48 protein-coding genes (1 of these 48 cut by a window edge) are annotated in these 57,361 nt (G+C 66.1%); 17 read left to right on the forward strand and 31 right to left on the reverse strand.

Going from position 1 to position 57,361, the window contains the following annotated elements:
• Positions 1-253: 253 nt before the first annotated feature.
• From KHO41_RS20405 to KHO41_RS20440, 8 genes are all read right to left on the reverse strand, one after another.
• The gene (locus KHO41_RS20405; RefSeq protein WP_211955112.1) at positions 254-1,048 is read right to left on the reverse strand and encodes a DUF4397 domain-containing protein; all 795 of its coding nucleotides are present in this window, start codon (positions 1,046-1,048) and stop codon (positions 254-256) included.
• Positions 1,049-1,317: 269 nt separating this feature from the next.
• A complete protein-coding gene (locus KHO41_RS20410; protein ID WP_376989570.1) occupies positions 1,318-2,352 on the reverse strand; it encodes a diguanylate cyclase in 1,035 nt (344 codons plus the stop codon).
• A 92-nt stretch (positions 2,353-2,444) separates the two neighbouring features.
• Positions 2,445-3,470, reverse strand: a complete 1,026-nt coding sequence (gene cheB / locus KHO41_RS20415; protein ID WP_211955113.1) for a chemotaxis response regulator protein-glutamate methylesterase — start codon at positions 3,468-3,470, stop codon at positions 2,445-2,447.
• Entirely contained in the window at positions 3,467-5,800 is a 2,334-nt protein-coding gene (locus KHO41_RS20420) for a hybrid sensor histidine kinase/response regulator (RefSeq protein ID WP_211955114.1), read from the reverse strand. The genes cheB and KHO41_RS20420 overlap by 4 nt, the downstream gene beginning before the upstream one ends.
• Positions 5,797-6,474: a chemotaxis protein CheW gene (locus KHO41_RS20425; protein WP_211955115.1), complete on the reverse strand. Its 678-nt coding sequence runs from the start codon at positions 6,472-6,474 to the stop codon at positions 5,797-5,799. The genes KHO41_RS20420 and KHO41_RS20425 overlap by 4 nt, the downstream gene beginning before the upstream one ends.
• Before the next feature lie 2 nt (positions 6,475-6,476).
• Positions 6,477-7,727 (reverse strand): CheR family methyltransferase, encoded by a 1,251-nt coding sequence (locus KHO41_RS20430; protein ID WP_211955116.1) that lies wholly within the window; start codon positions 7,725-7,727, stop codon positions 6,477-6,479.
• Positions 7,724-8,212 carry a chemotaxis protein CheW gene (locus KHO41_RS20435; RefSeq protein ID WP_211955117.1) on the reverse strand — a complete coding sequence of 163 codons (489 nt, stop codon included), beginning with the start codon at positions 8,210-8,212 and terminating at the stop codon, positions 7,724-7,726. The genes KHO41_RS20430 and KHO41_RS20435 overlap by 4 nt, the downstream gene beginning before the upstream one ends.
• 31 nt (positions 8,213-8,243) lie before the next feature.
• Positions 8,244-9,863, reverse strand: coding sequence for a methyl-accepting chemotaxis protein (locus tag KHO41_RS20440; protein ID WP_211955118.1), 1,620 nt, complete (start codon positions 9,861-9,863; stop codon positions 8,244-8,246).
• A 254-nt stretch (positions 9,864-10,117) separates the two neighbouring features.
• Here KHO41_RS20440 and KHO41_RS20445 point away from each other — a divergent pair, with 254 nt between their 5' ends.
• Together KHO41_RS20445 and KHO41_RS20450 are read left to right on the forward strand one after the other, a co-directional pair.
• Complete coding sequence (locus KHO41_RS20445; protein ID WP_211955206.1) at positions 10,118-11,446, forward strand: putative bifunctional diguanylate cyclase/phosphodiesterase; 1,329 nt, start codon at positions 10,118-10,120, stop codon at positions 11,444-11,446.
• Positions 11,447-11,763: 317 nt separating this feature from the next.
• Positions 11,764-14,418 carry a DUF6600 domain-containing protein gene (locus KHO41_RS20450; RefSeq protein ID WP_244873924.1) on the forward strand — a complete coding sequence of 885 codons (2,655 nt, stop codon included), beginning with the start codon at positions 11,764-11,766 and terminating at the stop codon, positions 14,416-14,418.
• A gap of 99 nt (positions 14,419-14,517) precedes the next feature.
• Here the strand turns inward: KHO41_RS20450 and KHO41_RS20455 are convergent, their stop codons facing one another.
• The 5 genes from KHO41_RS20455 to KHO41_RS20475 form a co-directional block, all read right to left on the reverse strand.
• The gene (locus KHO41_RS20455) at positions 14,518-15,690 is read right to left on the reverse strand and encodes an ABC transporter substrate-binding protein (protein ID WP_211955119.1); all 1,173 of its coding nucleotides are present in this window, start codon (positions 15,688-15,690) and stop codon (positions 14,518-14,520) included.
• Positions 15,691-15,813: 123 nt separating this feature from the next.
• Positions 15,814-16,521, reverse strand: coding sequence for an ABC transporter ATP-binding protein (locus tag KHO41_RS20460; RefSeq protein WP_211955120.1), 708 nt, complete (start codon positions 16,519-16,521; stop codon positions 15,814-15,816).
• On the reverse strand, positions 16,508-17,272 hold the full coding sequence (locus tag KHO41_RS20465; RefSeq protein ID WP_211955121.1) for an ABC transporter ATP-binding protein: 765 nt from the start codon (positions 17,270-17,272) through the stop codon (positions 16,508-16,510). The genes KHO41_RS20460 and KHO41_RS20465 overlap by 14 nt, the downstream gene beginning before the upstream one ends.
• Positions 17,265-18,287 carry a branched-chain amino acid ABC transporter permease gene (locus tag KHO41_RS20470; RefSeq protein ID WP_211955122.1) on the reverse strand — a complete coding sequence of 341 codons (1,023 nt, stop codon included), beginning with the start codon at positions 18,285-18,287 and terminating at the stop codon, positions 17,265-17,267. Before KHO41_RS20470 ends, KHO41_RS20465 begins: the two co-directional genes overlap by 8 nt.
• 10 nt (positions 18,288-18,297) lie before the next feature.
• Complete coding sequence (locus KHO41_RS20475; protein WP_011299785.1) at positions 18,298-19,161, reverse strand: branched-chain amino acid ABC transporter permease; 864 nt, start codon at positions 19,159-19,161, stop codon at positions 18,298-18,300.
• Positions 19,162-19,736: 575 nt separating this feature from the next.
• Between KHO41_RS20475 and KHO41_RS20480 the strand changes: the two genes are divergently transcribed.
• From KHO41_RS20480 to KHO41_RS20490, 3 genes are all read left to right on the forward strand, one after another.
• On the forward strand, positions 19,737-20,666 hold the full coding sequence (locus tag KHO41_RS20480; protein ID WP_211955123.1) for an IclR family transcriptional regulator: 930 nt from the start codon (positions 19,737-19,739) through the stop codon (positions 20,664-20,666).
• Between the two features lie 25 nt (positions 20,667-20,691).
• Entirely contained in the window at positions 20,692-21,504 is an 813-nt protein-coding gene (locus KHO41_RS20485) for an SDR family oxidoreductase (protein ID WP_211955124.1), read from the forward strand.
• A 65-nt stretch (positions 21,505-21,569) separates the two neighbouring features.
• Entirely contained in the window at positions 21,570-22,544 is a 975-nt protein-coding gene (locus tag KHO41_RS20490) for a Bug family tripartite tricarboxylate transporter substrate binding protein (protein WP_211955125.1), read from the forward strand.
• Positions 22,545-22,594: 50 nt separating this feature from the next.
• Here KHO41_RS20490 and KHO41_RS20495 read toward each other — a convergent pair whose 3' ends face one another.
• From KHO41_RS20495 to KHO41_RS20505, 3 genes are all read right to left on the reverse strand, one after another.
• Positions 22,595-23,995 (reverse strand): MFS transporter, encoded by a 1,401-nt coding sequence (locus tag KHO41_RS20495; RefSeq protein ID WP_211955126.1) that lies wholly within the window; start codon positions 23,993-23,995, stop codon positions 22,595-22,597.
• A 113-nt stretch (positions 23,996-24,108) separates the two neighbouring features.
• A complete protein-coding gene (locus KHO41_RS20500; protein ID WP_211955127.1) occupies positions 24,109-27,498 on the reverse strand; it encodes an ATP-binding protein in 3,390 nt (1,129 codons plus the stop codon).
• Between the two features lie 6 nt (positions 27,499-27,504).
• Positions 27,505-28,152, reverse strand: a complete 648-nt coding sequence (locus KHO41_RS20505) for a response regulator transcription factor (RefSeq protein ID WP_211955128.1) — start codon at positions 28,150-28,152, stop codon at positions 27,505-27,507.
• A 437-nt stretch (positions 28,153-28,589) separates the two neighbouring features.
• Here KHO41_RS20505 and KHO41_RS20510 point away from each other — a divergent pair, with 437 nt between their 5' ends.
• The gene (locus KHO41_RS20510; protein ID WP_211955129.1) at positions 28,590-28,754 is read left to right on the forward strand and encodes an FmdB family zinc ribbon protein; all 165 of its coding nucleotides are present in this window, start codon (positions 28,590-28,592) and stop codon (positions 28,752-28,754) included.
• Between the two features lie 134 nt (positions 28,755-28,888).
• Positions 28,889-29,140, forward strand: coding sequence for a hypothetical protein (locus KHO41_RS20515; RefSeq protein WP_211955130.1), 252 nt, complete (start codon positions 28,889-28,891; stop codon positions 29,138-29,140).
• A gap of 22 nt (positions 29,141-29,162) precedes the next feature.
• On the opposite strand, the gene KHO41_RS20520 is transcribed toward KHO41_RS20515, so the two are convergent.
• The 3 genes from KHO41_RS20520 to folE all read right to left on the reverse strand — a co-directional run bounded on the left by KHO41_RS20520 (position 29,163) and on the right by folE (position 30,841).
• Positions 29,163-29,456 (reverse strand): nicotinamide mononucleotide transporter, encoded by a 294-nt coding sequence (locus KHO41_RS20520; RefSeq protein ID WP_211955131.1) that lies wholly within the window; start codon positions 29,454-29,456, stop codon positions 29,163-29,165.
• Between the two features lie 178 nt (positions 29,457-29,634).
• On the reverse strand, positions 29,635-30,078 hold the full coding sequence (locus tag KHO41_RS20525; RefSeq protein WP_211955132.1) for a BLUF domain-containing protein: 444 nt from the start codon (positions 30,076-30,078) through the stop codon (positions 29,635-29,637).
• A gap of 19 nt (positions 30,079-30,097) precedes the next feature.
• A complete protein-coding gene (gene folE, locus KHO41_RS20530; protein ID WP_211955133.1) occupies positions 30,098-30,841 on the reverse strand; it encodes a GTP cyclohydrolase I in 744 nt (247 codons plus the stop codon).
• 292 nt (positions 30,842-31,133) lie between these two features.
• Between folE and KHO41_RS20535 the strand changes: the two genes are divergently transcribed.
• Positions 31,134-31,289 (forward strand): hypothetical protein, encoded by a 156-nt coding sequence (locus KHO41_RS20535; RefSeq protein ID WP_244873925.1) that lies wholly within the window; start codon positions 31,134-31,136, stop codon positions 31,287-31,289.
• 28 nt (positions 31,290-31,317) lie between these two features.
• On the opposite strand, the gene KHO41_RS20540 is transcribed toward KHO41_RS20535, so the two are convergent.
• From KHO41_RS20540 to KHO41_RS20550, 3 genes are read right to left on the reverse strand one after another with little or no spacing between them, the layout of a single operon-like run.
• Positions 31,318-32,577: an arsenic transporter gene (locus tag KHO41_RS20540; RefSeq protein WP_211955134.1), complete on the reverse strand. Its 1,260-nt coding sequence runs from the start codon at positions 32,575-32,577 to the stop codon at positions 31,318-31,320.
• Positions 32,578-32,628: 51 nt separating this feature from the next.
• The gene (locus KHO41_RS20545; RefSeq protein WP_211955135.1) at positions 32,629-34,668 is read right to left on the reverse strand and encodes a penicillin-binding protein 1A; all 2,040 of its coding nucleotides are present in this window, start codon (positions 34,666-34,668) and stop codon (positions 32,629-32,631) included.
• Positions 34,669-34,678: 10 nt separating this feature from the next.
• The gene (locus KHO41_RS20550; protein WP_211955136.1) at positions 34,679-35,569 is read right to left on the reverse strand and encodes an alpha/beta hydrolase; all 891 of its coding nucleotides are present in this window, start codon (positions 35,567-35,569) and stop codon (positions 34,679-34,681) included.
• 165 nt (positions 35,570-35,734) lie between these two features.
• Between KHO41_RS20550 and KHO41_RS20555 the strand changes: the two genes are divergently transcribed.
• A complete protein-coding gene (locus tag KHO41_RS20555) occupies positions 35,735-35,977 on the forward strand; it encodes a hypothetical protein (RefSeq protein ID WP_211955137.1) in 243 nt (80 codons plus the stop codon).
• A 64-nt stretch (positions 35,978-36,041) separates the two neighbouring features.
• Here the strand turns inward: KHO41_RS20555 and KHO41_RS20560 are convergent, their stop codons facing one another.
• The 4 genes from KHO41_RS20560 to KHO41_RS20575 form a co-directional block, all read right to left on the reverse strand.
• Positions 36,042-36,446: a DUF779 domain-containing protein gene (locus KHO41_RS20560; RefSeq protein WP_211955138.1), complete on the reverse strand. Its 405-nt coding sequence runs from the start codon at positions 36,444-36,446 to the stop codon at positions 36,042-36,044.
• Between the two features lie 8 nt (positions 36,447-36,454).
• A complete protein-coding gene (gene adhP, locus KHO41_RS20565) occupies positions 36,455-37,483 on the reverse strand; it encodes an alcohol dehydrogenase AdhP (RefSeq protein WP_211955139.1) in 1,029 nt (342 codons plus the stop codon).
• A gap of 115 nt (positions 37,484-37,598) precedes the next feature.
• A complete protein-coding gene (adh, locus tag KHO41_RS20570; protein ID WP_211955140.1) occupies positions 37,599-39,119 on the reverse strand; it encodes an aldehyde dehydrogenase in 1,521 nt (506 codons plus the stop codon).
• Between the two features lie 238 nt (positions 39,120-39,357).
• Positions 39,358-39,675: a YnfA family protein gene (locus KHO41_RS20575; protein WP_211955141.1), complete on the reverse strand. Its 318-nt coding sequence runs from the start codon at positions 39,673-39,675 to the stop codon at positions 39,358-39,360.
• 136 nt (positions 39,676-39,811) lie between these two features.
• Between KHO41_RS20575 and KHO41_RS20580 the strand changes: the two genes are divergently transcribed.
• Positions 39,812-40,804, forward strand: coding sequence for a Vgb family protein (locus KHO41_RS20580; protein WP_211955142.1), 993 nt, complete (start codon positions 39,812-39,814; stop codon positions 40,802-40,804).
• A gap of 855 nt (positions 40,805-41,659) precedes the next feature.
• Here KHO41_RS20580 and KHO41_RS20585 read toward each other — a convergent pair.
• The 3 genes from KHO41_RS20585 to kdgD form a co-directional block, all read right to left on the reverse strand.
• Complete coding sequence (locus KHO41_RS20585) at positions 41,660-42,169, reverse strand: hypothetical protein (protein ID WP_211955143.1); 510 nt, start codon at positions 42,167-42,169, stop codon at positions 41,660-41,662.
• Positions 42,170-42,510: 341 nt separating this feature from the next.
• Positions 42,511-43,146: a YceI family protein gene (locus KHO41_RS20590; RefSeq protein WP_211955144.1), complete on the reverse strand. Its 636-nt coding sequence runs from the start codon at positions 43,144-43,146 to the stop codon at positions 42,511-42,513.
• A 222-nt stretch (positions 43,147-43,368) separates the two neighbouring features.
• On the reverse strand, positions 43,369-44,283 hold the full coding sequence (gene kdgD, locus KHO41_RS20595; protein ID WP_211955145.1) for a 5-dehydro-4-deoxyglucarate dehydratase: 915 nt from the start codon (positions 44,281-44,283) through the stop codon (positions 43,369-43,371).
• Positions 44,284-44,651: 368 nt separating this feature from the next.
• On the opposite strand from kdgD, the gene KHO41_RS20600 reads away from it, so the two are divergent.
• Complete coding sequence (locus KHO41_RS20600; RefSeq protein WP_211955146.1) at positions 44,652-46,031, forward strand: MFS transporter; 1,380 nt, start codon at positions 44,652-44,654, stop codon at positions 46,029-46,031.
• 16 nt (positions 46,032-46,047) lie between these two features.
• Positions 46,048-47,622: a galactarate dehydratase gene (garD, locus tag KHO41_RS20605; protein WP_211955147.1), complete on the forward strand. Its 1,575-nt coding sequence runs from the start codon at positions 46,048-46,050 to the stop codon at positions 47,620-47,622.
• 89 nt (positions 47,623-47,711) lie between these two features.
• Here the strand turns inward: garD and KHO41_RS20610 are convergent, their stop codons facing one another.
• Both KHO41_RS20610 and KHO41_RS20615 read right to left on the reverse strand, forming a co-directional pair.
• Positions 47,712-48,659, reverse strand: a complete 948-nt coding sequence (locus tag KHO41_RS20610) for a formylglycine-generating enzyme family protein (RefSeq protein WP_244873926.1) — start codon at positions 48,657-48,659, stop codon at positions 47,712-47,714.
• Complete coding sequence (locus KHO41_RS20615) at positions 48,656-50,101, reverse strand: arylsulfatase (RefSeq protein WP_342344473.1); 1,446 nt, start codon at positions 50,099-50,101, stop codon at positions 48,656-48,658. The genes KHO41_RS20610 and KHO41_RS20615 overlap by 4 nt, the downstream gene beginning before the upstream one ends.
• A 237-nt stretch (positions 50,102-50,338) precedes the next feature.
• On the opposite strand from KHO41_RS20615, the gene KHO41_RS20620 reads away from it, so the two are divergent.
• The 5 genes from KHO41_RS20620 to KHO41_RS20640 all read left to right on the forward strand — a co-directional run.
• On the forward strand, positions 50,339-51,307 hold the full coding sequence (locus tag KHO41_RS20620; protein ID WP_211955148.1) for a helix-turn-helix domain-containing protein: 969 nt from the start codon (positions 50,339-50,341) through the stop codon (positions 51,305-51,307).
• A 118-nt stretch (positions 51,308-51,425) separates the two neighbouring features.
• The gene (locus KHO41_RS20625; RefSeq protein ID WP_211955149.1) at positions 51,426-52,808 is read left to right on the forward strand and encodes a DUF1329 domain-containing protein; all 1,383 of its coding nucleotides are present in this window, start codon (positions 51,426-51,428) and stop codon (positions 52,806-52,808) included.
• Positions 52,809-52,938: 130 nt separating this feature from the next.
• Positions 52,939-54,771: a DUF1302 domain-containing protein gene (locus KHO41_RS20630; RefSeq protein ID WP_244873927.1), complete on the forward strand. Its 1,833-nt coding sequence runs from the start codon at positions 52,939-52,941 to the stop codon at positions 54,769-54,771.
• Between the two features lie 86 nt (positions 54,772-54,857).
• Positions 54,858-57,215, forward strand: coding sequence for an efflux RND transporter permease subunit (locus tag KHO41_RS20635; RefSeq protein ID WP_211955150.1), 2,358 nt, complete (start codon positions 54,858-54,860; stop codon positions 57,213-57,215).
• 10 nt (positions 57,216-57,225) lie between these two features.
• On the forward strand, positions 57,226-57,361 hold the start of the coding sequence (locus KHO41_RS20640) for a WD40/YVTN/BNR-like repeat-containing protein (protein ID WP_244873928.1). 839 nt of this gene lie beyond the right edge of the window; only the first 136 of its 975 coding nucleotides appear in the window; its start codon is at positions 57,226-57,228; its stop codon lies beyond the right edge, outside the window.

Below are 57,361 nucleotides of genomic sequence, written 5' to 3' on the forward strand. Positions count from 1 at the left end.
CAATGGCATTGAGCTCTGGATTGACCACGTAAACGCGCTTTTGCCTCCTTTTGTCGCTCGGACAAAAGGAGGTCGCCGGCTACGCCGGCGAAACAGCCGCGCCAGCGAAGAGCGATAACCCGCCCCCAAACGAAAAACCCCGCCGGCTACGCCGGCGAAACAGCGGCGCCTGCCAAGCACGATAACCCAACAATTCAAGCGAGACACGACAAAAAAAGGGCCCGCAAATGCGGGCCCCTAGCATTTCAACCCCTCACTGCGAAGGCTGCGTCACCAACTCCAACCCCGCCTGCGACTCATCATCACCGCGTGCAACCAGCACCTTGATGCGGTTCGGCAGCGTTGCCTTGATGCCGTCCACCGGGATCGTGGTAATCAGCCAGTCGGCATTGTTAGCCAGCGTCAGCGTGCCGGAATCGAAGATCACCGTCTTGCTGCCCGCAGTGGTAATACGCAGACGATAGGTACCGCCATTCAGGTCGATGGAATCCTGCCCCGATGCCGGCACGGTAGACTTGAATGCGACGGCCGCGAACGTCGGTGTCACCGAGTTCAGGTCGACGGCCGGAGTCGTCAGGTAGATATCCACATTCTGCGCGTTGAACGATGCATTGAGTGCGCGTACGCGCGCCTTGTCCGAAAAGAGTCCTTTCTCGAACGGATCATCGATCTGCACCACGTCCGCGGCGCTTTCGCTGCCCGGCATGGCTACCGCGGTGTACTTGTGGCCCGTATGGGTGTTGATGGTTGCCCGGCCGAGTTCGGTGTTCGTGCCGGTCACGTTGAACGAAAAGAGCTGGTTCCCTTCGTCCACGCTGCGGTAGGTCGACACGAACTTGTAGGGCTCGTTCAGCAGATTGGTCTTAGCGCCGTTCTGCAGCACGTCGACATTCGGGCCACCCGGAATGGCATGGATCACGCGCACGGTCGGCTTGCTGAGGCCAACGCGGGCGGCCACACCATCATCGCCACCTCCACCGCAAGCCGAGAGGGCTGCCGTAGCGGCAATTGCGAGGCCGAGAACAATACTGGTCTTTGAGCGGAGCATAGAGTCACCTCTTCCGTTGCGTTGTATCGGGAGCGAGTGGCAGCACGGCCGCGCCGATGCGGCGGCTGCAGTAGGCAGGGCGTGCCAACAGGCCGATGAGGCTTTTGCTTAATGCGTGTGGCCTTATTGCAACGATAGGAAGGAACTCTTGGAGGAGGCAGGCGCGGACCTCCGAAATCGGTGTCGGAGGATTCCCACAGGGGATTGACTACGGCACCGTTCCTGGCGCGCGCCAGGAACAGCCAGGCAACAAACGGCTCAACGTCCCGCTACGCCTTCGGCCAGGCCATGACCACTTGGTTGCGCCCATTTCGCTTGGCCTCGTACAGCCCCGCATCGGCAACCTCCACCAGCCGGCTGCTCGGTTGGCCGTCTTCCGGCACGAGCACCGCGGCGCCGATGCTGACGGTCAGGAGGCTGCCGGTGGCCGCGCCGCTGTGCGCGATGCCGAGCGATTCAATCGCGCGCCTGACTTTCTCCGCAAACAGTCGCGCACCGCCTGGCGACGTGGAGGGAAGGACCATCGAAAATTCCTCGCCACCAAAGCGCGCAGGCAGGTCGGCCGGGCGCGAACAGTTGTCGCGCAGCACAGCCGCTACGCGCCGCAGAACTTCGTCGCCGGCGACATGCCCGTACGTATCGTTGTAGGCTTTGAACGCGTCCACATCGATCATCAGCAGCGCGAGCTGGCTCTGCTCGCGCTGGGCGCGCTTCCATTCCGCGTTCAGGTACTCGTCGAAGTAGCGGCGGTTGGACAGCCCCGTGAGCCCGTCTGAATTGGTGAGCCGCTGCAGTTCGAGGTTGGTCTCGAGCAGTTGCTGCTGGCTTTGCCGCAACGCGCGATAGGCCTCGTCACGCTGCAGCAGGTTCAGGTACGAGCGCGAGTGATAGCGGATGCGCGCAACGAGTTCGATGCTGTCCGGCAGTTTCACCAGATAGTCGTTGGCGCCAGCGGAAAACGCCGCGCTTTTCATCGCCGCTTCTTCCTTGGTGGATAGCACGATGATCGGGATGTCGCGCGTGGCCGCGTTGTCGCGGTAGCGGCGCACCAGTGTCAGGCCGTCCACGCCTGGCATGACCAGGTCCTGCAGGATCACCGTCGGGCGCGTGCGCTCGGCGACGGTGACGGCCTCGTCCGGCGTCGCGCAGTAGTGGAAATCGATGTCCGGCTCTGAGGCCAGTGCGCGGCGTACGGCTTCGCCAATCATCGCCTGGTCGTCCACCAGCAGCACCATGACGGGATAGCTGTTGGCTGCGGCGGTGTCGTTGATAGCGGTGATGGCAGTGTTATCGGGTAGTTGCATGCTGGCTTCCTCGATGGCTCGGTCCCAGACGTCCTGGTTGAGCATCGGCGATCTGTGTCGTCTTGTTGATATCGGTTTTCTTGCTGCGCCTGTCAGCCCGGCGACGAGCGCACGCTGCAGCACGCCTGCACCAGGCGCGGCGCAATGGCCGTCAGCGGCAGGATCTCGCTGGCGGCGCCCATCGCCGCGGCGGCCTTGGGCATGCCATAGACGGCGCTGGTGGCCTGGTCCTGCGCGATGGTCAGGCAACCATGGTCGCGCATGGCCTTGAGGCCGCTGGCGCCGTCGCGGCCCATGCCCGTCAGCAGCACGCCGATGGCCTGTCCGCGCCAGTACTCCACCACGCTTTCAAAGAACACGTCGATGGATGGCCGATACAGATACTCGCTGGGCTGCTCGGTATAGGCCATTCGGTTTGGCCCTAGCAGCCGCAGATGATTGTTGGTGCCCGCGATCAGTACCGTGCCGGCCTGCGGGGCTTCGCCCGGCGCCGCCACGCGCACCGGCAGCGCGCACTGGCTGTCGAGCCAATCGGCCATGCCGGGGGCGAACGCTTCGTCGACGTGCTGGACGGCGACCACCGCCGCGCAAAAGTCAGCAGGCAGGGCGCCAAGCAGCTTGGCCAGCGCCGCCGGCCCGCCGGCCGAGGCGCCGATCGCTACCAGGCGCGATGCCGCCAATGTACCCGGCATTTCCCTGATGGCAGGGCGCGGTGCCGCACGCCCAGCGACCAGACGCCCGATATTGCGCATCTTGCGCAGCAGCGGCCCCGCAGTCAGCTTGGCGTCGGACTCGGTGAGCGTGGGCGTATCCACGGCGTCGATCGCGCCGTGCCCCATGGCATCGAACACCTGCGTGGCATTGCGGCCGAGGTCGGTCGTGACCACGACGATGGGGCATGGCGTGGCCGCCATGATGCGGCGCGTGGCTTCCACGCCGTCCATGACCGGCATCAGCAAGTCCATCAGGATCACGTCGGGCGTATGCGAGGCGGCGAGTTGTATCGCCTGCTCGCCATCGCCGGCGACCCAGACGATCTCGAACGCCGGGTCCAGCGCAATCGCGCGGCGCAGCGCGGCGACAGCCAGTGCCGAATCGTTGACGATGCCGACTTTCATGTGCTTGCCTCGCCGATCAGGTCGTGCACCGCGTCGAGCAGCGCAGCGTCGTGGAAGCTGCCTTTGGCCAGATAGTAATCGGCGCCGGCTTCGAGGCCGCGCTGGCGGTCCTGCTCGCGGTCCTTGTACGACACCACCATAACCGGCAACTGCTGCATGCGGGGTTCCTTTCGGATCAACGTAACGAGCTCGATGCCGTCCATGCGCGGCATGTCGATGTCTGTGATGACGAGGTCGAACGGCTCGGCGCGCAGTACGTTCCAGCCGTCCATGCCATCGACGGCGACCGCGACGTCATAGCCGCGGCTGGCCAGCAGCTTGCGCTCCAGTTCGCGCACGGTGAGCGAGTCGTCGACGACCAGCACGCGCTTGCGCCGCACTTGCGCGACGGCCGTGCCGGCCTGGCGTACATGCTCGATGCGTCCGTCGGTGACGAGTTTCTCCACCGAGCGTACGAGATCATCCACGTCGAAGATCAGCACTGGCGTGCCGTCGTCGGTCAGCGCGCCGGCGGCGATGTCCTTGATCTTGCCAAGCGCCGGCGCGAGCGGCTGGACTACCAGCAGGCGCTCGCCGAGCATGCGGTCCACGGCAATGCCATAGACACGATCCTGTTCGCCGATGATGACGACGGGGATGTGGTCGCCATCGAGCGGATGTTCCGGACGCTGCAGCACCTGCGCGGCACTGACCAGTCCCACCGCGCGGCCGGTGTACTGGAAATGCTGGTGGCTTTCGGTCTGCGCCACGTCGTGCCGGGGTACCGAAGCCGCGCTCAGCACATGGCCAAGCGGAAACGCATACGCTTCGCCGGCGACTTCCACCAGCAAGGCGCGCACGACCGACAGCGTGAGCGGAAGCTCCAGGTGGAACTGCAGGCCGCCGCCCGGCGATTGCGCCAGCCGCAGGCTGCCGCGCACGCGGCGCACCATTTCCTGCACCGCATCCAGCCCGACGCCGCGCCCCGATACTTCGGACACGGTCTCGCGCATGCTGAAGCCCGGTAGCAGCAGGAACTCCAGCAGTTCGGCTTCAGACAGCCGCGCCGCGGTGTCCTCGCTGGCCAGGCGCCTGCGCACGATGGCCTGGCGCAAGGCATCGAGATCGACGCCGGCACCGTCGTCGCCAATCTCGATCACCAGCCGGCCCGCATTGTGGCGCGCCTGCAGCAGGATGCGCCCCTCGGCAGGCTTGCCTTGCGCCACGCGCACATCGGATGGTTCGATGCCATGGTCGACAGCGTTGCGCAGCAGGTGCGCCAGCGGCGCATCCAGTGCTTCAAGGATGTCGCGGTCCACCTGCGTGCCGGCGCCCACCAGTTCGAGATGCGCCGCCTTGCCGAGTGAACGCGCAAGGTCGCGCACCATGCGCGCATAGCCGGCCAGCCCGTCGGACAGCGGCCGCATGCGGCAGGCAAGCGCGGTGTCATAGAGCCGCCGCGCGAGGCGCGCCGTGCGGTGCTCGTACTGGTCCAGTTCTTCCTGCCGTAGCGACAGGTGTTGCGCGCCGTCTTCGAGCAACTGCCGTGCGTCCGACAAGGCCGCCATGGCGCCTGCGTCGGCGCCGCTGCCGGCCAGCGCATCGCGCAGCGTGTCGAGTGCCTGCAGCGCGCGCGCCTGTTGGCGCCGCGTCTGCAGCATGGCCCTGGCGAACGGGCGCAGCCAGTGCGATTCGACCATGGCCTCGCCGGACAACGCGAGCAACTGGTCGAGCGATTCGGCGCCCACGCGCAGCATGCGCTCCTGTTGCTCGGGGCCGGTTGCCGTCGAGGGCGGCGAGGGCGGCGAGGGCGGCGAGGGCGGCGAGGGCGGCGAGGGCGGCGAGGGCGCCAGCGTGTCGGCCACAGGAAGCACAGGAAGCACAGGAAGTTCAGGCTCTGCGACGGATAGGGGCTCGCTCGGCGCAACGGGTGCTGTGGGCGGGCTTCCGCCCGGCAGGGCCTGCAGGCGCTGCACCACGGCATCGATATGGGCGCGGCCCTGGCGATCCGCCCAGGCCGGATCGCCATCGGGTGGCTGGCCGATGCGCTGCAGCAGGTCGGTGCCTTGCAGCAAGGCGTCGATATGCATGGCGCTCAGCGGCATGCCGCCCTGCGCGGCCACCAGGCAGTCTTCCATCGCATGAGCAAGGCGCACACCGCCGTCGAGCCCGACAATGCGCGCTGCGCCCTTGATGGAATGCGCTGCTCGCATGCAGGCATCGAGATGGCTCGCCGCAGCGGGCTCGCGCTCCAGCGCGAGCAGGCCAGCATTGAGGACTTCGGCCTGGGACTCGGCCTCGAGTGCGAACAGTTCCAGCAGCGAGGCGTCGCGCAACTGGTCGGGATTCATGCAAGGCTCCGTGTCAGTGCCTGGCGCACCAGCGCGGCGTCAAGCAGGCCCACGTTGCGGCCCTGGTCTTCGAACAACGCCTGGCTGTAGTGCGTCGACGCCCTGGCCAGCGTGGTCGGCAGCGGCAGCAGCGCGCTGCTGCGCACGCGGCGTACGCCGCTGACTTCGGCCACTGGCAGCGCAATGGCGCCGCGGCCTTGCCCGAGCACCAGGAAGCGCTGCCCTTGCCGGGCGCTTGCCGGCGTGTCGGATTCCTCGCCGGTGCCGAACAGCCGGGCCAACGATAGGCACGCCAGCAGGCTGCCGCGTACGCTCGCCACGCCCAGCACCGCGGCGTCGCGGCGGTGCGGAAGCGAGTGCACGTCGCATGGCGCCGTGACTTCTCCAATGGCCTCGGTGGGCAGGGCCAGCCATTCCTCTCCGACGCGGAAGATCAGGCAGGACAAGCCGGTCCCGGCGGGCTCGGCTTCCGGCTCGCTGTCCGCTGGCGCGACGGGCAGCCCGGACATCGCCTGCGCATCGAGCAGGGCCGTGGCGGCGCGGGAATAGGTCGGGCAGTTGCGGCAATGGATATGCGTCGCGAGCAGTGCGCAGCTGCCGTCGCCACGGACGCCGATGCGGCGCCAGCAATCGTCGATCTGCACGTTGACGGGAAAGGTTTGAGCGTCGGCCATGGCTAGGCGGTACGGGTATGGCGCTGCGCGCGCTGGCGCAGGCGCGCGGCGCCGGCGTGGTCGCCCTCGGTGTCGAGCAGCGCGGCCAGATGATGGAGGGCTTCCTGGTGGCCCGGGTCAAGGTAGATCGCCCGGCGATACGCGTCGCGCGCGCTCGACGTGAGGCCGGCCGCGTCGTGGAGCACGCCAAGCATGCAGCAGGCATCGGCGCTCGGGCCCTGGCTGGCGATCAGCGCTTCGCACGCAGCGGTGGCGGCTGCGAGGTCACCGCGGTCGGCAAGCGCCGAGATGCCGGCGAGCGGGGCAGGCGTCGGGGCGGCGGTGCGCTGCACGCGGACCGGCGCAGGCTCGCGCACAGCCGGTGCTGGCTGCGTGCGCAGCGAAACCGGGCGCGGCGGCATGCCGGCAGGCGCCGATACGGCGCTGGCTGGCATGGGTTGCGCGCTCCGTGCTTCGCCGGGGAGTGCCTTGCGAAATGCAAAGGCCAGCGGCACGCCGGCCGACTGCAACCCTTCCGCGCTCAGCAGGCTCGCTTCGGCCGGGCCGACGAAGATCATGCCGTCGCTCGCGGTCAGCCGCGCCAGCGTTTGCACGGCACGCCGCTGCACGTCGGCATCGAAATAGATCAGCAGGTTGCGGCAGAACACGAAATCGTACGGTGCCTCGCCGGTCAGCAGGCTTGCGTCGACGATGTTGCCTAGCCGCAGCTGCACCAGTTCGCGCACGCGCGCATCCAGTGCATACCCGCCCGGGCACGGCGTGAAGTAACGCTCGCGGAAATCCAGTGGTGCGCCGCGGAACGCGTTGCTGCCGAAAATGCCGGCGCGCGCGCGGGCCAGCGCGCGTGCGCTGATATCAAGCGCGTCGATGCGAAAGCGCGCCGCCGGAATGCCAGCGTCGAGCAGCGCCATCGCGATGGAATACGGCTCTTCACCGCTGGCGCAGGGCAGGCTCAGCACGCGCAGGTGCCGCGCATGGTCGCCGAACACGCGATCGGCGGCAAAGCGGCCAAGGGCCATCAATGCTTCTCTGTGCCGGAAGAACCAGGTTTCCGGAACCACCACGGATTCGATCAGCGCCTGGAACTCGTCGGGCTGGCTGTGGAGCAGGTTCCAGTAGGCCGCCACGTCGTGCGCCTGCAGCGCGGCCTGGCGCTCGCGCAGTGCGCGTTCGATCGCGCCGGGCCCGATGGACCGTGCGTCGAGCCCGATGCGGGCCTTGAGCAGTGCCTCGATATGGGTGGCCGTGCTCATGGCAGGCGCGCCTGGCAAACGTCGCGCGCGGCGTCAAACAGCATGGCGTGGACGTCGTCGGGCAACAAGGCGTGGACGCGCACCCATTGCACCAGGCCGCGCTGTTCGTCATGGCGCACCGGCCCCAGGTAGCGCGCCGTGCCGGCGTCGATACCGGAATCGACGAACGACTCCGGCTTGCAACGCAGGGTCTCGGTGGCGTGCTCCAGGCGCAGCCCGAGCAGGCGTGGCGCGTCGCCAGGTGTGCGGCGGTAGTGGACCAGCACGGTGCGCGTACTCGTGCGCAACGCCGCGGGCACGCTCGTGGCGAGCGCGCTCAGGTCGATCACCGGCACGGATTGACCCTGGCGCGACAGCACGCCCGCCACCCACGCGGGGCTGCCGGGAATCTGCTTGAGCGCGGTCAGGGGCAGGACCTCGGCAACCTCGGTGGCATCCAGCGCATAGTGGTCATGGCCCAGACGGAACAGCAGGAACAGTTTCATCGGCGCGTGGCCTCCCGCTCGCTCCACCGCGCTAGACCTTGAAGCGCGACACGCCGCTGCGCAGCTCGTTGGCCACCAGCGTCAGCTCGTCGATGGCCTGGCTCGACTGGCGCAGCGATTCGACCGTCTGCTGCGCGGCTTCGGACAGCTGCATCAGCGCCTGGTTGATCTGCTCGGCGCCGCCTGCCTGGGCCTGCATGCCTTCATTGACCATTTGCACGCGCGGCGCGAGCGACTGCACCTGCCCGATGATCTGCGACAGCTGGTCGCCCACCTGGGTCACGTCGGACATGCCGCGGCGTACCTCTTCCGAGAACTTGTCCATGCCCATCACGCCCGCGGCGACGGCGGACTGGATCTCGCGCACCATCTGTTCGATGTCGTAGGTGGCCACCGCGGTCTGGTCCGCCAGCCGGCGGATCTCGGTGGCGACCACCGAGAAGCCGCGTCCGTACTCGCCAGCCTTTTCGGCCTCGATGGCGGCGTTGAGCGACAGCAGGTTGGTCTGGTCCGCCACCTTGGCGATCGTCGTGACGACCTGGTTGATGTTGCCGGCCTTCTCGTTGAGCGTGGCGAGCTTGGCATTGACCGAGCCGGCCGCATCCATCACGTGCTGCATGGTGGCTTCCATGCGCGACAGTCCGACCTGGCCGGTACCCGCCAGCCCGGCGGTCTGCTCGGCCGCGTTCGACACCTCGTTGATGGTGCGGACCAGGTCGCGCGCGGTGGCGGAGATCTCGCGCGAGGTGGCACCGATCTGCGTCGTGGTGGCGGCGGTTTCGGTGGCCGTGGCCTGCTGCTGGCGGGCGGTCGCGGCAATCTCGTTGACCGAGGTGGTGACCTGGATCGCCGAGCGCTGTGCCTGGCCGACCAGCGAGGTCAGCTCGCCCGTCATCTGGTTGAAGCCCTGCTCGACGTCCTGGAACTCGTCGCCACGGCCCAGTGACATGCGCATCCGCAGGTCGCCGCCGCGGATGCTGGCCAGCAGGCCGACGATGGAGCGCATCGGCACGGTAATGGCGCGCAGCAGCAGGTAGCCACAGATGGCGGCCATGGCCACTGCCACGAGCAGGGCGACTTCGATGCCGATCTTGGCCGAACCGACGGCCGCATTGATGCCGTGCGCGGCTTTCTCGTTGACGGCGTTGTTGTCATCCACCAGGGTCTGGGCGAGCTTGCGTACTTCCGCCCAGAGCTGGTTCGCCTCACCGCGCAGCAGCGCTTCCGCCGCCTCGCCGCCTTTCCAGCTTGCCGGCTGCGTCAGCGGCAGCGCCAGCTGGTCGTACCGGCTGCGCGCCGCCTTGTACTGGCTGAAGGTCGTGCGGTCGCTGTCGCGCGTGATGGTGGCTTCGTACTGCTGCTCGAGCCGGTCCAGCCGCTGGTGGACTTCGGCGCTTTGCTGCTGGTAGCCCCGGCGCTGGCTGTCGCTGCCGGCCTTGACCGTCTCCCAGGCAAGGACATAGACCTCGCCCCAGGCGCCGCGGATGCTGGTGCTGTAGTTGAGGCCCGGCAAGGCATCCTTGAGCATCAGGTTGGTTTCCCGCTCGATCGCCGACAGCCGGTTGTAGGCCACCACCCCCATCAGCGCCATGACCAGCAGGATAAAGGTAAAGCTCGCCAGGATGCGCGTTCGGATAGTCCAGTGGTTCAAGGTTCGGTTCCCGTTTCCGTTCTTCTTCAAAGGCAGGCGCCGCGGCACCAGGGCCGGCTGCGTGCCGTTGCGCGGTAGGGTACTGTAACGCCGGAGGCGTTTCAACGCCGAGGGCCGGTCTGGCCCCGAGCGTTGCTGGGCTGCATTGGTGCGCGCGCCGGTTTTCCGGAAGCGCTTGCTTTTTTTATGGTTTTCGTCACACTTCCAGAATCGCAGATCTGGTAACAATGTCGATAATTGCAAATGAGGCAGGGATGGTGGCCAAGTCGGGAGCGAAGGCGGCTGGCGCTTCGCCAGACGGGGAGACCGATCCACTGACAGGGGTCGGGAATCGCCTGGAATTCCTAAAACGGCTGGAGGCACGCCTGCATAGCGAGGCAGTGCCCCGCTGCGCATTGCTGTTGATCGGCATTGACGATTTTCGCGCCTTCAACGACATGCATGGCCATGCCGAGGGCGACCTGATCCTGCAGGGCGTGGCACGCCGGCTGCGCGATGCTTCGCCGCGCGACGCCGTCATCGCCCGCATCGGCAGCGACGAGTTTTCGGTGCTGCTGCCGTCCATTTCCGATCCGACCCTGGTGCGGCACGTTGGCGCCGCCATCCTTTCCATGCTGACCGCGCCGCACGAGCACAGCGGGCGCCGCCACCACGTGCTCGCCAGCATCGGCGCATGCGTGATGCCGGCTGCCGGCGATCTTGCGTCGGATGCGCTCGCGGCGGCCAGCCTGGCGCTGGCCCGTGCCAAGCACGACGGCGGACGCACCATCCGGTTTTTCAAGCCGCAGATGCGGCAGGATGTGACCACGCGGCTGTCGCTGGTTCAGGCGCTGCACGAAGCGTATGCGCAGCGCCAGTTCGAACTGCACTACCAGCCCCAGGTCGACCTGCGCACTGGCCACATCCATGGGGCCGAGGCGCTACTGCGCTGGCGCCATCCGACTCGCGGCCTGCTCGCGCCCGCCAGCTTTATCGATGCCCTGGCGGCCAGCAGCGTGGCCAGCGATGTGGGCATGTGGCTGCTGCAGACCGCCTGCGCGCAGGCGCGTGCCTGGTCGCTGACGCTGCCGCAGGCGCCGCGCGTGGCCATCAACCTGTTCGCGGCCCAGCTGGCCGAAAGCCGGCTGGTGACCGAGGTGCGCCACGTCTTGCGCTCGCTCGAACTGCCGCCGGCCAGCCTGGAAATCGAGATCACGGAGACCATCGCGCTGCAGCAGGGCGACGAGGTGTCCGACCAGCTCCAGGCCCTGCGGCGCGACGGCGTGACCCTGACCTGCGACGACTTCGGCACGGGCTACGCCTCGCTGAGCTTCCTCAAGTCGTTCCCGGTCGACCGGCTCAAGATCGACCAGTCCTTCGTGCGTAACGTGACGCAGGACCCGGTGGACGCCGCCATCGTCCGATCCGTGATCAACGTCGGGCAAAGCCTGCAGATCGGCGTGGTGGCCGAGGGCGTGGAAACGGTCGAGCAGCGCGACTTCCTGCTGGCCAACGGCTGCTGGGAGGCGCAGGGTTACCTCTATGGGCGGCCGATGCCAGCGGAGCGCCTTACGGAGCACTTGCGGCAACAGTCGGGGGTTTGAGGGAAAGGGGGGCCATGCCCCCCCAGCCAGTATGGTCGCCGCCTTTGGCCGCCAGAACGGCCGGCAAAATGCGGCTGTGACTGGCGGAGTTGTTTCCACCTTTGACTTCCCGCGGCGCAGCCGACGCCATCCGCGCTGCGATTCCCGGCGCCGGTCCTGCCTCCGCAGCGCAGCCGCGGCCGCCATGCCCCGTTCAGGGGAAATACCCGCTTACAAAGTCTTGTCCGCGCAGGACACCCCCAAGCGTTGGGCCATGTATGGTGACATCAGGCGGCTGTCCGCCGCTACGGGCCTTGCTCTCTTAGTTTCTCGATTCCATGCCTCGCTTCCTTTCGCCTGACCGCAATTCCGCCTCCCGCCACCGCAGCCTGAAATCCGGTGCCGCACCCTTGCTGCCGATGCTTGCGGTGATGGCCGGCGTGGCCCTGACGCTGGCACCGTGGCCTGTCCATGCCCAGCCATCGCCACTCGGCGAACCCGGCGCGCAGGTGGGGCAGGTCGATCCGCCCACGCGCGTGGCGACACTGACCGATGCAGCGGGCAACCTCAGCTTTGCGCCGGCTGGCTCTGACGAATGGGCCGCGGCGGGCCTGAACCGGCCCATCACCACCGGCGACCGGCTGTGGGTGGATAACGGCGGCCGCGCCGAAGTCCATGCCGGCTCGGTGGCGATCCGCCTCGGCAGCGCGACTGCCGTCAGCGTGCTCAACCTGGACGACAACGCCACCCAGGTCAAGCTCACGCAAGGCACGCTGCAGTTGCGGGTCCGCGCCTTGCCGCCGGACCAGCCCGTGGAGATCGATACCCCCAACCTGGCATTCGTGCCGCGCGAGCCTGGCGACTACCGTATCGATGTGGCGCCCGACGGCAGCACGACAACGGTGACCATGCGCCACGGCCGGGCCGCCATCTACGGCGAAAGCCGTTCCCTGGAAATGGAACGCGGCCAGCGCATGCGCTTTGCCGGCACCGATCTGGCGGATGCCGGGCAGGGCGACCTGCCGCCCGGCGATGAATTCGACCGCTGGACCGCCTCCCGCGATGCGCGCGAAGATGCCTCGCCGTCGGCCCGCTACGTGCCGCGCGACATGCCCGGCTATGCCGCGCTTGACGGTTACGGCGACTGGCAGGACGACGCGGGCTATGGCGCGGTGTGGTATCCGCGTGTGGTGCAGACGGGCTGGGCGCCGTACAGCACCGGGCATTGGGCCTGGGTCGCGCCCTGGGGCTGGACCTGGATCGACGACGCGCCGTGGGGGTTCGCTCCCTTCCATTACGGGCGCTGGGCCTACATCGGCACCCGCTGGGGCTGGGTGCCGGGCCCGCGCGTGCCACGGCCGTGCTATGCGCCGGCGCTGGTCGGCTTCGTCGGCGGCGCAGGTCCCCACGGCGGCGTGCGTGTGGGCGGCGGCCCGGGCGTGGCCTGGTATCCGCTTGGCCCGCGCGACGCGTACCGGCCCGTGTACCGCGCCAGTCCCGGCTACGTCACGCGGATCAACCGGGTGACCGTCAACAACATCGCGGTCGACAACCGCTTCCGCCGTGAGCAGCACCCGAACCGCGACGTGCCGGGTGCGATCAGCGGCATGCCTGCGCGCAATTTCGTCGAAGGCCGGCCGGTGCCGCGAAACATGCACGGCAATGAATGGCGCAACCTGCCGCAGGGCGAGGCCCGCGGCGCGCCGCCGGTGGCGCCGGTCAAGGGAAGCCTGCTGGGCGCGGCTCCATCCCGCCCGCTTCCACCGCAGGCACGGCAGGGGTTCGAACGCCAGGCAATCGCGGCGCGCCCGCCGGGGCAGCCCGCGCATGACGACCTGGCGCGACGCTTTGCACGTGAAGGCGGGGCGGTCACCGGCGCTGGCCCGGTATGGCGCGGTGGTGACGCGCGGCCCCGCGGCATGGACGGCAACGGAGCCGCGAATGTGCGGATGAGCCAGGTGGCCCCGACCGCGCGGCCCGGCTTGCCGCCGCCGCGTCAGGACGACGATGCTATGCGCCGCCCGCCTGCGGGTGGCGAGCGCGGATCCACGCCGCCCGGCGGCGACGGCTGGCGCGGCAATGGCCGTGGCCAGACCACGCGGCCCGACCAGGCTCAGGGTTTCGCGCAGATGCCCGACGCTCAGCGCCAGGCGCAGGACATGCAGCGCCAGCAGCAACAGGCGATCCAGCGCCAGCAGATGGAGCAGCAGCGCCAGCGCCACGACGCGCAAGACCAGGCCCAGGCAATTCAGCACGAGCAGCAACAAGGGATCCAGCGGCAGCAGATGGAGTCGCTGCGCCAGATGCAGGAGCAGCAGCGTCAGCAGTCCGAGCAGCGCAACATGCAGTCGCAACGTCAGCAGGCCGATCAGCAACGTCAGCAGGCCGACCACCAGCGACAGATGGCTGACCAGCAGCGGCAGCAGGAGGCGGTCCAGCGGCAGCAGATCGAACAGCAGCGTCAGCAGGTCGAGCGACAGCATCAGATGCAGGACCAGCAGCGCCAGCAGATGGACCAGCAGCGGCAGCAGGAAGCGGCCCAGCGCCAGCAGATGGATCAGCAGCGCCAGCAGGCGGAGCGGCAGCGCCAGATGCAGGATCAGCAGCGCCAGCAGATGGACCAGCAGCGGCAGCAGGCGGAGCGGCAGCGACAGATGCAGGACCAGCAACGCCAACAGATGGAACAGCAGCGCCAGCAACAGGCGATGCAGCGCCAGCAGATGGAGCAGCAGCGCCAGATGCAGGAGCAACAGCGGCACGCGCAGGATCAGCAACGCGCCGCCCAGGAGCAGCAGCGCGCCATGCAGGAACAGCAGCGAGCGATGCAGGAGCAGCAGCGCCGCCAGCAGGACCAGCAGCGCCAGATGCAGGATCGCCAGCGGCAACAGCAGCAACAACAGCAACAGCAGATGGATCAGCAGCGCCAGCAGCAGCGCGCGCACCATGACCGCGGGCAGACGGAGGCGCGCAACGACGGAGATCGCCGTCAGTAGCCGCTCGCCGCCGGCAGCGCTGGCAAGGGCGCAAAAACAACGCGGGCCATCAGGACATTGCCTGATGGCCCGCGTTTCATGGGGCGCCGCGTGATCTGGTTACTTTGCCAGTTCCGACAGGCGTACCGGCGCGATCTTGCCGTTCTGCACCCAGCCCACCACGGTATCGGCGACCGACCCGCCCTTGGCATCGATGCCTTCCACCTCGTTCGGATTGACGTCCTTCGGCAGCGCCTTCATGGCGTCGGGCATCTTCGCGCGGATGGCGACGGCATCGCTGGTAGTGCCAGCCAGCTTCATCGCACCGGCCAGCGCGTACACCATGGTGTAGTTGAGCGACATCTCGGTGGTCGCGTCGCGGCCATCGTGCAGCTTCTTGTACTTGGCATTGAAGTTCTGCGCGGCGGGACGGCCGTCGTTGACCAGCGGCAGCACGCCGATCGAGCCCTCCAGCATGCTCAGGCCGTTGGTGACCTTGGCCATCTCGTCCATCTTGGCCTGATCCATGATGATGAAGCCGCCCTTGAAGCCGAGTTCGCGGGCCTGCTTGACCACCAGCGCGGTCGGCTCCGACGGACCGCCGACGAACATCACATCGGGCTTGTCGGTGATGGCGCGCGAGACGCCGCTGTAGAAGTCGGTGGCCTTGGTGTAGGACATCGGGTTGTTGCCGACGACCTTGCCGCCCGCGCCCTCCCAGGCCGGCACGAACGCCTGCACCCACGCCTTGGCGTAGTCGTGGTCGGCCGGCGCCAGCGCCACGTTCTTGCCATAGCGCTTCATCTGCGCCTTGACGAACGGCTCGATATAGCCGGTGTAGGCAGGCGGGATGCGGATGGTCAGCTTGTTGCCGGCATCGGTGATGCGCGGCACGCTCGAATAGGCCATGACCAGGAATTTCTCCTGCTCGTTGAAGGCCTGCAGCGCGAAGATGCCGCCCGAATGCGGCACGAACACGGCCGGCGACTTGTGCTGCTGCACCAGGCGGCGCGCATTGATCGCGGCCTCGGCCGGCGAGTACTTGTCATCGAGCGCCACGACTTCCAGCTTGACCTTCTTGCCCTTGACGTCGAGACCAGCGGCATTGATCTCGTCGACGGCCATCTGCACGCCGGACAGCACGTTCTTGCCGTACAGCGCTGCGCCGCCCGAAAGCGGGCCGGTATAGCCGATCTTGACGACTTCCTGGGCGAGCACGGCGCCCGAGGCCAGCATGGCGGCGACGGCGGTGGCGGCCAGCGGGAAGATGCGGTGCATGATCTTGCCTTGCATTGTGGTGTCTCCTGTAAGTACTGCGCTTATGAGTTCCGGATGTCTTCAACGACCCCTCTGTTTTCTCCCCTCTCCCGCTTGCGGGAGAGGGAGCACACAATTGGCGGCGAAAGCCGTTGAGCCTTAGCCCCCGATATACGCCTTGCGGATCCCTTCGTCCTTCAACAGCGAATCGCGATCGCCCTCCATCACGATGCGTCCGCCTTCGATCACATAGGCGCGATGCGCGATGCCCAATGCCGCGTAAGCGTTCTGCTCGGCCAGCAGCACTGTCGTGCCCGCGCGGTTGATGCGCTGGATGATCTCGAACATCTGCTTGACCACCAGGGGTGCGAGGCCCAGCGACGGCTCGTCGAGCAACAGCGCACGCGGACGGCTCATCAGCGCGCGCCCGAGTGCCACCATCTGCTGCTGGCCGCCGGAAAGCGAGCCTGCGGCGTCATCCTTCTTCTGGCGCAGGATCGGGAACATCTCGTACACCTCTTCGAGTGTCTTGCGGATGCCTGCACTGTCGCGGCGATGCACGTAGGCGCCCAGCGTCAGGTTCTTCTCCACGCTCATGGCCGGGAACAGCTTGCGGCCCTCCGGGCAGTGCACGAGTCCCGCCTGCACGATCTGCGACGGCTTCATGCCCGACAGCTCGCGGCCATCGAAGCGCATGCTGCCGCCGCTGATACGGTGGATCGCGCTCATGGCGAGGAAGATCGAGCTCTTGCCGGCGCCGTTGGCACCGAGCAGCACCACCAGTTCGCCCGCGCCGGCATGCAGCGAGATGTTGTCGAGGGCACGGAAGCTGCCGTACGACAGCGAGACGTGTTCAAGCTGCAACATGGTCGGCTCCCAGGTAAGCCTCGATGACATGCGGATCCTGCTGGATCTGCGCGGGCGAGCCTTCGGCGATCTTTTCGCCGTAGTTCAGCACCATGATCTTGTCGGCCAGGCGCATGATCATGTCCATCTTGTGTTCGATCAGGCAGACGGTCTTGCCGTGGCGGACCATCTTGCGGATCAGCTCGGCCAGGCCCACGGTTTCTTCCGGGTTGACGCCGCCGGCGGGCTCGTCGAGCAGCAGCAGTTCGGGATCGGTGGCCAGCGCCAGCGCAAACGCCACGCGCTTGCGCGCCTCCTGCGTGATGTCGGCCGCGATTTCATGCGCCAGGTGAGTGAGGCCGACGAAGTCAAGCGCGGCTTCTGCCTTGTCGCGGCACAGGCGCTCTTCCTCGCGCAGGCGCCGCGTGTTGAACAGCACATCGCCAAGGCCCGAGCGCGTGCGCAGGCGGTGGCCGACGATCAGGTTGTCGAGCACCGTGGCGCGGTCGAACAGCGCAGTGGCCTGGAAGGTGCGGGCTACGCCGAGCCGTGCGATCTGGTCAGCGCGCAGGCCCGCTACGTCTTGCCCCTTGAACAGGATCTGCCCCGAGCTTGGCGCATGCGTGCCGGCGATCAGGTTGAAGAACGTGGTCTTGCCGGCGCCGTTGGGGCCGATGATCGCATTGATATGGCCTTGCTCGAACTTCACGGATACATCGTTGACCGCGGTCAGTCCGCCAAATTTCTTCGTCAGGTTGCGGATCTCAAGCATGGTCGGCTCCGGCGCGGGTGGGGACGGGGGCGGCAGCAGGGGCAGAGGGCTGGCGATTGTCGCGGCGCGCGGCAGCGGCCTTGCGCGCCTGCTTCTTCAGCCACGAGCCGACGATGCCGTCCGGGAAGAAGATGATCAGCAGGATCAGCACCGGACCGAACACCAGCATGCGGTAGTCCTGCAGGAACTGCAGCGTCTGCGTGACCCACGGCACCAGCACCGCGCCCAGCAGCGGCCCGAACAGCGTGCCGGTGCCGCCGACCAGCATCGCCATCACCATGTCGAAGGTCAGGTCGGTACGCGCGATATCGGGGCCGAGGAAGCGCACCTGGCCCGCGTAGAGCGCACCGGCAAAGCCGGCGTAGCCGACCGACAGCACGAACGACAGCACCTTGGTGCGCATCAGGTTGATGCCGAGCGCCTCGGCCAGCGCGTCGCTGTTGCGCACGGCCATGAAGCTGCGGCCCAGCAGTGAGGTGACGATACGGTGCATCAGGAACGTGCCGATCGCCAGGAAGGCCAGCACGAGGTAGTACTGCGCGGGCACGCTGTCGAACGTGACCGGACCGATTGCCGCGGGCACCGGAATGCCGATCAGGCCGACCGTGCCGTGCGTCAGGCTTTCCCACTTCTCGATCAGCAGATAGATGATGTAGCCGATGCACATCGTGAAGATCGAGAAGTAGTGACCCTTCAAACGCAGCGATACCAGTCCCACGAAATAACCGACCACCATGCAGACCACGCCCGACAGCGCGAACGCCAGCCAGAACGGCACCTGGTGGTCCACCGTCAGGATGCCCAGCGTGTAAGCGCCGATCGCCATGAAACCGCCGTGCGCGAGATTGAGCTGGCCCGTGTAGCCGGTGATGAGATTGAGCCCGAGCGTGGCGAGGGCGTAGATGAACGCCAGCGTCATCACGGTCAGGTAGTAGCTGTTGGGCGCGATCAGCGGGAACGCGATCGCCAGTGCCAGCAGCAGGGTCCAGCCGGTCTTTCCTTGCAGTGCTTTCATGCCGTACTCCTCAGGCCGCCTTGCCGGCGAACAGGCCTTGCGGCCGGATCGACAGGATCACCACCAGCAGTACGAACGCGATGATGTCCTTGTAGTCGGTGGAAACGTAGAAACCGCCAAAACTCTCGGCCATGCCGATGATCAGCCCGCCCGCAATCGCGCCGGGGATGCTGCCCATGCCGCCGAGGATGATGATCACGAAGGCCTTGGTGATGACCAGGTTGCCCATGCTCGGATAGACCAGGTTGATCGGCGCGTAGAGCGTGGCAGCGATGGCGGCCAGTGCGCCGGAAATGGCGAACACCAGCAGCGTCACGCGTGTCGCATCGATGCCCACCAGCGCGGCACCTTCGCGGTTCTGCGCCATGGCCATGATGGTGGCGCCCGTCATCGTGCGAGTGAGGAACAGGTGCAGCAGCACCATCAGCGCGAACGCGGCGACGATGATCAGCAAACGCTGCAGCGGCGCGGTCAGGCCGAACAGGTCGACCACCTGGCCGTACGGCGTGGGCATGCGATGGAAGTCCGCGCCCCATAGCGCCTGCGCACCGGCTTCGAGGAACAGCAGGATGCCGATGGCCGCGATCATGTCGTGCAACTCGGGCGCGTTGCGCAGCGGATGGAACACCAGCCGGTCTGCCAGCATCGACAGCATCGCGACGACGACTGCGGCGCCGACCATCGCGAGCCAGTAGTTCACGCCGAACGACGTCATCAGGAAGTACGAGACGTAGGCGCCGGCCATGTAGAACGCGCCGTGCGCGAAGTTCGGCACGTGCAGGATGCCGTAGACCAGCGTCAGGCCAAGGGCCACCAGGCTGTACACGCCGCCCAGCGTCAGGCCGTTCAGGATCTGTTGAAGGAACAATGCCACAGGCTCACCTCGTGCGGTTCACGAAACAGGGCACGCGCCGGCCGCAAGCGGGCGCGCGGATTCACGGCGGCAGCCTCATGGCCGCCGCGCATGCGGGTGGGGTTCAGTCGGGGGCGTGGGCCGCGGCAAACGATGCCGCGGTCGGAGCGGCGCTGTGCGCCGGTCGAGCGTTGCGCTCGTGGACAGGTGCGTACTGCTGATGATGCATGGTTTGTCTCCTATGCGATGCGGTCTGCGCAGTTGCGCCGCGGTGCCGGTCGTGGCCGGCGAACGCCGTTGCGTGGAAGTGTGATGATTCCCGCACGGTCGTTCGTTTTCATCGACTTTTGCATAGGGCCGAAGGGCCAGTCAAGGAAACCGGTCCAGTATTCCGCACAGCGAAATAGCTGGAGAGTCATTGCTCCGAGAAGGGCACGCGGCATAGAGGTAATCCCTGACGAGCAGGCATGACGGGGGATGGCGGGAAGCGGCAAGCGCTATCCATGGCACCTATGACCCCTATGTTTTCGCTAAATAGTCGGGTCGGCCGGCGGTGGGAACTGGTATCTAGTCAGTCAGGACAACGACCAGCCCGCATGAAGCGCTCGACCTCCATCCCGGCTCCGCCGCCTGACGCGGCCCATGTCATGCCTGCCATGCCGTGCGCTGCCGCCCATATTGCCCATAACGCCTACACCGGCGACGACCGCAACTTCGTCACCGCGCTGGCGCGCGGCATGGAGCTGCTGCGCGCGTTCGGCCCCCACGACGACTATCTCGGCAATGCGGAGCTGTCCCGACGCACCGGCATTCCGCGGCCCACGGTGTCGCGGCTGACCTATACGCTGGCCTCGCTCGGCTATCTCTCCTACATCGAATCGATGGAGAAGTACCGGCTTGGGCAGGGCGCGATGGTGCTCGGGCACCGCTACATTTCCGGCGCGGGCATCCGCGAGATTGCGCAGCCGCTGATGCAATCGCTCGCGTTCGCGACGGATTGCACGGTTGCGCTGGCCATGCCCGACCGCCATGCGATGGTCTACCTGGAATCGTGCCAGCCGCGCGGCGCGCTGGTGATCCGGCTCGCGCCAGGTGCACGGCTGCCGATGGCCACATCGGCCATGGGGCGCGCGTGGCTCGCGGGTCTGGACAGCGCACACCGCGAAGCCGCGCTGGCCGAGCTGGAGCGCCACTATGGCGCGCGCTGGGCGCCGGTGCGCGGCAAGATCGAGCGCTCGCTGCGCGACCACGCGCGGCGCGGCTTCTGCGTGGCGCATGCCGAGTGGGACCGCACTGTCAGCGGCGCGGCGGCGCCGCTTCGGCTCGAAGGCAGCGGCGAGGTGCTGGCGCTGAATATCGGCGGCGCCGCGACGCGGCTGTCGCCGGAAATCCTGGAAAGCAACCTTGGTCCGCGCATCCGCGACCTGGCGCAGACGCTGCAGGCGCGGCTATGGCAGGCCGGTGCCGGGCGGCAGGGATCGACACGTACGGCGGCGGCGACGTCCGGCGCCTGTGATGCAAACTGAGCAAGCAGAGACAAGGAGACAACGCATGCAAGTCAAAGACAAGACCGTCGTCGTGACGGGCGCCGCCACGGGCATCGGCCGCGCGCTGGCGCTCGCATTTGCCCAGGCCGGTGCGCGCGGCGTGGCCATCGCCGATCTCAACGCCGCAGGCGCCGCTGCAGTGGCGGCCGAGGTGCAGGCGGCTGCGCCGGACTGCAAGGTGTTTGCGCAGGGCGTGGACGTGAGCGATGAAGCGGCGGTGCAGTCCCTGGCCGACGAAGCGACGCGCCGCTTCGGCCAGATCGACGTGTTCTGTTCCAACGCCGGCATCATCCTGCGCAAGGGGCTCGACGCCAGCGCCGAGGAGTGGCAGCGCATCTGGGACATCAACGTCATGGCGCATATCCACGCGGCGAAGGCGGTGCTGCCGCAAATGCTGGAGCGCGGGGATGGCTACTTCGTCAATACCGTATCGGCGGCGGGCCTCCTGTCGCAGATCGGCTCGGCGCCGTATGCCGTAACCAAGCATGCCGCGATCGGCTTTGCGGAATGGCTGTCGATCACCTATGGCGACCGCGGCATCAAGGTCAGCTGCATCTGCCCGCAGGGCGTGCAGACCAATATGCTGCTCGGCGAGAACGGCGAGCGCAAGGGCTTTCTGCAGGAGGGCTCGGTCACGGCCGAGCACGTCGCAGCCGCCACGCTGGAAGGCATTGCCGACGAACGCTTCCTGATCCTGCCGCACCCGGAGGTATTGGAGTACTACCGCCGCAAGGGACAGGACTACGACCGCTGGCTGCACGGCATGCGGCGCCTGCACGAGAAGGTCATGCAGGAGTTCGGCGGTATTGCAGTGTAGTTCCGGAGTTCTTCGCCCAGAACAGCCGGTGCCCACGCAGGCACCGGACAGCCAGGAGACAACCGATGCGAGTCAGTTCCGTTGCAGCGGTGGCGCTTGCCGCCGCTGCCGTGTTCAGCGCGCCCGCCGTCCAGGCGCAGGCCTATCCGAACAAGCCGATCCGGATGGTGGTCGGGTTCCCCAGCGGCGGGGCGCCGGACACGCTGGCCCGCATCGTCTCCGAAAAAATCTCGCCCGCGTGGGGCCAGCCGGTGGTGGTCGACAACAAGCCCGGCGCAGGCGGCAATATCGGCGCCGAGGCCGTGGCCCACGCGCCGGCCGATGGCTACACGCTTGCCATGGGCACGGTGGGCACGCACTCGATCAACGGTGCGCTCTACAGCAAGATGCCGTACAACATGGTCAAGGACTTCACGCCCGTGATCCTGGTCGCGACGACACCGAATGTGCTGGTGGTCCATCCGAGTGTGCCGGCGAAGAACGTGGCGGAGTTGATCGCGCTGGCCAAGGCCAGGCCCGGTGGCCTCACGTTCGGCACGCCGGGCGTCGGCACGTCGCTGCACGTCGCCGGCGAGATGTTCAATTCCATGGCCGGCGTGAAGATTACCCATGTGCCATACAAGGGCCGGGCGATGGCGATCCCGGACCTGCTTGGCGGCCATATCACGATGATGTTCGACAACCTGCCGTCGGCGCTTCCCGTGGTGAAGGAGGGCAAGCTGCGCGCGCTGGGCGTCACCAGCGCGAAGCGTTCGCCGTCGGCGCCGGACATCCCCACGCTTGCCGAGCAGGGCCTGCCTGGTTTCGAGGCGGACTCGTGGTTTGCCATCTTTGCGCCGGCCAACACGCCCAAAGACGTGGTGGCAAAGCTCAATGCGGAATTCAACCGCATTTACTCGCTGCCGGATGTGCAGGCAAAACTCAAGACGCTGGGGCTGGATCCGGTTCTCGGCACGCCCGAGAAGCTGGCGGACTACCAGCGCTCGGAGATCGCCAAATGGGCGAGGGTCGTGAAGGAGTCGGGCGCGAAGGCTGAATAGCAGCAGCCGGGCGGTCGCGCTTACGCGTCACTACGCGTCACTACGCGTGACTACGCATCGGGTTCATCCCGTATGGCGGCAGTTCCCGCATGTCGCGGACTGCTGCCATCGCGCAGGCGGCTCAGGCTGATGACCGCGCCGAGCGTCGCCATGCCAACGGCCACGTAGAGCGCGAGGCGTCCGGCACCGGTCTGATCGAAGCTGAACAGCAGTGCCACCACGGCCGTGCCGGTGGTCTGGCCGAGCAGCCGCGTCGTGGCCTGCGCGCCGCTGGCACCGCCGCTGCGCTCAGGCGGCGTGGCGCCGATCATCGCGCGGTTGTTGGGCGACTGGAACAGGCCGAAGCCAAGCCCGCAGATCGCCATGCGCCAGGCGATGTCGAGGCTGGTGGCATCGTGTCCCAGTAATGCCAGGCCAAGCAGGCCGGCGGCAAGCAGCGCCAGCCCGGCGCCGGCCAGGATACTGGCCGGGTAACGGTCCGACAGCCGGCCCGACAGCGCCGCCATCAGGGCCACCGTCAGCGGCCAGGGCGTGATCAGCAGGCCGGTTTCATGCAGGGACCGGCCAAGCTGGTATTCGAAATAGAACGGCAGCGCCACGAAGGCCAGCATCTGCGTCATGAAGGAGCAGAACGACGTGCCGACCGCCAGCGTGAAGGCGCGGCTGGCAAACAGGTCCACGGGCACGAGCGGTGACGGGCGGCCGTGCTGGCGGCGCACCAGCACCCAGCCCAGCACGATGGCGCCGCCTACCGCGGCCGCGCCGGCGATACGCAGGCTCGCATGGCCAAGGCCGTCGACACCAAGGATGAACAGGCCAAACACCACGGCCGACAGCACCGCGCTCGGATAGTCGAACTCGCGCGGCTGAGGCTCGGTGTCAGGCAGCGCGCTGCGACTGAGCGCCAGCGCAAAGATGGCTACCGGCACATTGACGGCGAACAGCCATTGCCAGCTAGCCAGTGACAGGATCAGTGCCCCGAGGGAAGGGCCGATCGCCGTGGTCACGCCAACCACCAGCGCGTTCAGCCCGATGCCGCGGCCCAGGCGCGTCGGCGGATAGATAAAGCGCACCAGCGCCGTGTTCACGCTCATGATGCCGGCGCCGCCCAGGCCCTGCAGCACGCGCGCCGCCACCAGCATGGGCAAGTTGACGGCCAGCGCGCACAACAGCGATCCGACCAGGAAGGTGGCCAGCCCGGCCCGATACACACGCTTGTAGCCGAAGATGTCGCCCAGCGACGACAGTGGCAGCAGGCACACGGTGACTGTGAGCTGATAGGCGTTCACGACCCAGATCGTGCTCGACGGCTCGGACTGGAGCTGGCGCGCGATCGACGGCAACGCAATATTGGCGATGGAGCCGTCCAGCACGGCCATGATCAGGCCGCAGAAGACGGTAAGAATGGCCCAGCTGCGCTGCGGGTGGGGAAGCCCTTGATGTGACGACATGCGGGAGACAATGGCGGCAAGGCCGCACCCGTGGAACCGGGCGCGGCGCCGTCATTATCGGCGCGCGGGGCGTCGCGCGCAAATGCGCAGATTGTGGTAGGGGGCGACCGCGATCAGGCGGTCTCCGTTGGGGTGGCGGGCAGGCCTTCGCCGGCATAGCGCTGCGCGAGCACCCGCAGTGCATCGCCGGCCGCGGCAATGGCCGCACTCCAGCGGCCGGCGTCCAGGCACAACTGCTCGACTTCGCGGCAGTGGGCATACAGAGCGTTCTCGCGGACGATCCTGAAACCGCTCGCGGCGCGATGTACCCACGCTTGCAGGGCATCCACATCCTTCGCGCCGAGGACTTGCGCGAGCGCTGGCAGGTCGGTCTGCAGTTGCTCGCGCAGCAGCCGCGCGTAGCGTTCCTGGCTGGCGGACGCGATCGACGTCTCGCGCAGCGCCTGCAGGGCTTGGCCCAGTTCATGCAACGACGCCGGCTTCGTGACGTAGCCCCTGAAGCCGCGTTGTTGCCAATCCTCGGCGTGTTCCTGCTGGGCCAGCGCACTGAAGGCGAGCACGGGCAGGTCTGGGCGCCGTTCGCGCAGCGCATCGAGCAGGGCATGGCCGTTCATGACCGGCATGTGGATGTCGGTCAGCACTGCATCGACATGGGTCGATTCGGCGATGGCCAGCGCCTGCTTGCCGTTGTCGGTGATGATGGGCTGGCAGCCCAGTATCCGTAGTTGCTCGCTGACCAGCGTCTGGTTCAGCGGGTTGTCTTCGGCGACGAGAATGGTCAGGCCAGCTGTGTCGGGCAATGGCGCCGACACGACTGGTGCGCCGGTCATGTCGGCCGTGGAGGCGAGTGCGGGAAGATCCTGCAGGCATGCCGCGGCCGAGGCCACGCAGGCGAGCAGCGCCTCGTGGCTGAAGCTGGACACCTCGAGGACGCCGGGCGCCCGCCGCCGGGCCCGGTGGGGACCATCGGGCGTCATCCAGATCACGGGAGCCGAGCCCAGTCCATGCAGCGATTCCAATGCGCGAGGATCGAATTCTTCCGTGGCGACGATGGCCTGTGGGCGGTGGTTTTCAAGGTGCCCGCGCGCCGCGGCCAGCGAAGTGAGCACGTGGGGTTGCCAGCCCGCAGCCGCCAGCCACGCTTCAATGCAGTCCCCGGTCTTGCCGTCCTGGCTCAGCACCATCACGCTGCCGTGCCGGGCGGGAGCGATATCGGAGACAGGGGCGAACGCGGCATCGTCGGCGGTGGGCGCCAGGGGCACGATGATGGTGAAGGCGCTGCCGAGGTCCTGCACGCTTTGCACGCTGATGCCGCCACCCATCAGCTCGCACAGCCGCGCACAAATGGACAGGCCGAGTCCCGTGCCGCCGTAGCGACCCGTCGCGACGTCGTCGCCCTGCACGAAAGGCTGAAAGATGCGTTCGATCAGGGCCGCCGGCATGCCGATTCCCGTGTCGCCGACGCGGCAGGTCAGCATGTGCCGGCCATCGGTGTCGGGCTCGTAGCGGCCGCTGAGCGTGATGCGGCCGCTCGTGGTGAATTTGAATGCGTTGTTCAACAGGTTGTTGACGACCTGCATCAGCCGCATGCCGTCTCCACAAACTTCGCGGTCCAGTTCGGGCGCCAGTTGCAGCTGTAGCCGGATGCCGCGCGCAGTCGCAATGGGCGCGTAAGTCAGTGCCAGCCCTTCGAGCGCTTCGGCCATACGGAACGGCTTGGCGACCAGTTCCAGCTTGCCGGCATCGATCTTCGAGAAGTCGAGAATGTCGTTGACGATGCGCCGCAGACCTTCCGCGGCAGTGCCCAGCACGTGCAGGCGTTGCGCATGGCCTTCCAGGCCGGGGCTGCGCGCAAGCAACTCGAGGTTGCCGATCAGCGCGTTCAGGGGCGTGCGGATTTCATGGCTCATGGCCGCGAAGAAGCTCGAGCGTGCGCGCATCATGGCCTCGGTCGCCTGCTGTGCCGAGCGTAGCTGCTGCTCCAAGGCCTGCTGCGTCGTGATGTCCTGCACGGCGCAGAACAGCACCTTGTCGTCGTGGTAGCGGGCGGGCGCATACGTGACCTGCAGGTAGCGCTGTGCGGTAGCTTCGTCGCCCGGCGCGGGGACGATAAAGTGGTTGATCGGCGCCGGCTGGCACGCTTCCGCGCCGGACGGCTGGCGTTCGAAAGCCTCCGTCACCTGCGCGGGCAAGGCGTTGGCCTTGTCAAGCCGCAACAGTGCCTGCGCAAGCTGGTTCGATGTCAGTACGGAGTAGTCGCGTTGCCGGACGATGCACAGCCCGACCGGCGTGGCGCTGACAAGGATCTGGTTCAGGATCTCGTTCTCGAGCGCGCGCGCCGCTTCCGAATGGGTCCGGCGCAGCATCTGGCGGTCCCAGTAGCGCGCGCTCAGGACGATGGCGCCGATCAGCAGCAGCGCCACGCTGAGGATCACGGCGAGCTCCGGTGCGAGCGCGGGCACCAGCAGGCCATACGGCAGAAAGCAGACCAGCACGCCGAACCCCGGCTGCAGGGGCTGGATCATCAGCACGCCACGGCGCGTGTAGTGCGATACGTTGTGCGGCCGCCGGCGCGCCTGTGCCATGACGGCACTGACCACCGGGCCTTCAACGGGCAACGCGGGTGCCGCGACATCGATGGCCTCGTCGGCCGGATTGAGCAGCGCCAGCAGCGCGCCATCTCCGGGGCGATCCAGTTGCGCGAGAAAATCGCCGACTGGCACGCACGCCGCCAGCAGCACGGTGGGCGTATCGCCCGTGTAGGCCGCGCCGAGGCTCAGCATGACCATCGCACCGGTCAGCGGATCGCGCACGGGGCCGGCCCAGAGCTGCTCGTCGCCGGGCGGTACCGCATGGCCGCTGCGGTCCAGCAGCGCCTGCGTAATGGTGTCGCGAAGCGTATCGATCAGCGCGGGCTGGATCGGGACTGTCACCTGCGCCGCCGAAGGCTGCCGCGCGAGAATGGCGGCACTGTCGTTCTCGAGCGAAAGGACATAGACCCAGTGATCGAGGCCAAAGGCCTGCTGCGTGGCCAGCGTGCCGAGCGCTATCTGTTGCAGGCGCGCAAGCTGCGTGGGCATGGCCCGGCCCCAGGCGTGGCGCGTGGAGGCCGTTGCCAGCAGGTAATAATCATGTCCGGCGATCTTGTCCGAAATCCGTGCGACGCCGGTTGCGCGCACGGACTGGACCGTGGCGGCATCCGGGGACTGCGCTGAGCCAGACTCGTGGTAGCGGCGCACGCTCAGCACGCTGCGCCGCAGGAAGGCGGCCTCGCTTTCCAGGCGCTGCGAGATGGTGCCCACATAGCCGGTGACCTGGTTATGTTGCTGGCTAAGGTGCTTGTCGGCTTCCAGCGCCACCAGCACGATGCCGGCGAACACCACCAGGGCGATCAATACGGCGATGGTCGCCGAATAGAGATGCTGCTGGCGCCGGGCATTGTCCGCGAGCGTGTCGAAGGCGCTCGCCAGCGACACGCGGGTACTGTCGAGGAGCTGCTGCATGGGCGCTCAGATCAGACCGTTCTCGTACGCATACCGGATCAGGTCGGTGTTGGTGTTCACGCCCAGCTTGCGCATGGCCACGGTCTTCTGGCTCGAGATGGTGCTGACCGACCTGCCAAGCTTGGCGGCAATCTCATTGAGTTGCATGCCTTGCGCATACAGGCGCACCACTTCGAGTTCGCGCAGCGTGAGGTCGGTCGCGGGGGCATCGACCATCGCCGCGTCATCGAGGATCGCGCGGATCGATGGCGAGTAGTAGCAGCTTTCGCTGGTCATGACGTGAAAGCACGCCCGCAAGGTTTCGTCGAGTTCGTCTTCCTTGCTGACGAACGCGCGTGCGCCGAGCTTCACCGCGCGCCGGATGATGGCGGCGTTCGACTGCGCGCTGACTACGACGATGCGCGTGCCGCGATGGCGCCGCGCCAGGCGGTTCAGCAGGTTGAAGCCGTCGAGCGTGGCATCGCCGTGGCCCATGCAGAAGTCGGTGATCGCGATATCGGCTGGCTGCCGGTCCAGCGCCTGCACCAGTTCGGAGCCGCCAGTGCATTCGCAGGCAATGTGAAAACGCGCGGAGCGATGCAGGCAATCGCGCAGTGCGGTGACGACAAGCGGGTGGTCGTCCGCAACCGCAACGCGGATGAGCGGTCCGTTCATGACTGTTCCCCGTTTCTGGTGCGCACGCTGCGCGGCCGCGCTGTGGTGCGGGGAAGGGAGGAGGAATGGGGGATGGTGCTGCGTTGCGACCGGCACATGGAAGCCGGAAGTTGTCTACACGCAAGGGACATTTGACGAAGACCTCGGTAATTGTGGACGCCAACCGGCAAGGGCCGATTGATACGGACTATTGCATCACCACAATCCCCGAAATTTTGGCTATCTTATGCGCGCCGTTGAATCGTATTTCGGCTAGATTCCTGGGGAATTTGAGCGTTGTTCCGTACCTGCACGCACGAATGCTGATGCACCGCAAATCCCGAGTGGCGTGCCGGGCGCTGCCGCGGTATCGGGCTTGCCACTTGCCGCCGTACGCCTAGAATGAATTCGGCACGCGAAACATGCCGCTGGGCAAGTGTGCCGCCTGGAGGTGCGTCATGCCTGTCTACCAATACCGTTGCGACAAATGCGGGCACGTGTTCGAGCATACCGAGCATATGGCCGAGCACGCGACCGCACACCCCAGTTGTCCAAAGTGCGGTAGCCAGACAGTGCAACATGCACCCACGCCGTTCGTGGCGAAGACCGGGCGCAAGAGCTGAACCCTCGAAACTACAACTCACAGTGGGTCGATGCATGCCGCCGGCATGCACATTTTTTTTGCGTGGCGCAATCCCGCGCCGCGCACGCTCCCGCTGCGCGCATGCGGCGATCTCATGACCTGACGGAGGATGCCATGGCTACGAGACCGTTTTCCGAGTTTTCACCCGAGGAGCAGCAACAGTTCGCGCAGGTATGCGGGCAGGTGGGAATGGCCCCGGACGACTTCGATATCACCGACGAGGTGAATGGCAATGCGTTGCGCCGCATCAGCGTGCGGCGGCTCAGCACGGAGGCCAGCAGTGCCTACGAGGCCGGCGGCGCTGAATGGGTCGAAGAGTTCGAGAGCGATCTCGAGTGCGGCCTGTTCGGCCGCGTGACCGTATAGCGCAGTCGGCGGAGTCTCTCGATCAGGCGGCGGCGCCCGCCGCCTTCTGGTCGAGTTCGCGGTGGTATTTCGTGTGGCGGTACAGGCCATAGCAACTCGTCGCCGTGAAGCCGAGTTGCTGCACGAACAGGCCATAGGTGCCGGTCACCAGCGCAAACACGCTCCACAGCAGGTTCGAGCACAGATACGCGATCCATCCCCAGCGCGAGGCCCGGTTATGCAGGGCCACCAGCAGCGAGCCGCTCATCGCCAGCGCGCAACCCGACCATTCGAGTCCATTGAGCAGATTGGGAACAATTTGGGGCGCGAAGTCCATGCCGCGTGTCTCCTGATTTTGTGTTCATTTTTTGCATACAATCGGACGCGACTTTAGCCCGGAACGCATGCGTGTGCAAGTGTTTTCCGGATTTCGGGAAAAGGCGAAAGATGTGGCAGGCGGCAGGCGGCCGCCTCAGGAATGACTTTTCAGGAACAGCGGAGTACGCGATGGCCGGTCAGGGACGGCCGCGTTCGGCTGTGCGCGCCACGACGGACGCACCGGCGATCAGTTCCTTGAGCAGCGCCAGGGACGCCTGGCCGGACGTGCAGAACGGGTCCAGTTCGGCACGCGCCGAGAACTTCAGCAGCGTGGCGGTATTGATGCGCGCGACATTGACGTGGCCCATGGCCCAGCCCGCGAAATCGCGCTCGCAGATGTCTTCGTACTGCAGCAGCACCACGTCATGGTGACGCGGATCGCGCGTGATGGCCTGGAACAGCCGCGACACTTCCTGGCGGTCGCCCTCCAGCGCCTGCAGGAAGATGCCATTGCCATGGCACAGCACGCCGGTAATGCCGTGGCGCGGATTGCGTTCCAGGCTGGTGGTCAGGATGGCGTCGAGCGTCGCGGCGTCGATGGCCTGGCGGGCGCGGCTGGCATAGAGCAGGCGGACGAGCATGCTGGCAGCTCCGGGATGGCTATTTGCCGTTGCGATTGAGCAGGGCGAGGAATTCGCGGCGCAGGCTGCCGTCCTTCAGGAAGGACCCGCGCATCACGCTGTTGGTCATCTTGGCATCGGTGTCGCGCACGCCGCGCCAGTGCATGCAGAAGTGCTCGGCTTCCATGACAATGGCCAAGCCGTCCGGGTTCATCTTCTCCTGCAGCAGGTCCGCTACCTGGGCCACGGCTTCTTCCTGGATCTGCGGACGGCACATGATCCACTCGGCCAGCCGCGCGTACTTGGACAGGCCGATCAGGTTGGAATGCTGGTTCGGCATCACGCCCACCCACAGCTTGCCGATGATCGGGCACAGGTGGTGCGAACAGGCGCTGCGCACGCGGATTGGGCCGACGATCATCAGTTCGCTGAGCTGCTCCACGTTCGGAAACTCGGTTACGGCCGGCGGCTTGGCGTAGCGCCCCGCGAAGATTTCCTTCAGGTACATCTTGGCCACGCGGCGTGCGGTCTCGCGCGTGTTGTGGTCCTGGTCCACGTCGATCACGAGCGCGCGCAGGACCTCTTCCAGTCGTGCCTCCACTTCTTCCTGCAGCGCGTCGAGTTCGCCGGGCTCGATGTAGCGGGCGATATTGTCGTTCGCATGAAAGCGCTCCCGCGCCGCCAGCAGGCGCGAGCGGATGCGGTCCGATACGCTGGACTCGTCCGGGTCGGTATTGCTGGTCTTGTGCTTCACGCCGTGGTGTGCAGCGTCCTTGTCTGTCATGGAGAGCCGCTTTCAGGTAGGAGAGGAATGGTGCACCGTGCTTCACTATATGGCAGATGTCAGGCCCTCACAACCTGCGGCACTCCCCGGGAGCGCCGCACACTGCACTCGGTGAGCAGGCTCCGTGAATTGTTGATGACAAGCCTCAAGCCCGTCACGCAGCGGGCCGACAAGCGAACATAATGCCTTGACCGCAATGTCCGCCCGGCAGTGCGGCGCTTCCCCCATCGACGGGGCATCTTCCAGGGACCAGCCAGTGATCTTGCCGATTGCGTTTCCGTGCAGCAGCCTGATGTTGCTTCATGTCGCCACGGTGCCGCTGCCACAGCCGACGATAGAAGCCGGCGTAGTCGAACACCATAGCCGGGCCGTGCGTCATGGCGCGCCACCGCTGCGCTGGCAAGGCGTGCTGTCGCAGCGCGCCGCGCAGTCCGGCGGCCGCGACTGACGCTATGCGCCGGAAAGGCCCGCGACTGTCAGCGCGCGAGCGCGAGCACGGCCAGTGTCGGCACCATGGCTGCCGGCATGACAATAACGCCGAGCCGCAGGAACTGGCCGGCGGTGACCATATGACCATCGCGGCGTAGCGCGGTCAGCCACAGCAGCGTGGCCAGCGAACCGGTTGCCGAAAGGTTGGGGCCCAGGTCGATGCCCACCAGCACAGCACCTGTCACGGCATTGGACGCGTGACCCGCAGCCAGCGCAGAGGAGGCGATCAGCCCGGCCGGGAGATTGTTGGCAACGTTGCCAATTAGCGCCACGGCCGCCCCGATGCCCCAAAGCCCCGCTAGGCTGTCCTGGCGGGACGCCGCCTGGATGATGTCGGCAAGCCAGTGGATGACGCCGGTATGCTCGAGCGCCGCTACCAGCACGAACAGCCCCGCCACCATTGGCAGCACGCCCCACGAAATCTCGCTCAGGGCCGGCGCGAGCAAGTCGCGCTTGGTCGCGCACACGATCAGCAGCGTCGCCGCGCCCGCCGCGCATGTCGGCCAGCCCAGGTCGCTGCCGCGCAGCGATGCCGTCAGCAAGGCCAGCCCGGTCAGCACGATGCCAAGCGCCGTCAGCCACGCCTGCAGGCTCAGCGGCGGCACCGGCACGTCGCTGGCGATGCGCTCGGCCAGTGCCTCGCGCTGCGTCCAGTACAGCGCCGCCAGCGTGGCCGCCACGGCGACCAGCGACGGCAGCGCAAAGTGCGCCAGCCAGCCGGCCAGCGGCGGCATGCGTGTGCCGAAGATCACGAGGTTGGCCGGGTTCGAAATCGGCAGCACAAAGCTGGCCGCGTTGGCGATGAAGGCGCAGGCAAACAGGTGCGGCAGCGGGTTCTTCACCTTCGCGGCGCGCGTGGCAGCCAGCACCGCGGGCGTCAGCACCACAGCGGTCGCGTCGTTGGACATGAACGCCGTGACCAGCGTGCCAAAGCCATAGACCAGCAGGAACAGCGTGCGTGAGGAACCGCCTGCGCGCCGCACGGCCAGTGCCGCCACGTGGTCGAACAACCCGGTCTTGCGGGCCAGTTCGGAGATCACCATCATGCCGGCCAGGAACAGGTAGACATCGAGGCCGCGCATGACGGCGGCGAGCGCGTCCGGCACCGCCAGCAGTCCGCCCAGGCACAGGAGCACCGCGCCCGCCACGGCCCAGAAGGCCTCGGAAAGGCGAAACGGCCGCAGCAGCACGCCAGCGGTGGTGAGGGCGGCAATGGCCCAGATCAATACGGCGCTGGCGCTCGACATTGTGGTTCTTGTTGTTGAGAGGTCGAAAAGGACGCTGCGGTCCGGTGCTGGCTACAGGCTTGCCCTGTCGTCGCGGCTCGCTGCCGGCGTTGAGGGCTGGCCGGGTAACCCAACGGCTTCGCTGGCTACCGGCGTGGCGGCGGCATCCTGCGCCGGCGCTGGCTGCGGTGCCGGGAAACCAAGCGAGGCGATACCCTGCTTGCCGTCGGCATATTCCGCATACATCCAGTCCCCGCCGCTACGCGAGACGCCGGACGGTGCGGCTCGTTCGGCTACCGGGGTGCCCGCCATCCGGCCTTCCATATACGAAGCCCAGATCGGCAACGCGGTGGTGGCGCCGAATTCGTGGGCGCCCAGGCTATGGTTGTCGTCATAGCCCATCCAGGCCACCGTGACCACGTTGCCGGCGTAGCCGGCGAACCAGCCGTCGACCGAGTCGTTGGTGGTGCCGGTCTTGCCGGCCACATCCTCGCGATGCAGGTAGCGACGTACGCCGGCGCCAGTGCCGTCGTCCACCACGCTGCGCAGCAGGCTGTCCATCACGAAGGCATTGCGTTCGCTGATGACGCGCGGCGGCTCCGTGGCATTGTCGGCGGCGAACAGCACGTGGCCTTCGCTGTCGGTGATGCGCGAGATCAGGTAAGGCTCCACGCGATGGCCCTGGTTGGCGAACACCGCATACGCCGACGCGAGCCGCAGCGGCGACGTCGTACCGGTACCCAGCGCCAGCGGCAGGAAGCGCGGCAGCCGCTTTTGCGAGAAGCCGAAGCGGCTGGCGAACTCGACCGCATACGGAATGCCGATGGCCTGCAGCGTGCGGATGGCCGGCAGGTTGCGCGACTCGGCCAGCGCCTGGCGCACCGTGACCGCGCCCAGGAAGCGGCCATCGTCGTTGGACGGCTGCCAACGCGAATTGTTGTCGAGCGGGGCGTCGTTGATCAGCGTGCCCGGCGATACACCGTGCTCAAGCGCCGCCGCATAGATGAACGGCTTGAAAGTCGAACCGGGCTGGCGCAGTGCCTGCGTCGCATGGTTGAAGCGGTTGGTGCTGAAGTCGGCGCCGCCGACCATGGCTTCGATCGCACCGGTGTCGCCGTCGAGCGAAACGAGTGCCGCCTGCGGCCCGCCGTCCGGGCTGTCCAGGCGATGGCGCTTTCCGTAGCCGTCCAGGCCGCGCCGAACGGCGTCATAGGCCATGGTCTGCCGCACCGACGACACCGTGGTGTAGACGTTCAGGCCACGCGTGTACGCGTCATCGCCGAAGCGGTCGCGCGCAAGCTGGCGCGCGAGTTCGGCGACATATTCGGCGTGCCCGGCGAACTGGCCCGCATTGTCGGGGGCGATGTCCAGCTGCGCCGATCGGGCGTCGCGGTACTGGTCCTGGCTGATCATGCCGAGCGCCAGCATCCGCCCGAGCACATATTCCTGGCGGCGCTTGGCGCGCGCGAAGTTGACCACCGGATTCATCGTGGAGGGCGCCTTTGGCAGCCCCGCCAGCATTGCGGTCTCTGCCAGCGACAGCCCGTCCAGCGGCTTGCCGAAGTACGCGTGGGCCGCGCTGCCGAAACCGTACGCATGCTCGCCCAGATAGACCTGGTTCATATACAGCTCGAGAATGCGATCCTTGGACAGCGTCCGGTCGATCTGCCACGCGAGCAGGATCTCGTACCACTTGCGCGAAAGCGTCTTCTCGCGTGACAGGTAGAAGTTGCGTGCCACCTGCATGGTGATGGTCGAGGCGCCCTGCGAATAGCCCTTGCCCAGATTGGCCAGCGCCGCGCGGAACATGCCGGGGATGTCGATGCCGTCGTGCTCGTAGAACTGGTCGTCCTCGGCGGCAAGCAGTGCCTGAGTCATCTGGCGCGGCATCTTCTCGAACGCGATGAATTCCCGGTGCTCGCTGCCGAATTCGCCGATCTGCACGTTGTCGCTCGTGAAGATCCGCAGCGGTACGTCGGGGCGATAGTCGCGCAGGGCATCGACGGGGGGAAGCTGCCGCAGGCTGACGACCGCGGCGAAACCGGCGAGCAGCACGCCGGCTGCAGCCAGCGCCAACGCGGCGCCGCCTGCCTTGACTGCGAATTTTTTCATGCGCGCAATTCTAGCGGAACCGGGGCAGCGGAAGCGGCACACCGGACTCGTCATGATCGGGCGGAGCCGTGCGCGGCGTGTCGGGCAGCGGATCATGCTGCACCTGCCGCGCGAATTCGCACAACGCCACCCAGGTTTCCTGGCGCTCGACGATCGTGAAGTGATCGGTGCCGTGCATGGTTTCCAGTACGACCGGTGCCGGCCACGCAGCGACTAGCCGTTCGGAGCACGCATGCGGCACCACGTCGTCGGTCTCCGCCAGCAGCACCTTGGTGCTCTGGACGACTTTTTTGCAATGCGAAATCGAATCGAAGTGGTGGCGCATGAGCTGGCGCAGCGGCACCAGCGGAAAGCGCTTGCGCACGAGCTCAAGCATCGAGTCGTACGGCGTGATCAGCTGCAGGCTTTCGAAGTCCTGCAGGTCGGCGAGCTGGATGGCAACGCCGGTTCCAAGGCTGCGCCCCACGACATGGGCCCGCGTGCCGGGAAAGACGCGGCGCAGGTGCAGCAGGAACTGGCTGGCGTCGGCGACCGCCGCGGCCTCGGACGGCTGCCCGTCGGAGTGGCCGAGTCCGCGGTAGTCAAAGGTCGCGAAACCCATGCCGGGCGGCAGCCAGCGGGCGAACTGCAGGGTTTCCAGTACATCCTCGCCGCGGCCGGGCAGGTAGAAAAGCAGGTCGCGCACCCTCTCGCCGGGCGCATGATAGATGTAGCCGCGCAGCATGCCGCCGGGCACGATATGCGAGTAGCCGATGATGCCGTCGGGCAGGTCGCGTGGAGGGCGACGGCGCGCGTCGAACAGCAGGCGCGCCTGATTGACGGTGAGATAGGTCCAGTAGCAGGCAAAGCCGCTGGCGGTCACCAGCGTGGCGGCCAGCGCCCGGCGCATGAGGGATGACATGTCTGGGTGCGGATTCCTTTGGCACGGGAGCGGCAGGCGTCCCCAGGTGGAGCCTAACCGATTTTCGCGCAGGACGACGCGGGTTCCGGTGCCTGCGGGGCCAGTTCTTGTACGATATCGCCCATAACGCTGCGCCACCGCAGGGCGCGGCCAGGAGCCAATGGCATGAGCGAACAGAAACACGAACAATTGCGCGCCGAAGAGGCGCAGGCCATGCAGCGCGTAGTGGACGCGACCCGGCAAGTCCAGGTCGCCTTCACCGCGCTGCAATCCCAGTATCCGCCGCAGGGCAGCGGCAAGCCGTCCAAGATGGCGCTGCAGACCTTCGACGCCGCGCTGCAGGCGCTGGAGGATGCGCAGGCCACCTTCGACGAAATCCTCAACGATCTGCTCGACGAGAAACGGTAGCCTCCGCTACGAGACGCGCTTCCCGTACCGCGTGCGACGGGGGCGTCCGAGGGTCGCGCAAGCGCTACAGCGGAGGCTGGGCAGCCAGCAGTGCGGCTTCCTCGTCGCTGAACAGTTCCGAGCGCGTCAGGAAACGTTTCCCGGTCCCGCTTTCCAGCGAGAACATGCCGCCCGCACCCGGCACCACGTCGATTACCAGCCGCGTGTGCTGCCAGTATTCGAACTGCGCGCGCGTCATGTGGAAGGGCGCGCCGCCGATCTCGCCCAGGCAGACATCCGAATCGCCCACGATCAGGTCACCGGCGGCAAAACACATCGGCGCGCTGCCGTCGCAGCAGCCGCCGGACTGGTGGAACATCAACGGACCATGCCGCGCGCGCAGTTCGCCGATCAGCGCGAGCGCCGCCGGCGTGGCGACCACGCGGGTCACGGTCACGGGACTTGCTGAAACGGCGCTGGCGTGCGGCATGGCTGGTCTCACCGCGAGAAGTCCAGCACCACGCGGCCTTCGATCTTGCCTTCGCGCAGTCGTCCGAACACGTCGTTGACGTCGTCCAGCTTCGCCGTGGAGACGGTGGCCTTCACGTCGCCATGCGCGGCAAAATCGAGCGACTCCTGCAGGTCGCTGCGCGTGCCGACAATCGAGCCGCGGATGGTGATGCCCTTAAGCACCACGTCGAAGATCGGCGTGCCGAAATCGCCAGGAGGCAGTCCGTTCAAGGCAATGGTTCCACCACGCCGCACCATGCCGATCGCCTGCGAGAACGCCTTCGGCGACACGGCAGTGACCAGCACGCCATGCGCACCGCCGATTTCCTTCTGCAGCCATGCGGCCGGGTCCGTATCGCGTGCGTTGACGGCGACTTCCGCGCCGAGACGCCTGGCCAGGTTGAGCTTGGCATCGTCGATGTCGACCGCTGCGACGCGCAGGCCCATCGCCCTGGCGTACTGCACGGCCACATGGCCCAGGCCACCGATACCCGAGATCACCACCCACTGGCCGGGCCGCGTATCGGTGACCTTCAGGCCCTTGTACACCGTGACCCCGGCGCACAGGATCGGCGCGATTTCAACGAAGCCCACCTTGTCGGGCAGCAGGCCAACGTAGTTCGGATCGGCCACCACATACTCGCCGTAACCGCCGTTGACGGAATAGCCGGTGTTCTGCTGCTTCTCGCACAGCGTTTCCCAGCCTTGCAGGCAGTGCTCGCAATAGCCACAGGCGCTGTACAGCCACGGAACGCCGACGCGATCGCCTTCCTTCACGCGGCTGACACCGCTGCCTACGGCCGAGACATAGCCGACGCCTTCATGGCCCGGGATAAACGGCAGCGTGGGTTTGACCGGCCAGTCGCCGTCGGCGGCATGCAGGTCGGTATGGCAGACACCGGAGGCCTCGATCTTCACCTGGATCTGGCCGGGTCCAGGTTGCGGCACGGGCACTTCATCGATCGTGAGCGGCGCGCCGAATGCGCGCACCACCGCAGCTTTCATCATCGCTGGCATATCGACTCCTTGTTGGAAGCGGTGCCCGGGGAGGAGGGCACCGTTACGATAGTGGCACGCGCTTCGCGGCTCGGGACTGCGAATTCACCAGTAAAACGCGATGCCTTGCGTATCGTCAGAAAAAGCCGAGAGCGTTGGGGCTGTAGCTGACCAGGAGGTTCTTGGTCTGCTGGTAGTGGTCGAGCATCATGCGGTGGTTCTCGCGGCCGATGCCGGACTGCTTGTATCCCCCGAATGCGGCATGCGCGGGATACGCGTGGTAGCAGTTGGTCCACACGCGGCCCGCCTGGATGCCGCGGCCCATGCGGAACGCGCGCGCGCCGTCGCGCGTCCAGACACCGGCGCCCAGGCCGTAGAGCGTGTCGTTGGCAATGGCCAGCGCTTCTTCCTCGTCCTTGAACGTGGTGACTGATACCACCGGCCCGAAGATTTCCTCCTGGAAGATACGCATCTTGTTGTGGCCCTTGAACACGGTCGGCTTCACGTAGTAGCCGCCTGCGAGATCGCCATCGAACTGGTTGCGTTCGCCGCCGGCCAGGCATTGCGCGCCTTCCTTGCGGCCCAGGTCGATGTAGGACAGGATCTTCTCGAGCTGCTCGGCCGATGCCTGCGCGCCGATCATAGTGCCCTTGTCGAGCGGATGTCCCTGGCGGATCGCCGCCACGCGCTTGAGCGCGCGTTCCATGAAGCGGTCGTAGATCGATTCCTGGATCAGCGCGCGCGACGGGCACGTGCAGACCTCGCCCTGGTTCAGCGCGAACATGGCGAAGCCTTCCAGCGCCTTGTCGAAGTACGCATCGTCAGCGGCCAGCACGTCCTCGAAGAAGATGTTCGGCGACTTGCCGCCGAGTTCCAGCGTGACCGGAATCAGGTTCTGCGAGGCGTACTGCATGATCAGGCGGCCCGTCGTGGTCTCGCCCGTGAACGCCACCTTGCTGATACGCGGGCTCGATGCCAGCGGCTTGCCCGCTTCCAGGCCGAAGCCGTTGATGACATTGACCACGCCCGGCGGCAGCAGGTCGCCGATCACCTCCATCAGCGCAAGGATCGATGCGGGCGTCTGCTCGGCAGGCTTGAGTACCACGCAGTTGCCCGCGGCCAGCGCCGGCGCAAGCTTCCATGTGGCCATCAGCAGCGGGAAGTTCCACGGGATGATCTGACCCACCACGCCCAGCGGCTCGTGGAAGTGGTAGGCAATGGTCTCCGCGTCGATTTCCGAGATGCCGCCTTCCTGCGCGCGGATGCAGCCGGCAAAGTAGCGGAAGTGGTCCACCGCCAGCGGCAGGTCCGCGGCCATGGTCTCGCGTACGGGTTTGCCGTTGTCGATGGTCTCGGCCACGGCCAGCAGCGTCAGGTTGGCTTCGATGCGATCGGCGATGCGATTCAGGATATTGGCGCGCTCGGTGGTCGAGGTCCGGCCCCAGGCCGCCTTGGCGGCATGCGCGGCATCGAGCGCGGCATCGACATCTTCCTGCTTCGAGCGTGGCACGCGCGTGAACGGCTTGCCGGTGATCGGCGTGATGGCCTCGAAATACTCGCCGCCTGCGGGCGGCACCCAGGCGCCGCCGATATAGTTCTCGTACTGCTGCTTGTAGGGGTTGCTGACGCCCAGCTGGGCGATCTCGGCCATGTTCATGTCTCGCTCCGTCTTGTGAAGTTCGTTGGCTGGCGCGGCAAGGTGCCGCACGCGACAGGGAACATCGCAAGAGGTGTGCCGGTGCGAGTGTGTCTGGCGAAAACTGGTGTGAAAACAGGGCCCTGCGGGCGCTTTGTCGCTGACGTTGCCGTGTCAGGTGTACCTGGCCAGCGGGACGGTTGTTCCGTGATGGCGCACCTGTGCCAAAACGGAACAATTGCCGTGGCGAGGCACGCCTTCAGCGTGGCTGGAACACGATGATGGCCATGCCCGCGAACGCCACGCCTACGCCAGCGAGATCCCAGGCGCTGGGCCGCACGCCATCGACGAGCCACAGCCACAGCACGGCCACGCCGATATAGACGCCGCCATAAGCCGCATACACGCGCCCCGACGCGTCCGGATGCAGCGACAGCAGCCATGCGAACAACGCCAGCGACAACGCGCCTGGCAGCAATACCCAAGCGCTCGCGCCCTGGCGCAGCCACAGGTAGGGCAGGTAGCAGCCAAGGATTTCGGCGACAGCGGTGAGCAGGTAGAGCGTGATGGTTTTCATACGGCAGTGTGGTCTCGGGTCAGGTGCCGCACCGGGGAGTCGCGGGGGCGAAGCAATCGCGAAGTATACGGGTGCCCGAGTGCCGTCGCTGGCCTATGCTTGGATCGAAGCTTCTTCGACCGATCAGGAGATGGCGATGTCCCTGCGCTTGCTCCGTGCCGTACTGGCTGCCGCCTTCATGGCCACGTCTGTCACCGCAGTCTGTGCCCAGGGCACAGTGCCACCACGCGTCCAAAGCTACGCAGTGCCGGCCGGCGCGCATCCACACGACGTTGCGCCTGCGCCCGATGGCGCGGTGTGGTACACGGCCCAGAGCACGGGCGAGCTTGGGCGGCTGGATCCTGCAACCGGCAAGACCATCCATATCCCCCTCGGCGAAGCGTCAGCGCCGCATGGCGTGATCATCGGACCCGATGGTGCTGCGTGGGTGACGGATGGCGGCCAGAATGCGATCCTCCGGGTCGATCCCGCTACGCATGGGGTGAAGCGTTTCCCGCTCCCGGCCGGACAAGCCAATGTCAACCTCAATACCGCCGTGTTCGATACGCGCGGACGTCTGTGGTTCACGGGGCAGAACGGCATCTACGGTGAACTGGACCCCGCCAGCGGCCGCATTCGCATGTTCGACGCGCCGCGTGGCCGGGGACCGTACGGCATTGCCGCGACGCCGAAGGGCGACGTCTATTTCGCCTCGCTGGCCGGTGACTACATTGCCCGCATCGACACCACTACCGGTGTCGCGCAGGTAATTACGCCACCCACATCAAAGTCAGGGCCACGCCGCATCTGGTCCGACTCGAAGGGGACGCTGTGGGTCAGCGAATGGACCGCCGGCAAGCTGGGTGCCTATGACCCCGGCACGGCCCGCTGGCGGGAATGGAAACTGCCAGGCGATAGCCCGCATGCCTATGCGATGTATGTGGATGAGCAGGACAAGGTGTGGCTGAGCGACTGGGGCAAGAATGCCGTGCTGCGCTTCGACCCGCAGACCGGCAAGTTCGAGACCTTCACCAGTCCACGGCCGGATGCCAACGTGCGGCAGATGCTAGGTCGGCCGGGTGAAGCGTGGGCGGCGGAGTCTGGGACGGATCATCTGGTTGTTTATCGATTTGGGGGTGGGGGGAGGTGAGGGGGATTGGTCTTCGCCGGATTGCGGGTTATCGTTCTTGGCAGGCGCTGCTGTTTCGCCGGCGTAGCCGGCGAGTCACTTTTGTCCGAGCGACAAAAGTAACCAAAAACGCGTTTTGGCTGCCCCAAAGGGGCGAATTTTTATCGTAGTGTGCTGGGGGTGTTGTACGGGTATGGGCTTCAGAGTGATTTACGCTGCCTGCCGCGTGGGGCACCACCGTGAGTGGGAATACAGCGCTGATTGAACGAGCCCTGCAAGCGTCTGTGGACCCTGCTACTACCCACATCGTGTAATCGCCTTCGGCTGCGCTACGCGCAGAGCCCAAGTCTGAGCACGCAGGCCCAGGGCGAACTACGCCTCGGTGACGAGGCCCACCATGACATGCGCGAACTAAAGAGAGGAAATGGACCTCGGGCGTCCGCGACGTTGATGAGCTTGCCCCCAGACGACGACGCGCGCGCAGCGCAGCCGAAGGCGTCCCACCACTGACCTGGTTGAAACGCTGTACCCGAGTCCGTCTTGGGGATCGTCCAAAAGCCGTGCCGCGCGAGGCACAGGTTCTGACTCACATGGCGTAGCAGGTTGGAACGGCCGACCACCATCGCAGGCGTCCAAAGCCGTTGGAGCCACTGCCGCCGTGGAATTGATGGCCAGCGGCAACGACGCGCTTTTTGGTTACTTTTTGTCGCTCGGACAAAAAGTGACTCGCCGGCTACGCCGGCGAAACGGCGGCGCCAGCCAAGAGCGACACCCCGATCCCGACCACAAAACCCCCGCCGGCTCCGCCGGCGAAACAGCGGCGCCAGCCAAGAACGACACCCCAACCCCAACCACCCCACATTTCACCAACCCCAATCACTTCCGCCTCCGATCCCCCCCAACCGAATCCACAATAATCATCGTACGATCCAACACCCCCTGATCATCAAAATAAACGCTGAAGTGCGCCGGCTGATAGCCACTCGCATAGAGCCGGTACGACCATGCCTCGCGCTTCATCAGGGAGTAATACTGCACTGGCTCTCGCGGCATGCCGAAGCGCTCGGCCACATCGCGCTTGGTCCACACTCCGGGCCTGGCTTCGTAGATCTCTTTCTCGGTCAGCATCTGGCGGAAGTTGACGAGCCTCCCGTTCCCGTCAAAATCGGCCGCGTAGACCTCGAACCCCAACGGCTGGTGCGAGTAGATCCAGCGCGTGGTGCCGTCGGCGAGCTTGTAGATCTCCGTGGGTTCGCCAAACGTTTCGCGCACGGCGCTTTCGGGGCTACCGTTCATCTTCTGCGCCGTCTGGACGGGTTGCAGCGACGCACAGGCAGACAGCGCGACCGCCGTGCCAGCCACCCAAGTGGCCAAGCGATGTGACATGACCATTCTCCCTTGCCGAAAGATGTGATTCGTTTCGGCTGATAGTCGACCCAGGCATCATCCAACCACTACATTCCCGACCCTGCCCCTGCCGCGCCGGATCCGCCTGAACTACCCCCTCCTCCCACCACGGGCGTTGGCTGGAAACCGGGAGCGCTTGCCGACGAGGCACCGCCCGCCATGCCCGCCGCCGGACCGGACGCGCTGGACGAATCGTCGCCGTCTCCGCCGCAGGCAACGAACGTGAAGGCTGCAAGCAACAACGCCACGAGAAATCGAATCGACATGATGGTCTCCCCGTGTCGCATCGGTGAAATAGGGCTCTCGACTTGCCAGCGGCTTCAAGGTCCATGCACGAACTCCACCTGGATATTCATGTGTACGGCATCGCCAATCATTGGAAACCAGGCCGACAGGCCGAACTCGCGGCGGCTGACGTCTCCGGCCGCCGAGAATGCCAGCGTGCCGTCAGGCCATGGATTGCCGTCGACGCTGTCGTACGTCACGAGCAGCCGCACCGGCCGCGTGACACCGCGGATCGTCAGGTCGCCGAACAGCCACGCACGGCCTTCCTCGGCCCGGACCAGGCGGGTACTGACAAAGTGAATCTCCGGATAGCGCGCGACATCGAGCATGCCGTGGCCGCGGAGGATCGGAGACAGGAAGCGGGGGCGCGCTTCGACGCTTGTGGCATCGATCGTCACCGTTACGCGGCCGGAATCCCGGTCGCCGTGCACCTGTTCAAGCTGCGCATGCATGCGCAGAAAGCGCATCCGGATTTGTGAGCGCAAGTCCGCGTCAACGGTGAATGTGACACGTGAGTGCTGCGGGTCCAGCACGTATTGGTCGGGCTGGTCCTCGGCATCGGCCAGTTGCGCCTGGCTGATGGAGCCTGCCATCGAGGCGAACGTGGCGATCAGCAGCCCGGCAATCGCGTGCCGGCGAGGGGCTTCGAGGCTGAGTGGCGAATCGCGCACGACGCGTCCTTGGCAAACGAATCCGGAAACTCGGGTTCGTCTGACTAAACACGTGGCGATCGGGGTTTATTCCATCGCGGGGCTATCGCAAACGGCGAAAGGTGAGGCGATGGCTGTGCACGTCCGCATCGATACCGTCCTTCTGCAGAGGATGGCCACCACAAGAAGAAATACCCCGCTCGCGGCGGGGTATCCAACTGTGTCCGGTGTCCCGGAGCGACCTTACTGCGGTCCGAGCTTGCGGATCAGCGCATCCAGCTTTTCCATCTCCTCGGCCGTCAGGTCCGTCAGCGGCGCACGCACGGGACCGGCGTCGTAGCCGACCAGTCGGGCGCCAGCCTTGACGATGCTCACCGCATAGCCCTGGCGGCGATTGCGGATGTCCAGGTAGGGCAGGAAGAAGTCGTCGATCAGGCGGCCAATGGTCGCGTGGTCGTCGGCGGCGACGGCGCGGTAGAACTCCATCGCGGTGCGAGGAACGAAGTTGAACACAGCCGACGAATACACCGGCACGCCCAGCGCCTTGTAGGCCGCGGCATAGACCTCGGCGGTCGGCAGGCCGCCCAGGTAGGCCAGGCGGTCACCGAGCTTGCGGCGCACGCGCACCATCGCTTCGATCTCGCCGACGCCGTCCTTGAAGCCGATCAGGTTCGGGCAACGGTCGACCACGCGCTCCAGCAGGTCGGCGCCGATGCGCGAGTTAGCGCGGTTGTAGACGATCACGCCGATGTTCACCGACTTGCAGACTTCCTCGATGTGATTGGCAATGCCTTCTTCACATGCTTCGGTCAGGTAGTGCGGCATCAGCAGGATGCCTTTGGCGCCAAGGCGCTGCGCTTCCTGAGCGTAGGCGATGGCAACGCGGGTCGGGCCGCCTGCGCCAGCCAGGATGGGCACCTTGCCCGCGCAGGTTTCTACCGCGGTGCGGATCACGTTCGAGTAGTCATCCGGCGTCAGCGAGAAGAACTCGCCGGTGCCGCCAGCGGCGAACAGCGCCGATGCGCCGTAGGGCGCCAGCCATTCGAGGCGCTTGACGTACGTTTCCGGACGGAAGTTGCCTTGTTCGTCGAAGTCGGTGACTGGGAAGGACAGCAGGCCTTCCGAAATGATCTGCTTCAGTTCTTGCGGTGTCGTCATGTCTCTCATCCTGGGCCAGAGGTGGCAGTGGGTGATGGATTGGGGCAGGGCGGCGTTCCGCGTTCCTGCAGTGCGTTATCAATGTACGTCATCGTACAACTAGGCGAGACAATAGACAAGCACGAAAATGGCGGATTGCGGGAAAACCCCGGTGTCGTACCTTCGGTCAGCGTCGTCGGCTGGAGGTTCCCGACCGCCTGGACACCATGTACTGCAAGGAAAACGAAAGAAAATTCCAGGGTGAATCCGAGGAAATCTAGGGTAAACGCGCACTACGATGCCCGGGGCAGGTCCCTATAATCTCAGTCATACGACGACATATCTCAATCCGCCTTTTGCCATCGGCACCAAGGCCATGAGGAGACCCGATGAACGCAAGCCCCACTTCCGCCGCCACGACGACCGCGGCCGGCAGCGCCGCCACGGCGCGCCGCACCAACATCCGTTACTGGATCCTGGCGATGATCTTCATCGTCACCACGGTCAACTATGCCGACCGCGCCACGCTGTCGATCACGGGCCCCGCCATGCGCGAGGCCTTCGGCTTCAGCGCCGTGCAGATGGGCTATATCTTCTCGGCCTTCAGCTGGGCTTATGTCATGGCGCAGATTCCCGGCGGCTGGCTGCTTGACCGCTTTGGCGCGCGCCGCATCTATGCGGCCAGCATCTGCCTGTGGTCGGTGTTCACGCTGCTGCAGGGCTGGGTGGGGGTGTTCGCCTCCATGGGCGCGGTGATGACCGTGCTGTTCATGCTGCGTTTTGCCGTGGGCCTGGCCGAGTCGCCCGCATTCCCGGCCAATGCCAAGGTGGTCGCGAGCTGGTTCCCCACCTCGGAGCGGGGCACGGCGTCGGCCATCTTCAACGCGGCGCAGTACTTCGCGGCCGTGGTGTTCACGCCGCTGATGGCATGGGTCACGCATAGCTGGGGCTGGCACCACGTCTATCTCTGGATGGGCGTGATCGGCATGGCGCTGGCCCTGCTGTGGCTCAAGGTCATGCGCAGCCCCGCCGATCATCCCGCGGTCAATCGCGCGGAACTCGAACACATCGAGCAGGGCGGCGGCCTGATCCACATGAACGAAGGCGCGGCGCGCGGTGCCGGCAAGGCTGCGGCGCCGGCGGGCTGGTTCTATGCGCGCCAGCTCCTGAGCAACCGCATGCTGGCCGGCGTCTATCTGGGCCAGTACTGCATCAACGTGCTCACCTACTTCTTCCTGACCTGGTTTCCGGTGTACCTGGTGCAGGCGCGCGGCATGTCCATCCTGAAGGCAGGATTCGTGGCCTCGCTGCCGGCGATCTGCGGCTTCCTTGGCGGCGTGCTGGGCGGCATGATCTCCGACGCGCTGCTGCGCCGCGGCCATACGCTGACCGTGGCGCGCAAGGTGCCCATCGTGGCCGGCATGCTGCTGTCGGTCAGCATGATCGCCTGCAACTATGTCGATGCCGAATGGCTCGTCGTCGGCTTCATGGCGCTGGCCTTCTTCGGCAAGGGCATCGGCGCGCTGGGCTGGGCCGTGGTGGCGGATACCGCGCCCAAGGAAGTGATCGGCCTGGCAGGCAGTATCTTCAATACGTTCGGCAATATCGCCGGCATCGTTACGCCGATCGCGATCGGCTATATCCTGAGCGTCACCGGGTCCTTCAACGGCGCACTGGTGTTCGTCGGAGTCCATGCACTGGTCACGGTGCTGAGCTACCTGGTGATCGTCAAGGACATTCGCCGCGTGGAACTCAGGCACCCGCAATAACCGCAGGAAGCACAGCATGTCAGAACATGATTCGCAGGCAGTCAAGGCGCCGCTCTATATCCGCATCCATCCCGAGGACAACGTGGCCATCGTCGCGAACGACGGCGGCCTGCCCGCGGGGGCGGCGTTCCCATGCGGGCTGGTCCTGCAAGAGGCCGTGCCGCAGGGGCACAAGGTCGCGCTGTCGGACCTGAAGCAGGGCGATGCGGTGGTGCGCTACAACGTGGTGATCGGCTACGCGCTGAAAGACCTGCCGCGCGGCAGTTGGGTCAACGAGCGCGTCATTGAAATGCCCGTGGCGCCGGGCCTGACCGACTTGCCGATCGGCACGCGCGTGCCCGCACCGCTGCCGCCGCTGGAAGGCTATACCTTCGAAGGCTTCCGCAATCCGGACGGCTCCGTCGGTACGCGCAACATCCTGGCCATCACCACCACCGTGCAATGCGTGTCGGGCGTGGTCGAGCATGCCGTGCGGCGCATCCGCGAAGAACTGCTGCCGCGTTACCCCAATGTCGACGACGTGGTCGGGCTCGAGCACACCTACGGCTGCGGCGTGGCCATCGATGCGCCCGATGCGGTGATCCCGATCCGCACGCTGCGCAATATCGCGCTCAACCCGAATTTCGGCGGCACCGCAATGATGGTGAGCCTCGGCTGCGAAAAGCTGCAGCCGGACCGCCTGATGCCGGCGGGCACCATTCCGATCCAGACCGGCGCGGGCGAGGTGCAGGTGGGCGTGGTCTGCCTGCAGGACGAGCAGCATGTCGGCTTTGCATCGATGATCGCATCGATCATGAACATGGCTGAAACGCATCTGGAGCGCCTGAACGCGCGCCGGCGCGAAACCTGCCCGGTGTCGGACCTGGTGGTCGGCGTGCAGTGCGGCGGCAGCGACGCGTTTTCTGGCGTGACGGCCAACCCCGCAGTGGGCTTTGCCACCGACCTGCTCGTGCGTGCCGGTGCCGCTGTCATGTTCTCCGAGGTGACCGAAGTGCGCGACGGCATCGACCAGCTCACCGCGCGCGCCGCCACCCCCGAGGTGGCCGACGCGATGATCCGCGAAATGGCCTGGTACGACCGCTACCTCGAACGCGGCCGTGTGGACCGCAGCGCCAACACCACGCCCGGCAACAAGAAGGGCGGCCTGTCGAACATCGTCGAAAAGGCGATGGGTTCGATCATCAAGTCAGGCAGCGCGCCGATTACCGGCGTGCTGTCGCCGGGCGAGAAACTGAAGCAGAAAGGACTGATCTACGCGGCCACGCCCGCGAGCGATTTCATCTGCGGCACGCTGCAGCTTGCCGCCGGCATGAACCTGCACGTGTTCACGACCGGACGCGGCACGCCGTATGGCCTGGCCGAGGTACCCGTCATCAAGGTGGCCACGCGCAGCGACCTCGCGCGCCGCTGGCACGACCTGATGGACGTCAACGCGGGCCGCATCGCGACCGGCGAAGCGACCATCGAGGACGTGGGCTGGGAACTGTTCCGCCTGATGATCGACGTGGCCAGCGGCCGCAAGAAGACGTGGGCGGAACACCACAGGCTGCATAACGCGCTGGCGTTGTTTAATCCGGCGCCGGTGACTTGAGCCCAGTTCACGGTGGCAACAGTGCTGCTGCTGGTGCTGTCAGCTAAAGTAATTCGCTGGACAGTGCGGCTGTCGGCGTAGCCGGCGACCTATCTTTGGATACAACGGAATCCCAAATGACAGGTAGCCGAGTCCACGGCCTGCGGATGTCGTGCGGCGGGACGATATCGCTGACAGTAGTTGGGGGCGCACAGGTATGAACCGCCCTTGATGACCTTGCGTGGAATATGGCTTGTGGGGTCGGTTCGATCGTAGCTTTCGTCGATGTGGGCGCCGCGCGGATTGCGCGGGATGCAGCATCGCTTTTCCGAAGCTTCGGCGGCGTGGCGGCGGGCGTACCAGTCCGCCGTCCATTCCCAGACGTTGCCGGCCATCTGGAACAGCCCATATCCATTGGGATCGAAGGCCATAGCGGGCGCGGTGCGCGCATAACCGTCCGCACACAGGTTCTGCCACGGGAATTCTCCCTGCCAGAGATTGGCCATGTGTCGGCCGCCAGGCGTCAGTTCCTCTCCCCAGACGTACGCGGCACCGTCCAGGCCGCCCCGCGCGGCACACTCCCATTCGGCTTCGGTCGGCAGTTGCAGCCCGGCCCACCCGGCATAGGCTTGCGCGTCCTCGTATGCGATCTGGACGACGGGGTGGTCGTGCAGTCCGTCAATCGAACTGGATGGCCCGAGAGGCTGGCGCCAGTGCGCACCAGGCACGTATGACCACCAGTAGCCGATCTGCCTGATATCTACGCGGCCAGCGGGCTGGGCAAAGACCAGTGCGCCCGGCACCAGCAACTCAGGCATCGCGCCCGGGAATTGCGCGGGATCGAGCGGGCGTTCGGCGACGGTCACGTAGCCGGTCTGCGCGACAAAGCGGGCGAACTCGGCGTTAGTGACTGCCGTGCGCGACATCCAGAAGCCGTCGACGCGTACCGTGTGCGTGGGGCCCTCGTCAGCGTAGTGGTGGTCCGATCCCATGCGGAAGTCACCGCCGGGAATCCACACCATGCCGGCCGGGGCTGCAGCGTCGACCTGCGCGTTCACGGCTTGGCTGCGACCGGGGGCTGGTATGGGTCGGGCGTGCCCATCGGGATCAGCGGGTATGTCTTCGTGCTGGCCTCGAACGCGCCGATCATCTTGAGCATGGGGTTGAGCACCCAGCTCGGGCCGCGCTTGTGCTCGTCTTCGCGTGGATTGGTGTACAGGTCGAAGATATACGGGACCGGCAGCTTGGCCGGTGGCGACTCCATGTCGTCCTGCTTGTACAGATGCATCTTGTACTGATGCCATTTGACGGCCTGCAGGCGGTTGTCCACCCAGATCAGGATGCCCTCTCGCGGCGATTTGTCGGTCTTGCCTTCCAGGAACGCGGACTGGTCCATGCCGTCGATCGGCCGGTCGTCAGGAACACGGGCACCGGTCATGTGCGCGATGGTCGGGAACACATCTGTGCCGTGGACCAGTTCATTGCTGACGCGGCCAGCCGGGATCTTGCCGGGCCAGCGGATCATGAACGGGACACGGATGCCGCCTTCGTACGCGCTGAAGTACTCGCCGCGCCAGGGGCCGGACCAGCCGTCCCACGGACGCAGGTGCTCGGCGCCGTTGTCGCTGGCGAAGATGACAATGGTGTTGGAGCGCAGGCCGAGGCGATCCACGGCGTCGAGCATCTGGCCGACGTTGGCATCCATTTCGGCAAGCATGTCTGCCCAGTCGCCGTTACCGGTCTTGCCCGCCCATTTTGCGTTGGGCACCGAGGGGAAGTGCGGCTGCGTGAGGCTGGTGAAGGCAAAGAAGGGCTTGCCCGCGTGTGACTGGCGCTCCATGAAATCGACGGTGCGGCGCGTGAGTTCGGCGTCCATCTGGCGGCGCTGGTCCATGTCGTAGACCTTGAGTTCGCGGCTCTTCTCACCCTTGCGGCCTTCCATGATGTATTCGGGCCGCGTCACCTCCGGCGAATAGCCCGGCGACCCCGGCCACATTGCCTCGTACGTCGTGCGCGGAATGCCATACCACTCGTCGAAGCCCTGATCGTTCGGCAGCCTGCCGTCGTGGCTGCCCAGATGCCATTTGCCATAGAGCGCCGTGGCGTAGCCGGCCTCCGCCAGCGACTCGGCCATGGTGACTTCCCATTGCGTCATCCCTTCGGCAACGCCGCCCAGCGGCACGGCATAGGTACCCGAGCGGATCGCGTAGCGGCCGGTCAGCATGCCGGAGCGGCTCGGCGTGCACTGGGGCTCCATGTTCATATTGGTGAGCCGTGTGCCTTCGCCGGCGAGCTTGTCGATGCGGGGCGTCGGCGCGCCACGCAGGGGGCCACCGCCATAGACGCCCAGTTCGCCGTAGCCAAGGTTGTCCGCCAGGATCAGCAGGACATTGGGCCGCTGCGCTGGCTGCGCCGCAGCAGCGACCGCGCCCATGGCGAGTAGCGCCGCGACGGCGAGTCTGGTCAGCCGTCTGGCGGGAAGGGTTCGTGTGGCGGTCATGGCGGCTGGGATATCTGTGTCTTGCGCGTTAGCTTAGTGCTCCGGTCGCTCGCCCACTATCCTGAATTGGCAGGATGTTCCGATTGCCTTGTTACATCATGTCCGAAGAAAAAGACATCCAGGACTGCTCAGCGTTAGACCCTATATGTCAGGGCCGCATCGAGCCGCGACAATGCGCGCCCCGGGGCGTCCTGCGATGGCGCAGCTTTGACCCCTGGCCCCAGGCGTGCAAATCACATGTATCAGACTGACTACTGCTCCTCGGCGCTGTTCGACACCCCAGAGGGCCAGGCACGCGGTATCCCGCAGCTCAACCAGCAGTATCTCCAGACGGGCCCGGGGCGTTTCGACGGTCAGATCCAGCACTTCCGGCTCGACAAAGACGCGCTCGTCTACCGCGAGCGGCTCAATGTGCCGGTCTTGCAGGAAGGGGCGGTGGACAGGGCCTGGCGAACCTTCGCCATCCCGATGATTTTCAGCGGCAGCACTACGGTGCAGGGGCGGCAACTTGATGCCTCGGCCATGATCGGCCATCTCCCCGGCGGGTGCGACTTCCAGGCCCAGACCACCGGCCTGAGCGATCACATCGGCATCGTGCTGTGCGACAGCGTGTTCGAGATCTATGCCGACTACCTTGGCGGGTCGCGCAGCTTGCCGTGGAGGCATCAGCACCTGATCGAGATCAGCCGGGCAGCGCTGCAGCGTGCGGCACAGGGCATCGGCAGCAGCGTCAGCGTCGCGCAGGGAAATCCGTCGGCCCTGGCCTACGACCAGGCGCGCAACGCCTTGCGCGACGACCTGCTCGAGCAGCTGTTCTGCCTGCTGATCGACGCCGAGCCGCCGCAGCGCCGGCAGGATGTCACGCGCCTCACCTATACCGATATCGTCAACCGCAGCCGCCAGCATCTGCTGGCCACGCCGAACGAGCCCACGGGCGTGCTCGAGCTGACGCGGCTGCTGCGCGTGAGCCGTCGCACGCTGCAAACGGCATTCCTGGAAGTGGCCGGCGTGACGCCGCATGTCTACCTGCGCGCGGTGCGCTTGTCGTCGGTACGCCGGCTGCTGCTGCAGACCAGCGCCGAGCGGATGAAGATCCGCGATGCGGCCGCGCGCTGGGGCTTCATCCATATGGGCAAGTTCGCCATCGAGTACCGCTACATGTTTGGCTACCTGCCGTCCGAAACGGTGCGGGCCACGGGCGCATAGGAGCGTCCCCGCCACCGCCGCACTTGTTACGACTCACTGCCAAAGTGCGACACGACACCCGCAGGCGCGCTCTTAGACTTTGTTCAAGAACTCATAGAACAAAGCCACGGAGGATGCGATGCAGGAGCACAAGGGCAGGCTCGGCCTGACGTTGATTTCATTGATGGCCAGCCTCGTAGTGGGCAATGCCGTGGCATGGGCAGCCGATGCCGATGCCGACCTCACGCCGGCGGGTGCGCAACGCTCCGCCAGCAAGGATGCGCGAATTCCGGCGTGGGAGGGCAAGGACACGCCCGCCGCGGGCTGGACGCCGGACAAGCCGCGTGGCGCCTTCTGGCAGCACAAGAGCGAGAAGCCGCTGTACTCGATCGATGCCGCCAACGTCGACAAATACGCCGACAAGCTGAGCCCGGGACAGGTCGCCTTCATCAAGGCCACCAAGGGCTACCGCATGGACGTCTATCCGACGCACCGCAACTGCGGCGCGCCGGACTGGGTGCAGGCCAACAGCAAGCGCAACCTCACCGAGGCCAAGATGGCCGCCGACGGCGTAACGCTTGAAAACGCCGTGCTGCCGGGCGTGGCATTTCCGCATCCGAAGACCGGTGCCGAGGCGATGTGGAACTACCAGACCCGCTATCGCGGCATGGGCGTTGTCTTCCCGAGCTTCTACACCGTGCTCTCGCCGCGCGCCGGCAGCGACGAATGGGTCGATGCGAATCAGGAGATGACCCTGTTCTTCCCCTGGGCGAAGAAGGGCGCAGCAACGCCTGCCGAGGTCAAGAACACGCTGCAGGCCATTTTCTTCCAGTACAAGTCGCCGACTGCTTTGGCTGGTCAGGGGGCCGTCGGCCTGAACTCGTTTGGCGCCACTGCGCCGGAAGTCTCGTATTACTTCCCCGGCCAGCGCCGCGTGCGCCGCATGCCGAGCTACGCCTACGACGCGCCGCAGATCGGCATGGAAAACCAGTACACGGTCGACCAGGCGTTCATGTTCATCGGCAACCTCGACCGCTTCGACTGGAAGCTCGTCGGCAAGAAGGAGCTGTACGTGCCGGCCAACGCGTTTGGCATCTACGACTTCACGGCCAAGCTGCGTGATGTGCTGGAGCCGCAGTTCATCAGCAATGCGAGCCGCCGCTATGAGCTGCACCGCGTGTGGATGGTCGAGGCCACGGTGAAATCGGGCGCGCGCCATACGGCGCCAAAGAAGACCTTCTACTTCGACGAGGACAGCTGGCTAGCACTGGTGTCCGAAGACTACGACGCGCAAGGCAAGCTGTGGAAGTTGCGCGAAGGTTTCCCGCTGCCGGTATGGGAGACCGGCTCCTGCGACCTGGAGACCTTTGTCCAGTACGACCTGGTCACCGGACGCTACGTTGCCGACGGCGTCACGGTCGGCGGCAGCAAGGACATCCGCTGGATCACGGACTCGAACGAACCGCGCTTCCGCCTCGACTACTACACGCCGGAAAGCCTGCGCGCCCGCAGCGAACGCTGACCTCGTAGTCCATCACCGCCGGCATCGCCGGCGGTTTCCACATTTAAGAAGCGAACCGCATGCGCAGATGCTGCGCGGTGCGGCATTCGCTCGTCTCGGGTTTGACCAAAACAAGAAAAGGGAGGGAGGTATGAAGAGGAGAAGCATGCGGTGCGCCGTGCGCGCATTTGCGCTGTCGGCCATCTATCTGGCCATTCATGCGCAAGGCGCGCAGGCGGTCGAGATCAAGGGGGAAACGGTCTACGGGTCCTTCGATTCGCAGATCACCACAGGCCTGGCCATGCGCGCGCACGGCATCGACTGCCAGCGCGTGGGTGACCCGAATACCTCGGGCTGCGCGGGCGGGGTCAATACCGCGCAGTTCGCCAACCTGGACAACGGCGACCTGAACTACCGCAAGGGCCAGCTGTTTGCCGCCTATGTGAAAGGCACGCACGAGCTGCTGCTGAACTTTCCCGAGGACATCAAGTTCATGGCGCGCGGCACGTGGCTGTACGACGTTGCTGCCAGCCACACCGATCGTTCGGACCTGAACCGTGATGCCTTCAACCAGGTTGCGCGCGACGGGCGCCTGCTCGACCTGTGGGTCAGCAAGGGGTTTTCCATCGGCGACCAGAGCGCGCGCGTGCGCCTGGGCAACCAGGTCATCAACTGGGGCGAGAGCATCTTCGGGCTGGGCGGCATCAACTCCACCAATGCGCTGGATATCCAGAAAGTGCTGGTGCCCGGCACGCAGCTCAAGGAAGCCGTGCTGCCCGCGCCCATGCTGAGCTTTGCCACCGGCCTTGGCCACGGCTTCAACATGGAGGCGTACTACCAGTTTCAGTGGAACGGCAGCCGCGTGCCGCCGGTCGGCTCGTACTTTTCGCTGACCGACAATATGGGGCGCGGCGGCGAAGCGTACAACATCAGCACCGAGAACCCCAACTTTTCCGGTACCGACGCGACCACCATCGCGCGATCCCACGACCAGGCTGCGATCCAGCGCGCGCAGGCCGGGATCAACCAGGGGGCGTTCGCAGGGCCGCCGTTCAACACCTTTGGCGTTCCGCTCGCGGGCAACCAGCTTGCCCGCAACTCGGGCCAGTACGGCATGGCGTTCCACTTCAAGCCCGAAGGTACGCAGCTCGACCTCGGCGCCTACGTGATGAACTACCACGACAAGCTGCCGTCGCTGACGCTGCGCGCGGACGACACCATCCAGACGCGATTCCTCGAGGACCGCAAGCTGTACGGTGTCAGCGCGAACTTTCCGGTCGGGGAGTGGGCCGTGGGCTGGGAACTGTCGTACCGGCCCCATGATGCCGTGGCGCTCAGCGCTTGCTATGGCCCCAACGGTCCGCTCGACTTCATCACCAATGGCGTGAGCGGCGTCGACTGCCAGCAATGGATCGACAAGAAACGCTTCCAGATGCACCTGACCGGCCTGCTCGCGCTCACGCCCAGCAATTCAGGCGGGCTGCTCAAGCTGCTAGGCGCCGACACTGCCGCGTTTACCGGCGAACTGGTCGGCATCTACTTCCCGGGCGTGAATGCCAATTCGCGCTACGTGCGCACCGTCAATGGCGTTCAGGTCATGCAGGCCCCTTCGACGGCGCTGCAGCCGTGGATGGACTCATCAACCAATGGGTCGCTCGGCTATCCGATCTCCGCCGCGAAGGGCACCTCGCTGTCGATGGGCGCTACGGTCGATTTCAACTGGACGTATGACGGCAGGCTGATCCCGGGCTGGCAGGTGACGCCGGGCGTGACGTTCTCGTACTCGTTCATGGGCTACACGCCGACCGCACTGGGCAACTACATGCAGGGCGCCAAGTCGGCCAACCTGTACGTGCTGTTCAACCAGAACCCGGCGAAGTGGCAGGCGGGCATCAACTACACGCTGTACTGGGGCGGCAGCCCGCTGGCGCAGCCGCTTGGTGACCGCAACTTCGTCGGCGCCTTCCTCACCCGGAACTTCTGACGCGGCGGCGGCCGTTTCCACTTTTGCGCCGGCCCTGCGGGCCGGCGCGTCTTCTCCGCATCATCGCAACAAGGAAGCATGTGGTCATGAAAGGCTTGGTACGACGTCTTGAAGACATCCTGTTCGCTCACCGCGCGGCAACGCTGCTGGTAATCGGGATATTCACCGCGGCAATGGCGTTCTTTGCCGCGCAGCTTCGCATGGAAGCCGGGTTCGAGAAGCAGATGCCGCTCGGCCACGAATACATCAAAACCTTTCGCGAATACCGCGACGACCTGTTCGGCGCCAACCGCCTTACGGTCGTGGTGCGTCCGCGCAAGGGCGACGTCTGGACGCGAGAGGCACTGGCGCGCCTGTACGACGTCACGCAGGCCGTGCTGTTCCTGCCGAACGTGGACCGCCTCGGCGTGCAGTCGTTGTGGACCCCGAACAGCTATGTCAACGAGATCACCGAGGACGGCTTCCGCGCCGAACCTTTGATCGACGGCAATATCACGCCGCCCGCGCTCGACGATGCCGCGATCGCGCGCATCCGCAAGGCCACTGGCGACGGCGGCTTTGTCGGCACGCTAGTCTCGCGCGACCAGCACAGCGCAATGATCACCGCCGAACTGGAAGAGCGCGACCGCGACGGCAACAAGCTCGACTACGTCGCCTACAACCGCCTGCTCGAACAGCAGATCCGCGCAAAGTTCGAGGACGAAAACTTCGAGATCCAGATCATCGGCTTCGCCAAGCAGATCGGCGACATTGCCGACGGCGCATCGAGCGTGCTGGCTTTCTGCGCCGCGGCGCTGCTGCTGACCGCGCTCGCGGTGTACTGGTACTGCCACTCGCTGCGCTTCACGGTGCTGCCGATCGTGTGCTCGCTGACATCGCTGGTCTGGCAGTTCGGCACGCTGCGGCTGCTCGGCTATGGACTGGACCCGCTCGCAGTACTTGTGCCATTCCTGGTGTTCGCCATCGGCGTCTCGCACGGCGTGCAGCAGATCAACTTCATCGTGCGCGAGCTCGCACATGGCAGGAGCCCGATGCAGGCGGCGCGCAACAGCTTCTCGGGGCTGCTGGTGCCGGGGACGCTGGCGCTCGTCACGGCCTTCGTGTCGTTCGTGACGCTGGTCATCGTGCCGATTCCGATGGTGCACGAACTGGCCATCACCGCGTCGATCGGCGTGGGCTACAAGATCCTGACTAATCTCGTCATGCTGCCCGTGGTGGCGTCGTGCTTCCGCATTCCGCAGGACTACGGCGTGCGCGCCATGGCCATGCGCGAACGCCGGTCGCGCTGGCTGCGCGGACTGGCACGCGTGGCCCGCCCGCGCACCGCGGTTGCGGTAACACTGCTGTCGGCGGGCCTGCTGGGCCTGGCGATCTACGAAAGCCGCGACCGCGTGATCGGCACGATGGCGCCCGGCGCGCCCGAGTTGCGGCAGGACGCCCGCTTCAACCGCGATGCCCGGTCGATTGCCGAGAACTACGACATGGGCCTCGACTGGCTGACCGTGGTGTTCGAGGCCCCGCCGCAGTCCTGTGATAACGCCGCCGTCGGCGCCTACCAGGACGATTTCGCGTGGGCCATGCGCGACGTGCCGGGCATTGTCTCGATCAGCGGGTTCTCCACGCTGCTGCGCACCTACAACGTGGGCTACAACGAAGGCAACCCGAAGATGTCGGCCATTCCGCTCGACGCGGCCAACTACGCAGCGCTGGCCACGGAAATCGGCCGGCTGCGCGGCTACATGCGCAAGGACTGCAGCATGACGGCGGTGCACCTGTTCCTGGCCGATCACAAGGCGAGGACCATTTCAGGCGTGATTCACGCGGTCGAGGCGTTCCGTGCCGCCAATCCGCGTCCGGACGTGAAGATCCGCCTGGCCTCCGGCAACGCGGGCGTGCTCGCGGCCATCGACGATGAAGTCGAGCACAGCGAGCTGCCGATGATGCTCTACGTCTACGCCACCATCCTGCTGCTCGTGCTGCTGGCGTACCGCGACGTGCGCGCGATGATCGCTTGCTGCCTGCCGCTCACGCTGGCGACCTTCATCGGCTACTGGTTCATGAAGGTGCTCGATATCGGCCTGACGGTCGCCACGTTGCCGGTCATGGTGCTGGCGGTCGGCATCGGCGTGGATTACGCGTTCTACATCTACAACCGTCTCCAGGCGCATCTTGCGGCCGGGCAGCCGATGGCACAGGCCGTCGAGCATGCGCTGCTGGAAGTCGGCATGGCCACGATCTTCACGGCGATCACGCTGGCGATCGGCGTGTCCACGTGGGCCTTCTCGGCGCTCAAGTTCCAGGCCGACATGGGCAAGCTGCTGGCGTTCATGTTCCTCGTCAACCTCGTGATGGCGATGACGGCGCTACCCGCGCTGGCCGTGGTGCTCGACAAGCTCTTCCCCCGCCGCCGAGCGGTGCGGGTGTCCAACTTCATGTCGCACTGAGGAACAAGCAATGCAAGGCAAACACTGGATTCCGGGGGCGCTGCTTGCGCTTGCCGCGGCCATGGGCAGCACGGCGCACGCCGATGGCGCGCCTGCCACACCACCACAACTGATGCCGGCGGTACGCTCGCCCGCCGCCGCGCACG

Origin of the sequence: Cupriavidus numazuensis (assembly GCF_905397435.1) — a bacterium.
GTDB classification, from domain to species: domain Bacteria; phylum Pseudomonadota; class Gammaproteobacteria; order Burkholderiales; family Burkholderiaceae; genus Cupriavidus; species Cupriavidus numazuensis.

What these genes read in the sequence shown, in the direction of transcription:
- KHO41_RS20620 (WP_211955148.1), top strand. Translation starts at nt 50,339, where the DNA reads ATGTATCAGACTGACTACTGCTCCTCGGCGCTGTTCGACACCCCAGAG.
- KHO41_RS20465 (WP_211955121.1), bottom strand. Translation starts at nt 17,272, where the DNA reads ATGCTTGAGATCCGCAACCTGACGAAGAAATTTGGCGGACTGACCGCG.
- KHO41_RS20600 (WP_211955146.1), top strand. Translation starts at nt 44,652, where the DNA reads ATGAACGCAAGCCCCACTTCCGCCGCCACGACGACCGCGGCCGGCAGC.
- KHO41_RS20575 (WP_211955141.1), bottom strand. Translation starts at nt 39,675, where the DNA reads ATGAAAACCATCACGCTCTACCTGCTCACCGCTGTCGCCGAAATCCTT.
- KHO41_RS20480 (WP_211955123.1), top strand. Translation starts at nt 19,737, where the DNA reads ATGAAGCGCTCGACCTCCATCCCGGCTCCGCCGCCTGACGCGGCCCAT.
- KHO41_RS20635 (WP_211955150.1), top strand. Translation starts at nt 54,858, where the DNA reads ATGAAAGGCTTGGTACGACGTCTTGAAGACATCCTGTTCGCTCACCGC.
- KHO41_RS20435 (WP_211955117.1), bottom strand. Translation starts at nt 8,212, where the DNA reads ATGAAACTGTTCCTGCTGTTCCGTCTGGGCCATGACCACTATGCGCTG.
- KHO41_RS20525 (WP_211955132.1), bottom strand. Translation starts at nt 30,078, where the DNA reads ATGCTCGTCCGCCTGCTCTATGCCAGCCGCGCCCGCCAGGCCATCGAC.
- KHO41_RS20500 (WP_211955127.1), bottom strand. Translation starts at nt 27,498, where the DNA reads ATGCAGCAGCTCCTCGACAGTACCCGCGTGTCGCTGGCGAGCGCCTTC.
- KHO41_RS20515 (WP_211955130.1), top strand. Translation starts at nt 28,889, where the DNA reads ATGGCTACGAGACCGTTTTCCGAGTTTTCACCCGAGGAGCAGCAACAG.
- KHO41_RS20485 (WP_211955124.1), top strand. Translation starts at nt 20,692, where the DNA reads ATGCAAGTCAAAGACAAGACCGTCGTCGTGACGGGCGCCGCCACGGGC.
- KHO41_RS20615 (WP_342344473.1), bottom strand. Translation starts at nt 50,101, where the DNA reads ATGACCGCCACACGAACCCTTCCCGCCAGACGGCTGACCAGACTCGCC.
- KHO41_RS20450 (WP_244873924.1), top strand. Translation starts at nt 11,764, where the DNA reads ATGCCTCGCTTCCTTTCGCCTGACCGCAATTCCGCCTCCCGCCACCGC.
- KHO41_RS20490 (WP_211955125.1), top strand. Translation starts at nt 21,570, where the DNA reads ATGCGAGTCAGTTCCGTTGCAGCGGTGGCGCTTGCCGCCGCTGCCGTG.
- KHO41_RS20425 (WP_211955115.1), bottom strand. Translation starts at nt 6,474, where the DNA reads ATGGCCGACGCTCAAACCTTTCCCGTCAACGTGCAGATCGACGATTGC.
- KHO41_RS20545 (WP_211955135.1), bottom strand. Translation starts at nt 34,668, where the DNA reads ATGAAAAAATTCGCAGTCAAGGCAGGCGGCGCCGCGTTGGCGCTGGCT.
- KHO41_RS20420 (WP_211955114.1), bottom strand. Translation starts at nt 5,800, where the DNA reads ATGAATCCCGACCAGTTGCGCGACGCCTCGCTGCTGGAACTGTTCGCA.
- KHO41_RS20495 (WP_211955126.1), bottom strand. Translation starts at nt 23,995, where the DNA reads ATGTCGTCACATCAAGGGCTTCCCCACCCGCAGCGCAGCTGGGCCATT.
- KHO41_RS20470 (WP_211955122.1), bottom strand. Translation starts at nt 18,287, where the DNA reads ATGAAAGCACTGCAAGGAAAGACCGGCTGGACCCTGCTGCTGGCACTG.
- KHO41_RS20410 (WP_376989570.1), bottom strand. Translation starts at nt 2,352, where the DNA reads ATGCAACTACCCGATAACACTGCCATCACCGCTATCAACGACACCGCC.
- KHO41_RS20630 (WP_244873927.1), top strand. Translation starts at nt 52,939, where the DNA reads ATGAAGAGGAGAAGCATGCGGTGCGCCGTGCGCGCATTTGCGCTGTCG.
- KHO41_RS20430 (WP_211955116.1), bottom strand. Translation starts at nt 7,727, where the DNA reads ATGAGCACGGCCACCCATATCGAGGCACTGCTCAAGGCCCGCATCGGG.
- KHO41_RS20535 (WP_244873925.1), top strand. Translation starts at nt 31,134, where the DNA reads ATGTTGCTTCATGTCGCCACGGTGCCGCTGCCACAGCCGACGATAGAA.
- KHO41_RS20560 (WP_211955138.1), bottom strand. Translation starts at nt 36,446, where the DNA reads ATGCCGCACGCCAGCGCCGTTTCAGCAAGTCCCGTGACCGTGACCCGC.
- KHO41_RS20505 (WP_211955128.1), bottom strand. Translation starts at nt 28,152, where the DNA reads ATGAACGGACCGCTCATCCGCGTTGCGGTTGCGGACGACCACCCGCTT.
- KHO41_RS20510 (WP_211955129.1), top strand. Translation starts at nt 28,590, where the DNA reads ATGCCTGTCTACCAATACCGTTGCGACAAATGCGGGCACGTGTTCGAG.
- KHO41_RS20445 (WP_211955206.1), top strand. Translation starts at nt 10,118, where the DNA reads ATGGTGGCCAAGTCGGGAGCGAAGGCGGCTGGCGCTTCGCCAGACGGG.
- KHO41_RS20455 (WP_211955119.1), bottom strand. Translation starts at nt 15,690, where the DNA reads ATGCAAGGCAAGATCATGCACCGCATCTTCCCGCTGGCCGCCACCGCC.
- KHO41_RS20520 (WP_211955131.1), bottom strand. Translation starts at nt 29,456, where the DNA reads ATGGACTTCGCGCCCCAAATTGTTCCCAATCTGCTCAATGGACTCGAA.
- kdgD (WP_211955145.1), bottom strand. Translation starts at nt 44,283, where the DNA reads ATGACGACACCGCAAGAACTGAAGCAGATCATTTCGGAAGGCCTGCTG.
- garD (WP_211955147.1), top strand. Translation starts at nt 46,048, where the DNA reads ATGTCAGAACATGATTCGCAGGCAGTCAAGGCGCCGCTCTATATCCGC.
- KHO41_RS20550 (WP_211955136.1), bottom strand. Translation starts at nt 35,569, where the DNA reads ATGTCATCCCTCATGCGCCGGGCGCTGGCCGCCACGCTGGTGACCGCC.
- adh (WP_211955140.1), bottom strand. Translation starts at nt 39,119, where the DNA reads ATGAACATGGCCGAGATCGCCCAGCTGGGCGTCAGCAACCCCTACAAG.
- cheB (WP_211955113.1), bottom strand. Translation starts at nt 3,470, where the DNA reads ATGAAAGTCGGCATCGTCAACGATTCGGCACTGGCTGTCGCCGCGCTG.
- KHO41_RS20460 (WP_211955120.1), bottom strand. Translation starts at nt 16,521, where the DNA reads ATGTTGCAGCTTGAACACGTCTCGCTGTCGTACGGCAGCTTCCGTGCC.
- KHO41_RS20555 (WP_211955137.1), top strand. Translation starts at nt 35,735, where the DNA reads ATGAGCGAACAGAAACACGAACAATTGCGCGCCGAAGAGGCGCAGGCC.
- KHO41_RS20405 (WP_211955112.1), bottom strand. Translation starts at nt 1,048, where the DNA reads ATGCTCCGCTCAAAGACCAGTATTGTTCTCGGCCTCGCAATTGCCGCT.
- KHO41_RS20585 (WP_211955143.1), bottom strand. Translation starts at nt 42,169, where the DNA reads ATGTCACATCGCTTGGCCACTTGGGTGGCTGGCACGGCGGTCGCGCTG.
- adhP (WP_211955139.1), bottom strand. Translation starts at nt 37,483, where the DNA reads ATGCCAGCGATGATGAAAGCTGCGGTGGTGCGCGCATTCGGCGCGCCG.
- folE (WP_211955133.1), bottom strand. Translation starts at nt 30,841, where the DNA reads ATGACAGACAAGGACGCTGCACACCACGGCGTGAAGCACAAGACCAGC.
- KHO41_RS20580 (WP_211955142.1), top strand. Translation starts at nt 39,812, where the DNA reads ATGTCCCTGCGCTTGCTCCGTGCCGTACTGGCTGCCGCCTTCATGGCC.
- KHO41_RS20625 (WP_211955149.1), top strand. Translation starts at nt 51,426, where the DNA reads ATGCAGGAGCACAAGGGCAGGCTCGGCCTGACGTTGATTTCATTGATG.
- KHO41_RS20540 (WP_211955134.1), bottom strand. Translation starts at nt 32,577, where the DNA reads ATGTCGAGCGCCAGCGCCGTATTGATCTGGGCCATTGCCGCCCTCACC.